53 protein-coding genes and 1 pseudogene (1 of these 54 running past the window's edge) are annotated in these 55,689 nt (G+C 72.1%); 28 read left to right on the top strand and 26 right to left on the bottom strand.

Annotated features, from left to right (window positions below; all coding sequences use genetic code 11):
- On the bottom strand, positions 1-342 hold the 5' portion of the coding sequence (locus AB0M70_RS23340; RefSeq protein WP_365822402.1) for an ATP-binding protein. 171 nt of this gene lie to the left of the window's left edge; the window shows 342 of its 513 coding nt (coding positions 1-342); its start codon is at positions 340-342; the stop codon falls past the left edge of the window.
- 240 nt (positions 343-582) lie between these two features.
- Between AB0M70_RS23340 and AB0M70_RS23335 the strand changes: the two genes are divergently transcribed.
- Positions 583-1,935, top strand: a complete 1,353-nt coding sequence (locus AB0M70_RS23335) for a tetratricopeptide repeat protein (protein WP_365822253.1) — start codon at positions 583-585, stop codon at positions 1,933-1,935.
- A gap of 3 nt (positions 1,936-1,938) precedes the next feature.
- Here AB0M70_RS23335 and AB0M70_RS23330 read toward each other — a convergent pair whose 3' ends face one another.
- The 4 genes from AB0M70_RS23330 to AB0M70_RS23315 form a co-directional block, all read right to left on the bottom strand.
- A complete protein-coding gene (locus AB0M70_RS23330) occupies positions 1,939-2,469 on the bottom strand; it encodes an STAS domain-containing protein (RefSeq protein ID WP_365822251.1) in 531 nt (176 codons plus the stop codon).
- Between the two features lie 317 nt (positions 2,470-2,786).
- Positions 2,787-3,899, bottom strand: coding sequence for an MFS transporter (locus AB0M70_RS23325; RefSeq protein ID WP_365822400.1), 1,113 nt, complete (start codon positions 3,897-3,899; stop codon positions 2,787-2,789).
- A gap of 77 nt (positions 3,900-3,976) precedes the next feature.
- The gene (locus AB0M70_RS23320; RefSeq protein WP_365822249.1) at positions 3,977-5,020 is read right to left on the bottom strand and encodes a hypothetical protein; all 1,044 of its coding nucleotides are present in this window, start codon (positions 5,018-5,020) and stop codon (positions 3,977-3,979) included.
- A 125-nt stretch (positions 5,021-5,145) separates the two neighbouring features.
- Positions 5,146-6,111, bottom strand: coding sequence for a hypothetical protein (locus tag AB0M70_RS23315; RefSeq protein WP_365822247.1), 966 nt, complete (start codon positions 6,109-6,111; stop codon positions 5,146-5,148).
- A 96-nt stretch (positions 6,112-6,207) separates the two neighbouring features.
- Between AB0M70_RS23315 and AB0M70_RS23310 the strand changes: the two genes are divergently transcribed.
- The 3 genes from AB0M70_RS23310 to AB0M70_RS23300 all read left to right on the top strand — a co-directional run bounded on the left by AB0M70_RS23310 (position 6,208) and on the right by AB0M70_RS23300 (position 9,266).
- Entirely contained in the window at positions 6,208-6,645 is a 438-nt protein-coding gene (locus AB0M70_RS23310; protein ID WP_365822398.1) for a DUF4442 domain-containing protein, read from the top strand.
- 218 nt (positions 6,646-6,863) lie between these two features.
- Positions 6,864-8,504: a carboxylesterase/lipase family protein gene (locus tag AB0M70_RS23305; RefSeq protein WP_365822245.1), complete on the top strand. Its 1,641-nt coding sequence runs from the start codon at positions 6,864-6,866 to the stop codon at positions 8,502-8,504.
- An 81-nt stretch (positions 8,505-8,585) separates the two neighbouring features.
- Positions 8,586-9,266 (top strand): DedA family protein, encoded by a 681-nt coding sequence (locus AB0M70_RS23300; protein WP_365822396.1) that lies wholly within the window; start codon positions 8,586-8,588, stop codon positions 9,264-9,266.
- Positions 9,267-9,268: 2 nt separating this feature from the next.
- On the opposite strand, the gene AB0M70_RS23295 is transcribed toward AB0M70_RS23300, so the two are convergent.
- Complete coding sequence (locus AB0M70_RS23295; RefSeq protein WP_365822243.1) at positions 9,269-9,799, bottom strand: gamma carbonic anhydrase family protein; 531 nt, start codon at positions 9,797-9,799, stop codon at positions 9,269-9,271.
- 133 nt (positions 9,800-9,932) lie between these two features.
- Here AB0M70_RS23295 and AB0M70_RS23290 point away from each other — a divergent pair, with 133 nt between their 5' ends.
- Complete coding sequence (locus AB0M70_RS23290) at positions 9,933-10,691, top strand: acyltransferase (RefSeq protein ID WP_365822241.1); 759 nt, start codon at positions 9,933-9,935, stop codon at positions 10,689-10,691.
- Between the two features lie 16 nt (positions 10,692-10,707).
- Here AB0M70_RS23290 and AB0M70_RS23285 read toward each other — a convergent pair whose 3' ends face one another.
- Positions 10,708-11,571 (bottom strand): DMT family transporter, encoded by an 864-nt coding sequence (locus tag AB0M70_RS23285; RefSeq protein ID WP_365822239.1) that lies wholly within the window; start codon positions 11,569-11,571, stop codon positions 10,708-10,710.
- A gap of 94 nt (positions 11,572-11,665) precedes the next feature.
- Between AB0M70_RS23285 and AB0M70_RS23280 the strand changes: the two genes are divergently transcribed.
- Positions 11,666-12,250: an XRE family transcriptional regulator gene (locus AB0M70_RS23280; RefSeq protein ID WP_365822237.1), complete on the top strand. Its 585-nt coding sequence runs from the start codon at positions 11,666-11,668 to the stop codon at positions 12,248-12,250.
- A gap of 55 nt (positions 12,251-12,305) precedes the next feature.
- Entirely contained in the window at positions 12,306-12,863 is a 558-nt protein-coding gene (locus tag AB0M70_RS23275) for a YbaK/EbsC family protein (protein ID WP_365822235.1), read from the top strand.
- Positions 12,864-12,874: 11 nt separating this feature from the next.
- On the opposite strand, the gene AB0M70_RS23270 is transcribed toward AB0M70_RS23275, so the two are convergent.
- The 3 genes from AB0M70_RS23270 to AB0M70_RS23260 form a co-directional block, all read right to left on the bottom strand.
- Complete coding sequence (locus tag AB0M70_RS23270; protein WP_365822233.1) at positions 12,875-14,092, bottom strand: CaiB/BaiF CoA-transferase family protein; 1,218 nt, start codon at positions 14,090-14,092, stop codon at positions 12,875-12,877.
- A 72-nt stretch (positions 14,093-14,164) separates the two neighbouring features.
- Entirely contained in the window at positions 14,165-15,727 is a 1,563-nt protein-coding gene (locus AB0M70_RS23265; RefSeq protein WP_365822231.1) for a histidine kinase, read from the bottom strand.
- A gap of 38 nt (positions 15,728-15,765) precedes the next feature.
- Positions 15,766-16,422 (bottom strand): response regulator transcription factor, encoded by a 657-nt coding sequence (locus AB0M70_RS23260; RefSeq protein WP_365822229.1) that lies wholly within the window; start codon positions 16,420-16,422, stop codon positions 15,766-15,768.
- Positions 16,423-16,622: 200 nt separating this feature from the next.
- Between AB0M70_RS23260 and AB0M70_RS23255 the strand changes: the two genes are divergently transcribed.
- The 5 genes from AB0M70_RS23255 to AB0M70_RS23235 all read left to right on the top strand — a co-directional run bounded on the left by AB0M70_RS23255 (position 16,623) and on the right by AB0M70_RS23235 (position 20,080).
- A complete protein-coding gene (locus AB0M70_RS23255) occupies positions 16,623-17,390 on the top strand; it encodes a GNAT family N-acyltransferase (protein WP_365822227.1) in 768 nt (255 codons plus the stop codon).
- Positions 17,387-18,178: a lysophospholipid acyltransferase family protein gene (locus AB0M70_RS23250; protein ID WP_365822225.1), complete on the top strand. Its 792-nt coding sequence runs from the start codon at positions 17,387-17,389 to the stop codon at positions 18,176-18,178. The genes AB0M70_RS23255 and AB0M70_RS23250 overlap by 4 nt, the downstream gene beginning before the upstream one ends.
- Positions 18,179-18,285: 107 nt before the next feature.
- On the top strand, positions 18,286-18,498 hold the full coding sequence (locus AB0M70_RS23245; protein WP_365822223.1) for a hypothetical protein: 213 nt from the start codon (positions 18,286-18,288) through the stop codon (positions 18,496-18,498).
- A gap of 67 nt (positions 18,499-18,565) precedes the next feature.
- Positions 18,566-19,324 (top strand): hypothetical protein, encoded by a 759-nt coding sequence (locus AB0M70_RS23240; RefSeq protein ID WP_365822221.1) that lies wholly within the window; start codon positions 18,566-18,568, stop codon positions 19,322-19,324.
- Between the two features lie 162 nt (positions 19,325-19,486).
- Positions 19,487-20,080: a sigma-70 family RNA polymerase sigma factor gene (locus AB0M70_RS23235; RefSeq protein WP_361843367.1), complete on the top strand. Its 594-nt coding sequence runs from the start codon at positions 19,487-19,489 to the stop codon at positions 20,078-20,080.
- A 178-nt stretch (positions 20,081-20,258) separates the two neighbouring features.
- Here AB0M70_RS23235 and AB0M70_RS23230 read toward each other — a convergent pair whose 3' ends face one another.
- The gene (locus AB0M70_RS23230; RefSeq protein ID WP_365822219.1) at positions 20,259-20,663 is read right to left on the bottom strand and encodes a CoA-binding protein; all 405 of its coding nucleotides are present in this window, start codon (positions 20,661-20,663) and stop codon (positions 20,259-20,261) included.
- Between the two features lie 38 nt (positions 20,664-20,701).
- A complete protein-coding gene (locus AB0M70_RS23225) occupies positions 20,702-21,277 on the bottom strand; it encodes a TerD family protein (RefSeq protein ID WP_365822217.1) in 576 nt (191 codons plus the stop codon).
- 185 nt (positions 21,278-21,462) lie between these two features.
- Between AB0M70_RS23225 and AB0M70_RS23220 the strand changes: the two genes are divergently transcribed.
- Complete coding sequence (locus AB0M70_RS23220) at positions 21,463-22,140, top strand: transcriptional regulator (RefSeq protein ID WP_365822215.1); 678 nt, start codon at positions 21,463-21,465, stop codon at positions 22,138-22,140.
- Positions 22,141-22,154: 14 nt separating this feature from the next.
- On the opposite strand, the gene AB0M70_RS23215 is transcribed toward AB0M70_RS23220, so the two are convergent.
- Complete coding sequence (locus AB0M70_RS23215; RefSeq protein ID WP_365822213.1) at positions 22,155-22,799, bottom strand: TetR/AcrR family transcriptional regulator C-terminal domain-containing protein; 645 nt, start codon at positions 22,797-22,799, stop codon at positions 22,155-22,157.
- Between the two features lie 172 nt (positions 22,800-22,971).
- Between AB0M70_RS23215 and AB0M70_RS23210 the strand changes: the two genes are divergently transcribed.
- Together AB0M70_RS23210 and AB0M70_RS23205 are read left to right on the top strand one after the other, a co-directional pair.
- Positions 22,972-24,420: an APC family permease gene (locus AB0M70_RS23210; RefSeq protein ID WP_365822211.1), complete on the top strand. Its 1,449-nt coding sequence runs from the start codon at positions 22,972-22,974 to the stop codon at positions 24,418-24,420.
- Positions 24,421-24,437: 17 nt separating this feature from the next.
- The gene (locus AB0M70_RS23205) at positions 24,438-26,066 is read left to right on the top strand and encodes an amidohydrolase (RefSeq protein ID WP_365822209.1); all 1,629 of its coding nucleotides are present in this window, start codon (positions 24,438-24,440) and stop codon (positions 26,064-26,066) included.
- On the opposite strand, the gene AB0M70_RS23200 is transcribed toward AB0M70_RS23205, so the two are convergent.
- The gene (locus AB0M70_RS23200; RefSeq protein WP_365822207.1) at positions 26,041-26,766 is read right to left on the bottom strand and encodes a 4'-phosphopantetheinyl transferase superfamily protein; all 726 of its coding nucleotides are present in this window, start codon (positions 26,764-26,766) and stop codon (positions 26,041-26,043) included. The genes AB0M70_RS23205 and AB0M70_RS23200 overlap by 26 nt on opposite strands.
- Before the next feature lie 55 nt (positions 26,767-26,821).
- On the opposite strand from AB0M70_RS23200, the gene AB0M70_RS23195 reads away from it, so the two are divergent.
- The 4 genes from AB0M70_RS23195 to AB0M70_RS23180 are packed head-to-tail and all read left to right on the top strand — an operon-like array spanning position 26,822 to position 31,855.
- The gene (locus AB0M70_RS23195) at positions 26,822-27,448 is read left to right on the top strand and encodes a YigZ family protein (RefSeq protein WP_365822205.1); all 627 of its coding nucleotides are present in this window, start codon (positions 26,822-26,824) and stop codon (positions 27,446-27,448) included.
- A 57-nt stretch (positions 27,449-27,505) separates the two neighbouring features.
- Entirely contained in the window at positions 27,506-29,872 is a 2,367-nt protein-coding gene (locus AB0M70_RS23190; RefSeq protein WP_365822203.1) for an FHA domain-containing protein, read from the top strand.
- Positions 29,873-29,930: 58 nt separating this feature from the next.
- On the top strand, positions 29,931-30,851 hold the full coding sequence (locus AB0M70_RS23185; protein WP_365822201.1) for a hypothetical protein: 921 nt from the start codon (positions 29,931-29,933) through the stop codon (positions 30,849-30,851).
- Positions 30,851-31,855 (top strand): serine/threonine-protein kinase, encoded by a 1,005-nt coding sequence (locus tag AB0M70_RS23180; protein WP_365822199.1) that lies wholly within the window; start codon positions 30,851-30,853, stop codon positions 31,853-31,855. Before AB0M70_RS23185 ends, AB0M70_RS23180 begins: the two co-directional genes overlap by 1 nt.
- A 7-nt stretch (positions 31,856-31,862) precedes the next feature.
- On the opposite strand, the gene AB0M70_RS23175 is transcribed toward AB0M70_RS23180, so the two are convergent.
- Positions 31,863-33,038: a streptophobe family protein gene (locus AB0M70_RS23175; RefSeq protein ID WP_365822394.1), complete on the bottom strand. Its 1,176-nt coding sequence runs from the start codon at positions 33,036-33,038 to the stop codon at positions 31,863-31,865.
- 303 nt (positions 33,039-33,341) lie between these two features.
- Here AB0M70_RS23175 and AB0M70_RS23170 point away from each other — a divergent pair, with 303 nt between their 5' ends.
- The 3 genes from AB0M70_RS23170 (at position 33,342) to AB0M70_RS23160 (ending at position 38,853) form a co-directional block, all read left to right on the top strand.
- Positions 33,342-34,484, top strand: coding sequence for a DUF6777 domain-containing protein (locus AB0M70_RS23170; RefSeq protein WP_365822197.1), 1,143 nt, complete (start codon positions 33,342-33,344; stop codon positions 34,482-34,484).
- A 134-nt stretch (positions 34,485-34,618) separates the two neighbouring features.
- Positions 34,619-35,782, top strand: coding sequence for an exonuclease SbcCD subunit D (locus tag AB0M70_RS23165; RefSeq protein ID WP_365822195.1), 1,164 nt, complete (start codon positions 34,619-34,621; stop codon positions 35,780-35,782).
- Positions 35,779-38,853 (top strand): SMC family ATPase, encoded by a 3,075-nt coding sequence (locus AB0M70_RS23160; RefSeq protein WP_365822193.1) that lies wholly within the window; start codon positions 35,779-35,781, stop codon positions 38,851-38,853. Before AB0M70_RS23165 ends, AB0M70_RS23160 begins: the two co-directional genes overlap by 4 nt.
- Before the next feature lie 18 nt (positions 38,854-38,871).
- Here AB0M70_RS23160 and AB0M70_RS23155 read toward each other — a convergent pair whose 3' ends face one another.
- A complete protein-coding gene (locus AB0M70_RS23155) occupies positions 38,872-39,318 on the bottom strand; it encodes an Lrp/AsnC family transcriptional regulator (protein WP_365822191.1) in 447 nt (148 codons plus the stop codon).
- A gap of 94 nt (positions 39,319-39,412) precedes the next feature.
- On the opposite strand from AB0M70_RS23155, the gene AB0M70_RS23150 reads away from it, so the two are divergent.
- Entirely contained in the window at positions 39,413-39,940 is a 528-nt protein-coding gene (locus AB0M70_RS23150; protein ID WP_365822189.1) for a rhodanese-like domain-containing protein, read from the top strand.
- An 11-nt stretch (positions 39,941-39,951) separates the two neighbouring features.
- Here AB0M70_RS23150 and AB0M70_RS23145 read toward each other — a convergent pair whose 3' ends face one another.
- Positions 39,952-41,670 carry a DUF885 domain-containing protein gene (locus AB0M70_RS23145; protein WP_365822187.1) on the bottom strand — a complete coding sequence of 573 codons (1,719 nt, stop codon included), beginning with the start codon at positions 41,668-41,670 and terminating at the stop codon, positions 39,952-39,954.
- A gap of 35 nt (positions 41,671-41,705) precedes the next feature.
- Positions 41,706-42,218, bottom strand: a complete 513-nt coding sequence (locus AB0M70_RS23140) for an Lrp/AsnC family transcriptional regulator (RefSeq protein WP_365822185.1) — start codon at positions 42,216-42,218, stop codon at positions 41,706-41,708.
- Positions 42,219-42,278: 60 nt separating this feature from the next.
- Between AB0M70_RS23140 and AB0M70_RS23135 the strand changes: the two genes are divergently transcribed.
- Positions 42,279-43,520 (top strand): PLP-dependent transferase, encoded by a 1,242-nt coding sequence (locus AB0M70_RS23135; protein ID WP_365822183.1) that lies wholly within the window; start codon positions 42,279-42,281, stop codon positions 43,518-43,520.
- Here AB0M70_RS23135 and AB0M70_RS23130 read toward each other — a convergent pair.
- Together AB0M70_RS23130 and AB0M70_RS23125 are read right to left on the bottom strand one after the other, a co-directional pair.
- Positions 43,459-44,874 carry a GNAT family N-acetyltransferase gene (locus AB0M70_RS23130; protein ID WP_365822181.1) on the bottom strand — a complete coding sequence of 472 codons (1,416 nt, stop codon included), beginning with the start codon at positions 44,872-44,874 and terminating at the stop codon, positions 43,459-43,461. The genes AB0M70_RS23135 and AB0M70_RS23130 overlap by 62 nt on opposite strands.
- A gap of 141 nt (positions 44,875-45,015) precedes the next feature.
- Entirely contained in the window at positions 45,016-46,599 is a 1,584-nt protein-coding gene (locus tag AB0M70_RS23125) for an alkaline phosphatase D family protein (protein ID WP_365822178.1), read from the bottom strand.
- A 347-nt stretch (positions 46,600-46,946) separates the two neighbouring features.
- Here AB0M70_RS23125 and AB0M70_RS23120 point away from each other — a divergent pair, with 347 nt between their 5' ends.
- Positions 46,947-47,357, top strand: coding sequence for a VOC family protein (locus tag AB0M70_RS23120; protein ID WP_365822176.1), 411 nt, complete (start codon positions 46,947-46,949; stop codon positions 47,355-47,357).
- A gap of 22 nt (positions 47,358-47,379) precedes the next feature.
- Here the strand turns inward: AB0M70_RS23120 and AB0M70_RS23115 are convergent, their stop codons facing one another.
- The 5 genes from AB0M70_RS23115 to AB0M70_RS23095 all read right to left on the bottom strand — a co-directional run bounded on the left by AB0M70_RS23115 (position 47,380) and on the right by AB0M70_RS23095 (position 51,586).
- A complete protein-coding gene (locus tag AB0M70_RS23115; RefSeq protein WP_365822174.1) occupies positions 47,380-47,643 on the bottom strand; it encodes a hypothetical protein in 264 nt (87 codons plus the stop codon).
- Positions 47,644-47,658: 15 nt separating this feature from the next.
- Complete coding sequence (locus AB0M70_RS23110; protein ID WP_365822172.1) at positions 47,659-47,913, bottom strand: hypothetical protein; 255 nt, start codon at positions 47,911-47,913, stop codon at positions 47,659-47,661.
- 30 nt (positions 47,914-47,943) lie between these two features.
- On the bottom strand, positions 47,944-49,641 hold the full coding sequence (locus AB0M70_RS23105) for a S8 family peptidase (protein ID WP_365822170.1): 1,698 nt from the start codon (positions 49,639-49,641) through the stop codon (positions 47,944-47,946).
- 115 nt (positions 49,642-49,756) lie between these two features.
- Positions 49,757-50,029, bottom strand: a complete 273-nt coding sequence (locus AB0M70_RS23100) for a hypothetical protein (RefSeq protein WP_365822168.1) — start codon at positions 50,027-50,029, stop codon at positions 49,757-49,759.
- Positions 50,030-50,143: 114 nt separating this feature from the next.
- Positions 50,144-51,586, bottom strand: coding sequence for a PLP-dependent aminotransferase family protein (locus AB0M70_RS23095; protein ID WP_365822165.1), 1,443 nt, complete (start codon positions 51,584-51,586; stop codon positions 50,144-50,146).
- 102 nt (positions 51,587-51,688) lie between these two features.
- Between AB0M70_RS23095 and AB0M70_RS23090 the strand changes: the two are divergent.
- Positions 51,689-52,525 (top strand): annotated as a pseudogene (locus tag AB0M70_RS23090) (EamA family transporter); the annotation flags it as partial.
- A 24-nt stretch (positions 52,526-52,549) separates the two neighbouring features.
- Here AB0M70_RS23090 and AB0M70_RS23085 read toward each other — a convergent pair.
- The gene (locus AB0M70_RS23085) at positions 52,550-53,395 is read right to left on the bottom strand and encodes an alpha/beta fold hydrolase (protein WP_365822163.1); all 846 of its coding nucleotides are present in this window, start codon (positions 53,393-53,395) and stop codon (positions 52,550-52,552) included.
- A 182-nt stretch (positions 53,396-53,577) separates the two neighbouring features.
- On the opposite strand from AB0M70_RS23085, the gene sigJ reads away from it, so the two are divergent.
- The gene (gene sigJ, locus AB0M70_RS23080) at positions 53,578-54,468 is read left to right on the top strand and encodes an RNA polymerase sigma factor SigJ (protein ID WP_365822392.1); all 891 of its coding nucleotides are present in this window, start codon (positions 53,578-53,580) and stop codon (positions 54,466-54,468) included.
- 256 nt (positions 54,469-54,724) lie between these two features.
- The gene (locus AB0M70_RS23075; RefSeq protein WP_365822161.1) at positions 54,725-55,486 is read left to right on the top strand and encodes a GntR family transcriptional regulator; all 762 of its coding nucleotides are present in this window, start codon (positions 54,725-54,727) and stop codon (positions 55,484-55,486) included.
- The last annotated feature ends 203 nt before the right edge of the window (positions 55,487-55,689 follow it).

Here is a 55,689-nt window from a genome sequence, read left to right as displayed (position 1 = left end):
CCCTGCCAGATCCGGGAAGACGAAGTCAGCAACCGGCAGGTCAGGCGAAGTTGAGTCCTCATCTGCTACACCGATGAACAGCCAGCCCGGCCACGCCTTCAGAAGCACGTCCACCCGTCGAGCGGCCCCCGGTTGCGACAGGCAATCGTCTGGCACGGCGTGATGGACCACGTTGCCAACCAACTCTGAGACGACGAGCCGAGCATCCTCCGCCAGAGAGCCCAGTCCCCAGCTCTGAAGTGCGGTCCGAGTCATATCGCGTGCGGCGCGAACGCTGTCCGGCGCCTCCGCGAAGAAAGTCAGCGCGCGGAAGTGCCCACCAGAAGGGGGACACGGTGGCACGTACCGGTGAGCCAAACCGCCTAAGTCTTCCGCTACATGCTCGTGTTGCTTGATCTGTCTCGCATCCACGGCACAAGTCACCGCCCATAGTCACGTCTGCTGAGGCGATCCCAGCTGGGTGGACCGAAGGATGCACGCCCTGTGCCCCCTGTCGCTCCCCCCTCTTGGGGACCCCCCTCGTGGGTACACTCGCGGGACAGCACAGAAGAAATGTCAGGTCAATCACGATGGGGTAGTGAGATGACCGAAGGCGCTCCGACACCGGCAGCTCTACCGCCGCATGTATTGGAACGCGCAGACGTGCGGTCGGCGATCACGAATCACGACTTCGGCGAGGTCTTCAGGCTCGCCAGGCTTCACGGGCAGATCAGCTACGCCAAGATCGCCGAGGCAGTCGGCTACAAGCGGGAACACATCGGCAAGATGGCCCGCCCGGAGACCGATGGCAAGGGCACTCGCCCCCGGATCACGCAGCACCACAAAATCCTTGAAGTGGTAGACGGACTGCGCATCCCCGGCCATCTGGCGGGCCTCACCCCGCGCCCCTGGGAACTGGAGCGCCAAAGGCAGACCTCCCAGCCGGACGACCCCAGTACCTTGCTCACGCAGGGTGGCGCGGGATTGTGGGACATCGCGGAGCTCCTACGACGAGCCGAGATGACCAGCATCAACAGCACGGCCCTGGAGTCGATCGAGCAGGGCATCGATCAACTCGCTCGCGCGTACCCGTACGCCGATGCCGACTACCTGCACCAGCGGACCCGCAACGGCCTGCAATTCGTCACCAAGCAGCTTGAAAGCCGGATGACCCTCCGCCAGCACAGGGAACTCCTTGTCGACACCGGGTGGCTGTTCCTGCTCAACGCGTGCGTCCAGTACGACCGGGGCCAGCGTGAGGCAGCCAACCTCAGCAAGGCCGCCGCGCTCCGGATCGGCGACGAGGCCGGGCACGGAGAGATCAAGGCGTGGGCGTGGGAAATCGAGGCGTGGTTCGCCCTGACCCAATGCCGTTGGCGAGACATGGTCGACGCCGTTGAAGCCGGGCATGTCGCCGATCAAACGCACTCTGTCGGCGTGCAGTTGTACGCGCACAAGGCTCGTGCGGCAGCACGCATGGGGGATGCCCGCCTGGTCCGCGACTCCCTTGATGCCGGACGCGCGAGGCTGGATCGGCTCCCCCGCCCAGACCACCCCGAACATCACTTCATCATCGATCCCGACAAGTGGGATTTCTACGAGATGGACGCCTACCGCCTTCTCGGAGACGACGAGCGCGCCGCGGCCCACGCCCGGTCGGTGATCCGGATCAGTACCGGCCCCGATGGAACTGAGATCTCCCCCATGCGTGCCGCCGAGGCCCGCCTCACGCTCGGAGTCGCCGCCGCCCGAACCGGGGACATCGAGCAGGCCGTAGGGATGGGTACCACGGCCCTGGAGGCCGACCGTAAGTCCCTGCCCTCTTTGCTCTTGGTCGCCAACGAGCTGGACAAGGAACTCCGGTCTCGGTACCCACGCGAGGCCGCTTCCCGCGAGTTCCACGAGCGGATCTTGACCATCACACGAGGGGCAGCCACGGCAGAGCTTCCGTTCTGACCTCTAACGCTCGGGGGGTGTCTCGCGCCCTACCCAGGCGTCGTCGGTGCTGGTGTACCGCGGGAACTGCGCCGTCGCACCGTGGAGGGCCAGGAGGCGGCTGATGAAGGCTTGGTCGTAGACCAGGCGCAGCCCCTTGCTTGCCTGTTCGCAGTGCTTCTGTGCGGTGAGGAGTGCGCGGATCGTGGTGGAGTCCATGAAGGTGACTGGCCGCAGGTCGACGATGAGCCAGGTGTCCTGTGTCTGCTGCCAGGTTCCACGCAGCAGTGTGGGGAGGTCGAGAATGTTGGCGATGTCGAGTTCGCCGCGCAAACGCACTACGCGGCAGGCAGCTCTGGGGACGGGCCACGGATTGTTGATCGGTTTCCACTCCTTGCGTGTTGGACCACAGGCACGAACAACGCGAAGAGATAAGGAACCGCACGTCGGGTGTCGTGACGGAGGCCGCCGCTTTGGGCGCGGCGTCCTCGTGCCATGTGCTCCGCGGCTTCCCCCCTGGTGCCGCGGAGCACTCCCTCGAAGCTGCCGGGGCATGAGGTAGTCCGGCGTTGATCCGCTCCGAGGGCTGGTCCGGGCCTCGGCGGCATCCGCGGGAGTAGATGCGGGGCCCGGCGTTCATGCTCCGCAGGCTCGCTCTGCTGCGGGAGAGAACCTCTGCATGACAGCACCAGACTGGTGCGGAGAGGCTGTTGCCTGAGGATAGGGCAATCAAGTAAAGACCATGCCGAAATTGCAAAAATTGGCACGAAGGGCTCCTTGCGGGCATGTCCATGTCTGGAGCTCGCCTTTCGCCGCCCCCGCGCGCGAGTGCACTCGTCTCCACGGCCGCGAGCCTTGATCGCTGGGCGACATCAGATGCGGTTGGCCGTCCGTGTCATGTTCCGTGCCGGGCCGATGACGAACAGCGCCACCGCGGCCTTTGCCCAGCGGGTGAAGTTACTTCTGTTGAGGTGTTGCGCCGTCATCCACGAGACGCCGAACACCTCGATCGCGACGCCGCTGACGAACATCACCGCCGCGAGCCCCCACACCGGCAACGGCACTGCGAGCGCCGCCGACGGGGCGGCCAGCGGGAAGACGCACAGGGTGCCCGCGAGCAGCAGACGCCGCGGCTTCCAGCGCATCATCAGGAACGCGCCGCCGACCGTGCCCGCGCCGAACGCGCCGAGCGCGAGACCCCAGGGCCCCGCGCCGCCCAGTTCGTCCTGGGCGACCAGCGGCCCGAAGACCGCCTCGGCGGCGCCGACCACCGCCACCACCACGGAGAACTGCGCGACGATCGCCCACAGCCACGGCCGCCCCGTGAACTCCCGCCAGCCCTCCCGCAGATCGGAGAGCAGCCCGCCGCCGGGCGCCCGCACCGGGATATGACTGACGTCGAGGAGTGAGCGCAGGGCCGCGGCCACCGCGAACGCCACCGCGTCCACCGCGAGCACCCAGCCGGGCCCGATCGCGGCGACCATCAGACCGCCGAGCGCCGCGCCGCCGAGGCCCGCGCCCTGCATCGCCATGCGGTACATCGCGAAGGCGCGGCTCGCCTGTTCGCCGCTGACGGTCGACATCAGCATGCCTTCGGCGGCCGGGCCGAAGAACGCCTGACCGGTGCCGCCGAGCGCGGTCAGCAGCATCATCGACCACAGCGGGGGCGTGCCGGAGATGACGAGGACCGCGAACACCGCCTGCGAGACGCAGTTGAGCGCGTTGGCCGCGACCATCACGTGGTGGCGCGGCAGCCGGTCGGCGACGGCCCCGCCGATGAGCAGGAACAACACGAGCGGCAGCGTGCGGGCCGCCGCCACCAGACCTACGTCCCCGCCGTCGCCGCCCGAGTCGAGCACCGCGAACGCCGCCGCGATCAGGGCGCCGTGGCTGCCCAGATTGGTCACGATCGCGGCGGCGGTCAGCAGGCTGTAGTTGCGGCCGGCCCAGGCGGGGCGGCGCACGGCGGGGGGAGTGGTCACCAGGGGACTATCCACGCCGGGACACCGACTTGCCAAACCGTTTCCGCGCGGGGTCAGGACCCCGCACGCGGCTCAGCGGCTCAGGACTCCTCGGGGTCGCCGTGCAGCCGTACCGTGCTCAGGATCTTCTGCACCGTGGCGTCGGGGATCTCGTCCTTCACGCCCTTGGCGCCGTACAGCGACCAGGCGACGTACTCACCGTCGGCGTTCTTGAAGGAGAACGTCGTGGCCTTGCCGTCCGAGTCGCACTTGTCCTGCTTGACGACGCCCGACGTCGTGGAGGTGGCGACGCTGCCCTTGACGCCGGACGTGGTGGTGTACGACTCCACCTTGCCGACCTTGATCTTCTTCTTGTCGGCCTTCTTCTGGCCCGTGTACCCGCCGAACACCCACCACGCGGAGTCGTTGCGCGCGACGTCCTTGGTGTTCTTGGCGCCGTTCTGGCCCTTGGTGCCGACGGCGCCGAGGGCGACGTCGTCCTTGGTGCCGTCCTTGTCGTCGTCGGAGGAGCACCACTTCGGCTTGTAGTGCGCGGGCGCGGACATGCCGATGAGTGCGCTGCCGTCGCCCTTCTTCCGGTCCTCGAAACCGATGAAGGTGCCGGGGGTGTCGACCTCCCAGTCCGCGGGGACGTCGAAGGCAGTGCCCCACTTGGGATTCACGACGACCTGCCAGCCCTCCACCGTCGGCTTCGGGCCCTTGTCCGTGCCGCGCTCGGAGCCGCCCTCCGACTCACTGGGGCTGGGCTTCGGCGAGGCCGAGTTGGCCGGAGACTTCTTGTCGGGCTTGCCGCCCGCCTCGTCGTCCTGGTCGCCGCCGAGCACCAGGAAACCCGTGACACCCGCGGCCACCAGGACGGCGAGCGCCGCGACGATCGCGGTGATCTTCGTCTTGTTCCCGTCGCCGCCCTGACCGCCGCCGCCCGGCTGGGACGGCATCGGCGGTGGCGTGGGAGCCGCCCAGTGCGGCTGCTCGGGCTGCGAGTAGGAGCCGGAGTGCGGCTGCTGCTGGTACCCGGGCTGCTGGTAAGGGTTCGGCTGCTGGTACCCCGGCTGCTGGTACGGATTGGGATTCTGGTCCTGCGGGTTCTGCTCGCCCCCGGGCGGCTGCTGTCCTGGCCACATGGGCAGTAACCATAGAGGGGCTTGTGGCCTGATGTCATCGCTGCCCCCGTGGCGGGGACGGCGCATGGGGCCATAAGCCTCCGCAGTACACGAAACGCCTCTGGACTCCGCGGGCTCCCGGTCGTTCAGGACTTCGGCTGTGACGTGATCTCGCGCACCGTGCCGAGCATCTTCCTGACCGTGGCCTCCGGGACCTCGTCAGCCACGCCCGTCGCGCCGTGGAAGGACCACGAGGCGAACGCGCCCTCGGAGTCCTTGAACGCGAACACCGTGGCCCTGCCGTCCGAGTCGCACTTGTCCTTCTTCTCGACGCCCGAGGACGAGGCGGTCACCACACTGCCCTTGAGGCCCGATCTGGTGGTGTACGGCTCGGCGGCCCCGGCTTTGACCTTCTTCTTGTCGGGCTGGGTGAAGGCGCCGTAGACCCACAGCTCGGCGTCCTTGCGCGCGGCCTCCTCGGTGCTCCTGGCCCCGTTGTTGCCCTTGGTGCCCGCCGCCGCGAGAGGCGTGTAGTCCTTGGTGCCGTCCCTGTCCTCGTCGGCTCCGCACCACTTCTCCTTGAGGTACGCCGGAGCGGCGAAGGCGACGATGGGCTTGTCGTCCGGATCGTCTGCCTCCGAGACCCAGCCGACCCAGTCCGGCGACTGCAGCTTCCAGCCGGCCGGCACGTCGAAGGCGATGCCGCGCTTGGGGTTCACGACGGTCTGCCAGCCCGGGATCGTGGGCTCGGGGTTGCCGCCCTTGCCACGGGAGTCGGAGCCCTCGGACCCCGCCGTGCTCGGGGCGGCGGTCGAGGACTTCGCGGGGTCCGGCTTCGCGTTGTCGTCCTTGTCGCCGCCGAGAACGAGGAACCCGGTGACACCCGCGGCCACCACGACCGCAGCCGCGGCGACGACGGCGATGAGCTTGGTCCTGTTGCCGCCCCCGCCGCCCTGCGGCGCCTGGGGTGTGCCACCGGGAACGGTGGGCGCGTTCCACGGCGCCTGCTGCTGATGTCCCGGCTGCTGATGTCCGGTCTGCTGATATCCCGGCTGGTGGTACGGATTCGGCTGGTTCGGCCCGGCTCCGGGCTGCTGCTCTCCTGGCCACATGCGCAGCAACGATAGGTGACCGTGATCCACCCCCTACAGGCTCCTGGCCAAAGAACGCTACTGATGGGTAACATCCCGGCCATGAGCACTGACCAGATGTCGATAGGCGAGATGCTCGCCGCCACCGTGCCGATGGCCCGGACGCTGAACCTCGAGTTCCGCGAGACCACGCCCGAGAAGGCCGTGGTCGCCCTGCCCGACCAGGCCGAGTACCACAACCACGTCGGCGGGCCGCACGCCGGAGCCATGTTCACGCTGGGGGAGTCGGCGAGCGGCGCCATCGTGCTCGCCGCGTTCGGCGACCAGCTCTCGCGTGCCGTGCCGCTCGCCGTCAGCGCCGACATCGCGTACAAGAAGCTCGCCATGGGGCCGGTGACCGCCACCGCGACCCTCGGCCGCCCGGCCGCCGAGGTCGTCGCCGAGCTGGACGCGGGGCAGCGCCCCGAGTTCCCGGTGGCGATCGCGATTCAGCGCGAGGACGGCGCGGTGACCGGCGAGATGACCGTCGTCTGGACCCTGCGTCCCCATAACTGAGTCGCGTACGGGCGTTCGCTTCCGTACGTTCGTTGAACACAGCGGCGTCGCGTCGGCCGGGCCACGGGGGTCCCGACCGGCGCGGCGCCGTTCGTCCTGACTCATGCCCTGACCCCATCAAGCCGTTTCGGCCAGTCTTCTGTTCACCTCATTGACACGAGTCACCAGTGGTCATAGTTTCCGGCCGCCAGGGTTGACGTCGTCAGAGGAGTCGCCGCATGAGACGCACGGGACGCAAGCGAACCACCCGGACCATGCTCACGGTCATCGCCGCCGCCGCGGCCCTGCTCACCCCGCACCCCGCACAGGCGCAGACCGCTCCCAAGGAACCGTCCCGGACCGGCGGCGGCACGCTCGTGCGCACGGACGCGGGGTGGCTGCGCGGTGAATCCACCGCCGAGGGGCGGAAGTTCCTCGGTATCCCGTACGCCCGGCAGCCCGTCGGCGACCTCCGGTGGAAGGAGCCGCGGCCCGCCACGTCCTGGCAGGGCGTGCGCGAGGCCACCTCCTTCGGCAACCGCTGCGTACAGACCGCGAGTTGGGACCCGGGGTACGAGAACCCCAGTCACACGGAGGACTGCCTCGACCTCAACGTCTACGCACCCGAGGGGCAGCACAAGCCGCGGCCCGTCATGGTCTGGCTGCACGGCGGCGGACTCACCGCGGGCGCGGGCGAGGACATCGTGCCCGACACCTTCGCCCGGCGTACCGGCACGGTGGTGGTGACCGTCAACTACCGCCTGGGCGCCCTGGGTTTCCTCGCGGGCAAGGGTCTCGACTCGGAGGCGTCCGACCAGGTCTCGGGCAACTACGGCCTGCTCGACCAGCAGGCCGCGCTGCGCTGGGTGCGCGCCAACATCGGTTCGTTCGGCGGCGACCGGCAGCGCGTCACCATCGCGGGCGAGTCCGCGGGCGGCCGCTCCGTCTGTACGCAGCTTGCCTCGCCCACCGCCAGGGGTCTCTTCCGCGCGGGCATCGTGCAGAGCGGGGCCTACGGGGACTGCGCCGCCCGTGAGCGCGACGAGGCCCGCGCGCAGGGCGCGGCGTTCGCGAAGAGGGCGGGCTGCCCCGACCCGGCGACCGCCCTCGCGTGTCTGCGTGAGAAGCCCGCCGAGGAGATCCTCGCGGCGCAGGCCGGGTTCGACTGGGGCCCGGTGGCCGGCGGCGACTTCCTGCCGGTGCAGCCGCAGGAGGCGTACGGGAACGGAAGCGCCTCGCGCGTGCCGGTTCTGAACGGCGCGAACAGCGACGAGGGGCGGCTCTTCGCCTACGGCCAGTTCGACGGGCAGGGCAAGCCGCTGACCGCGGAGCAGTATCCGGGTGCGCTCACCCGGACCTACGGCGCGGAGCTGGGCGCCAAGGTCCTTCAGCGCTATCCGCTCGCCGGGTACGCCTCGCCGACGCACGCGTACGCGGCCGCCCAGGGCGACCGGATGTTCGCCTGCACGGCGCTGCGCATGGACAGGTCGCTCGCCGGCCGCGGCCCCGTCTACGCCTATGAGTTCGCCGACCGCACCTCGCCGCCCTTCGCCTCGATCCGGGAGGCGGGCAAGACGTTCGACTTCGGGGCGACGCACGTCAACGAGGTGCAGTACCTCTTCAAGCACTTCGGGCTCACGTCACCCCTCGACGCGGAGCAACGCGTTCTTGCCCGGCAGATGGTCCAGTACTGGGGCTCCTTCATCCACAGCGGCGTGCCGCGCGCCGACGGCCAGCCCGCAGCGCCCGACCAGCGGACGCGGCCCGGCCAGGTGCTCTCGCTGCGCACCGCCTCCGCGGGCGGGAACGAGCTGAGCACGGCTGTGGCCCGTGAACACCGGTGCGACCTCTGGGACTCCGCCCCGGCCGACGCCGGGTGAGCGGGTAGGCTGCCCGGCGTGCGCGATCTTGGGGGGAGCGCGCACGCCGGGTACACGACATCAGCACAGGAGGAACCGGCGTTGCACGTCCAGGAATGGCTGGAGACCGTACCGGCCGTCAGTATCTACGCGCTGGTGGGCGTGGTCATCGGTCTGGAGAGCCTGGGCATTCCGCTGCCGGGCGAGATCGTTCTCGTGTCCGCCGCGCTCCTCTCCTCGCAGCACGGCGAGCTGAACCCCGTCATCCTGGGGATCTGCGCCACCGCGGGCGCCATCATCGGCGACTCCATCGGGTACGCGATCGGACGCAAGGGCGGCCGGCCCCTCCTTGCCTGGCTCGAACGTAAATTCCCCAAGCACTTCAGCGCCGCGAACGTCGGCAGCGCCGAGCAGTCGTTCCAGAAGTGGGGCATGTGGGCGGTCTTCTTCGGCCGCTTCGTCGCCCTGCTGCGGATCTTCGCGGGGCCCCTCGCCGGCGTCCTGCGCATGCCGTACTGGAAGTTCCTGATCGCCAACGTCCTGGGCGGCATCGTCTGGGCGGGCGGCACCACCGCCGTCATCTACTACATCGGCGTCGTCGCCGAGGACTGGCTCAAGCGGTTCTCGTACTTCGGCCTGGCCATCGCGGTGCTGATCGGCGTCGGCTCCATGCTGCTGGTCAAGCGCCGCGCCAAGAAGTCGGCGGAGGCGCGCTCGGCGGCAGGGGTCGACAGCGGTGCGAAGACGGCGGCCGAGCCGGTCCCCGTTCCGGCCGCCGACTGACGTCACCCGGCGTGGGCGTCCCGGTGGGCCTTGGCGAGCTCGACGTACATCGTGCCGTTCAGGGTGACGCCCGCGCGCTCCTCGTCGGTGAGCGGGCGGCGCACCTTGGCGGGCACGCCCGCGACCAGTGAGCCGGGCGGCACGACCATCCCCTGCGGCACGAGCGCCTGCGCGGCGACCAGCGAACCGGCGCCGATCACCGCGCCGTTGAGGACCGTCGCCCCCATGCCGATGAGGCAGTCGTCCTCGACGGTGCAGCCGTGCAGGACGGCGTTGTGGCCGACCGAGACCCGCTCGCCGATCGTCATGGGGAAGCCCAGGTCGACGTGGAGGCTGCAGTTGTCCTGGATGTTGCTGTCGGCGCCGACGACGATGGGCCCGCCGTCCGCGCGCAGCACCGCCCCGTACCAGGCGCTCGCACCGGCGTGCAGCGTCACCTCGCCGATGATGACCGAGGTGGGCGCGGTGAAGGCGTCCTGATCGATCTGCGGGTTCTTGCCGCCGAACCCGGTGATGAGTGCCTCGTGGCTCATCGGAACTCTCCATTCGTACGTGTCTCGCGCCTGGCGGAACCGTACGGGACGGGGTGGGGACCGCCACCCTGTGGGGTGAAGATCACAGGGGTCCGGGCTCACCGGGCCGCGCGCGGCTGAGTAACGTGAGCGCGTGCCGAAGAACAGGAACACGTTCTCATCCGCGGTCGCCGACTGGCGGCGCCGCGCGACCCAGCGCGCCGTCCACGCGGGCTGGGCCTGGGTGCAGCGGACCGGTGCCGTCACCGCGCAGCGGCCGGGCAGGCTGCGGTTCGGCGCGATCGGCCAGGGCACGAAGCTGTCCTTCCCGCAGGGGACCGTCTTCGGTGAGCCGTGGATCCGCATCGGCGATCACTGCATCATCGGCGAGCAGGTCACGCTCACCGCCGGGATGATGCCCGACCTGGACCTCGGCCCCGACCCGATCCTGCGCATCGGCAACGGCGTCGTCCTCGGCCGCGGCAGCCACGTCATCGCCGACACCACGGTGACGATCGGCGACGACTGCTACTTCGGGCCCACGGTGTACGTGACGTCCACGAACCACTCGTACGACGATCCGCACACGCCCATCGGCAAGCAGTGGCCGCGCATGGAGCCGGTCGAGATCGGGCCCGGCTGCTGGATCGGCACGAACGCGGTGATCCTGCCGGGCGCCAGGATCGGGCGCAACGTCGTGGTGGCGGCGGGAGCCGTGGTCCGGGGCGATGTCCCTGACCATGCGGTGGTCGCGGGAGCGCCGGCCCGCGTGGTGCGGACCTGGGACCCCGAGGCGGGGTGGCAGCCGCCGCTGCGTACGCCTGCGCCCGTGCCCATTCCTGACGGGGTCACGCCGGAACAGTTGCTTGCCCTGGGGGAGTTGAACGACCTCGACCTCGGTGAGCAGGTCTGACGCACGGCCGCCCTGCTCAGCTCGCCAGCAGTACCGTGCCCACCAACGCGAGGCCCGCGCCCGCCGCCTGTACCCCGCGCAGCCGTTCCTTGAGCACCAGGCGGGCGGCGAGTGCGGTGACCACCGGGTAGACGGAGGCGAGCACGGCGGCCACGGTGACCGGGCCGTTCTGGGCAGCCACCGAGTACGTGCCGTTGGCCGCGACGTCCGCGAGGCCGACGAAGGCCAGGGCCGGGACCGCTGCCCAGATGACGTGCACCCCGCTGCCCTCGGGAAGCGCCCTGCCGCCCCGCTTGACCGAGACGAACAAGGCCGCGCCGCCGGTGGCCACGTTCGTCACGCGCTGCACGAACAGGGCGAGGAACAGGCCCGTGAGGCTGCTCGACGCCTCGGCGATGAGCGCCATCACGCCACCGAACCCGAAGGCCGCGACCAGCGTGAGCAGGACCGCCTGCCGCTGCACGGGGGCGCCGCGCAGTTCGGGCCCGCCCGCGAGGACGATGCCGACCACGGCGACGGCGATCCCGGCGAACTGCGGGACCCCCGGCCGCTCGCCGAGGAGGAGCCCGACGCCCACCGGTACGACGACGCCCAGCGAGCCGAGCGGCGAGACGACGCCCATCGGGCCGAGCGCCAGGGCCTTGTAGAAGGCGAGCATCGCGGCGGGGCCGACCAGCCCCGCGCCGACCGCGAACCACAGCTGCGGCCCCCACTCCGTCCAGCCGCCCGTGGCGACCACGATCGCCCCGAGGACGACCACCGCGACGGCCTGCGAGACGACGACCACCGTGAGCGCGGGAAGGCGACGGGTCAGCAGCCCGCCGCCGAAATCGGCCAGGCCCCACAGGAGGCTGGTGGCCAGGGCGAACAGTGCCGTCATCGGAAATCCTCGCAGTACAGTGTGGTGAACCTTCAGGTGCACCACACCGTAGTTCACTATCCTAAACTCTGTCATCCAATATATTGGACGGAATGTGTCGGACCTCGATCAGCTCACCCAGTCCCTCGCCCGCAACCTCAAGCGCTGGCGCTCGGAACGGGGCTTCACGCTCGATGCGCTCGCGGCCCGCGCGGGCGTCAGCCGCGGCATGATCATCCAGATCGAGCAGGCCAGGACCAACCCCAGCGTCGGCATCACGGTGAAGCTCGCCGACGCCCTGGGTATCAGCATCACCACGCTCCTCGACTACGAACAGGGCTCGCACGTACGGCTCGTGCCGCCGGAGCAGGCGGTGCGGATGTGGTCCACGGAGGCGGGCAGCAGCACGACGCTCCTGGTCGGGACCGAGGCGCGCGGGCCCTTCGAGCTGTGGGCGTGGAAGCTGATGCCCGGCGACGGCAGCGACTCCGACGCGCACCCGCCGGGGACGATGGAGCTCCTGCACGTGGCCGCGGGCGAACTGACCCTTCTCGTGGACGGTGTGGAGCATCTGGTGCCCGCCGGTTCCGCCGCGTCCTTCGAGGCCAACGTGGCGCACGGCTATCACAACAAGGGTGCCGAGCCGGTCGAGATGACCATGTCGGTGTCGGTGCCCCCGGCGCACGCCTCGTCGTACTGAGCCGCGGGACCGAACCGCGGGACGAGCCGCGAGGGCGGCCTGTTAGCGTGCGGCCATGCGTGCACCCATGGGAGATTTCGACGACGTCCGACCCGCGCCCGAGGCCCTCGACCTCCTCGTCGCACCCGTCGCGGACGCCGTGCGCGGATGGAACGGGAGCGTTCCCGCCGAGCAGGTCATCCACGTCGACACCGACCCGCAGTGGGCCGACACCGCCACCTTCGTGGAGCACTACGGCCGGGACATCCTGGAGCAGTCCGCGAACTGCGTCGTCGTCACCGGCAAGCGCGGCGGCGAGGCCTCGCTCGCCGCGTGCCTGGTTCTCTCCACGACCCGCGTCGACGTGAACGGCGTCGTGCGCCGCCAACTGGGCGCGCGCAAGGCCTCGTTCGCCCCGATGGACACGGCCACCGGCGAGACCGGCATGGAGTACGGCGGCGTCACGCCGATCGGTCTGCCCGCCGACTGGCCGCTGCTGGTGGACGCCGCCGTCGTCGACCTGCCGTACGTCCTGATCGGCAGCGGCAGCCGCCGGGGCAAGCTCATCGTGCCCGGCAAGGCGTTCGCCGAGCTGCCCAACGCGGTGGTCCTCGAAGGGCTCGGCGTCGCCTGACCTGGCTCCACTTACCCGCAGACCCCCTCTTCGCGCAGCCGGGCGATGTCGTCGGGGCCACGCCCCAGCTCCCCCAGAATCAGCTCGGTGTGCTCGCCCGCTGCCGGTACGGGGTCCATGCGCGGGGCCACGCCCTTCAGGTCCGCGGGCGGCACCAGCGCCTGCACCGGGGAGGAGCTGCCCGGAATGGCGACCTCCCGCCAGCGGTCGCGCTCGACGAGCGCGGGGTGGGCCAGGAACTCGGCGACCGAATTCACGCCCGCGTTGGCGATGTTGGCCCGGTCCAAGAGCTCCATCGCCTCGTCGCTGCCGAGTCGGGCGAACCGCGCGGAGATGATCGCGTCGAGTTCGTCGCGGTGGGCGACCCGGTCGGAGCCGGTGGCGAATCTCGGGTCGTCGGTCAACTCCGGCTGCCCGATGACCTGTTCGCACAGGGCGGCCCACTCACGCTCGTTCTGCACGGAGAGCAGCACGTCCTTGCCGTCGGACGCGGTGAACGGGCCGTAGGGCGCCACCGTCGCGTGCCGGGCACCGACCCGCGGCGGCTGAGTGCCGCCGTACCGCGTGTAGTAGGCGGGCTGGCCCATCCACTCGCCGAGCGCGTCGAAGAGGGAGACCTCGACGGCCGGTGCGCGCCCGGTGGTGGCCCGGGTGAAGAGCGAGGTGAGGATGCCGCTGTAGGCGTACATCCCGCCCGCGATGTCCGCCACCGAGATCCCCGCCCGCACCGCTTCGTCGGGCGTGCCGGTCAGCGAGAGCAGCCCGGTCTGGCACTGCACGAGCAGGTCGTACGCCTTCCGCTGGGACCAGGAGCCGCTGGTGCCGTACCCGCTGACGGTGCACGGGATCAACGAGGGGTAGCGGGCCTGGAGTTCGTCCGCGCCGAGGCCGAGCCGGTCCGCCGCACCCGGGGCGAGGTTCTGCACGAACACATCGGCACCCGCGAGGAGTTCGTGCAGGATCGCCCTGCCCTCCCCGGACTTGAGGTCCAGGGTGAGGGACTCCTTGGAGCGGTTGAGCCAGACGAAGTAGCTGGCCTGGCCGTGCACCGTGGTGTCGTAGCGCCGGGCGAAGTCACCGCCCCCGGGGCGTTCGACCTTGATCACGCGGGCGCCGAGGTCGGCGAGCTGGCGAGTGGCGAAGGGAGCGGCGACGGCCTGTTCCAAGCTGACGACGGTGATGCCCTCCAGGGGGAGTTGACCTGCGGATTCGTGGTGCGTCGTCGCCATGACTGCCCTAACTCTTCCTGTCCTGGGTTCGCGGGTGCTGCCTGAGTCTGTACGGTCACACGGCACGCCGCTTCAGTCGCCCTCCCCCACGACGGACTTGGAGACGAGCCGCCCGTCGTCGAAACAGAGGCGGTAGCCGTCGCCCGACATGAAGCGGGTGCTGTAGTACGCGCAGTCCTGGCCGCGCGGGGTCGCGGGCGCGCCGTCGGGCGGTCCGTCCATGGTGAAGTCCGGGAGGCGGGACTCGACTTCGTCGCGTGGTTGCCCGGTCCGCAGGCCGTCGTACACCTCCCGGTCCAGGACCGAGAAGACGGAGCTGATCAGGCTGAGGGGGATCATGAGCAGCAGGATTCCGGCCAGGACCGCGAGCGGGGTCAGGACCGCCTGGGTCAGCCGCCGTCTGATCTGCCGCCTGGCGAGCTCCAGTTCCCTGGCGGAGGCGGTGGGCCTGGGGGTGTCGGCGGTGCGTGGGGCGGCCCCGGTCGCGGGCAGCTCGGCCGCCACCCGGAAGCCGCCGTCGGCAGTGGGGTCCGCGCGGAGCGTGCCGCCTGCCAGGCGCACGCGCTCGTCGAGGCCGACGAGTCCGCTGCCGCCCGACGCCACTCCGGGCAGGCGGCCGGCCGGGGCCGGGCCGTTCACCACCGTCAGGCGCAACGCGTCACCGTCCCGCGCGATGCCGACCCGGACCGCGGCACCGGGCGCGTGCTTGGCGGCGTTGGTCAAGGACTCCTGGAGCACACGGTGGACGGCGAGGGCGACCATCGGCGGCAGGTCATCGGTGGCCCCCGCCCGTTCGAGCGTGACCTCGACGCCGGAGGCCCGCGCGCGCTCGACCACGGCTTCCGGACTCTCCTCCGACGGGGCCCTGGGCGGCACCTCGTCGTCGGCCCGCAGCACGCCGATGATCTCCCGAAGCCGTTCGGTCGCCGCGCCCGCGGCCTCGCGCAGCTCGCCGACCGCCGCCTGCTGGCGGGCGTCGAGCGTGGGGTCGACCTCAAGGGCACCCGCCTGGACGGCGATCAGCGTCAGATCGTGGCCGAGCGAGTCGTGCATGTCGCCCGCGATCCTGGCCCGTTCGCGGATACGGGTGCGGTCCGCGACAGCCTGCTGCTCGCGTTCCAGGCGCTCGGCGAGCCGCCAGCCGGTGGCCGTCAGCTCGGCGTACTGACGGCGGTACCGGCCGAGCAGCCAGGGCAGCACCACGCCGGTCAGAAAGGTCAGGAGCATCGTGGGCCAGCCCCACAGATCGCTCGCCACGAACCCGTTCATGACGAGTCCGGCCACGGCGACCGCCCCGAAGAACCACAGCGCCGGACGCGCCACGGCCGTACGACTGCCGGCGAAATACCCGAACACGGCGAGCGCCGCCCAGTACACAGGCGTCAGCATCTCCGGATCCGTCAGCAGACTCAGCGCCACGGGCACGGCGAGGGCGGCGAGCGGCCACCGCCTGCCGAGGGCGACGGCGCCCCCGAGCAGCGGGATGCCCACGGCCGCCACGACGGCGTCACGCCCGTCGGGACCGAGGGCGGCCGAGAAAGGCGGCGCGCACACCACGAGCCACACGGCGATGTCGAAGAGCCGGGGAAGGAACCGGGGGAGGAGCCGGGAGAGCCAGCCGTTTGAGCCGCGCATCCGGCAAGCATCGCCGATCACTCCGGACGCCGGGGTCCTCATTCCTCGCCGACCAGCCCCGCCTCGTACGCCAGGATCGCGGCCTGCACCCGGTTCTTGAGGCCGAGGCGGGCCAGGACCTGGCTGACGTACGCCTTCACCGTGCCCTCGACGACGTACAGCCGCCCGGCGATCTCCGCGTTCGACAGGCCGGCTCCGACCAGCGCGAGCACCTCACGCTCGCGCGCCGTCAGTTCCTCGACGCGGGCCCGCGCGGTCGCCTGCTTGCCGAGCCGGCCCGCGCCGAGGTGGGAGATCACCCGCCGCGCGATCGACGGAGAGAGGTACGCGCCGCCTTCGGCGACGGCCTGGACCCCGGCGATCAGTTCGCGCGGATTGCCGGACTTGAGGAGGAAACCGGCGGCTCCGGAGCCGAGCGCACTCGCGATGTACTCGTCCTCGGAGAACGTGGTGAGCATCGCCACCGCCGTGTCCGGGGCGATCTCGCGCAGCTCGGCGGCCGCCTGAAGGCCGTCGAGCCGCGGCATCCGGATGTCGAGGAGGCAGACGTCCGGCCGGTGCCTGAGGGCCAGGTCGACCGCCTCGCGCCCGTCGGCCGCCTCGGCGACCACCTCGATGTCATCGGCGGTGCCGAGGATCGCCCGTATCCCGGCCCTGATCATCGCCTCGTCGTCGGCGAGCAGCACTCTGATCATGTGCGCACGCTACCCCGGCCGTTGATGACCCCATGAAAGTGCCGGCAGGTGTGCGCGGTCGGCGTTCACCTGATGCTCACGCGGGTCCTGACCGTCGGCCTCACGGTCATCGTGCGCAGTTCAGCCGGGGCCATCACCGTGCTGTTCGTGCTGCTGTTCATCGTGCGGCCGACCCTCCCCGAACGGAGCCCGGATCTGTCATGCCCTCGACATCCGCTACCCCTCTGACGCCCTCCGCTCCCGCCGTCACCCCCGCGTACGTCACCTCCGTCGCCCACTCCGAAGAGCAGATCCGGGCCGCGCAGCGGCTGCGGTACCGCGTCTTCGGTGAGGAGATGGGTGCCACGCTCCACACCTCCCTGCCCGGCCACGACGTGGACCCCTTCGACGACCTCGCGGACCACCTGATCGTCACCGACACCACCACCGGCGAGGTCGTCGGCACGTATCGTCTGCTGCCGCCCGGCCGGGCCGAGCGGTCCTACTCCGACAGCGAGTTCGACCTCCGCGCGCTGGAGGGACTGCGCTCCTCCACCGTCGAGGCGGGCCGCTCCTGCGTGCACCCCGACCATCGCTCCGGCGCGGTGATCAACCTGATGTGGTCGGCACTCGCCCGCTATGTCCTGCTCTCCGGCCACCGCTATCTGGCGGGCTGCGCCTCGGTGCCGCTGTCCGACGGCGGCCGGGCGGCGTCGAGCGCCTGGCTGCTCGGCACGTCCCGGCACGCGTCGCCGCCCGAGCTGCGGGTGCAGCCCCGGCGCCCCTGGGTGCCCACCGCGCCACCGGTGGAGCGGCCCGCCTACACCGACCTGCCGCCGCTGCTGAGGGGCTACCTCCGCCTGGGGGCGTGGATGTGCGGGGCGCCCACGCACGACCCCGCGTTCGACGTCGCCGACTTCTTCGTCCTCCTGGACATGGACCGGCTCGGCGACCGCTACCGCCGCTATTTCCTGGGGGAGACGCGATGAGCCCCGCGCGCACCCCGGCCGCGCTGTGCACCCCGGCCTGCGTCACCCGCTCGGCGCCGGAGGTTCCACCGGCCGAACTGGCCCGGCGGTACGCGGCGTTGACGTACGAGATCGGCGTCGGCGTGACGCAGGGCGCGCGGCTGGCCGAGCCGCGGGCGCTGCGGGCGCGGGCCCAGGGGATCCTGGGCGCCCTGGGCATACGCCTGGACGCGGGGCCGGGGCGGCTGACGGTGACCGGTTCCCGGCCCGGCACCCTCGTCGTCGCCAACCACATCTCCTGGCTCGACGTCGTCAGCCTGCTCGCCGTGGAGCCGGTGACGGTCCTTGCCAAGCGGGAGGTGGGCCGGTGGCCGGTGATCGGCTCGCTCGCGCGGCGGGCCGGAACCCAGTTCATCGACCGCGACGGGATACGCCAACTGCCACATGTGGTGGCCGAGTTGGCGTCCACCCTGCGCTCGGGCCGCTCCGTCCTCGTCTTCCCGCAGGCCACCACCTGGTGTTCCGTGGCCGGTGGGCGCTTCCGCCGGGCCACGTTCCAGGCGGCGGCCGACGCGGGCGCGCCCGTACGGCCGGTCACCATCCGCTACTACCGGCACGGCACCCGCAGCACCACGGCGGCCTTCCTCGGCGACGAGACCTTCGGGGCCTCACTGCACCGCGTGGCCCGCGCCCGTGGCCTGACCGTACGGGTCACCGCGCACGCCCCGCTGCGCGGCGACGACCGTCGGGATCTTGCCGCCCAGGCTCAAGCGGTCATCGGCGCCCATGAACTGCCCGCCCATCTGTGAGCAGCCCGCAAGGTCACGGGAACCCGGGCACCCGCGCGGCCGACTCCTGAACAGGCGCGGCCGCGACGGAACCGCGCTGTCGCGTCACGAGTGTCAGGAGAGCGGCGATGAGCGACCGCCCCCAGTTGTCCCTGCTCTGCGGTTTCCTCGCGCTGCTCGCGGTGATCTTCGCGGTGTCGTACGCCGTGGGGTCGGCCGTCGGGCCGGGCGCCCCCGGCACACAGCGGACCGAGACCGAGACCGAGACCGGGACCGGGACCGGGACCGGGACGCATGAGGGAGACATGGGGGACATGCACTCCGGCGACCCCGGCCGATGAACACGGCGGGGTCATTTCGCGTACCCATCCGTGAAAGGAGGGGCGTGAATGCAAGGATGTCCCCGCCATGACTGCTGGATGGTGTTCTCGCGCGGTACGGGCTGCGGTGTTCGCGGCCGCCTGTGTGCTGCTCGCTGCCCTGGGGCACGTCATGATGTCGGGGACCTCGGTGCCCTGGTGGACGCTGGGCGCCGGAGCCGTCGGGGTCGGCGGCACGGCGTGGCTGCTCGCCGGGCGCGAACGGGGGCTGCCCCTGGTCGTCTCCGCGGCGGTGGCCGCTCAGGCCGCGCTGCACTCGGGGTTCTCCCTGGCCCAGGCCGCCGCGCAGCCATCGGCCGGAGTGCCGCTCGTGCGGCGCTGGGTGCAGCACATGCTCTGTGCCGCGCCGATGGGCGCCGACTCGACGGGGAGCATGGGGCGGGGGCAGGGCTCGGCCATGTCCGCGCCGATGCCCGATGCGGGCATGACGTCCATGCCCGCCATGCCCGCGTCCTCGATGGGCTCCGCGATGGAGCACATGGATCACATGGGCGGCGGCCACGACATGAGCGGCATGTCGCCGACCGGCATGCTCGCCGCCCACCTTCTCGCCGCGCTCGTCTGCGGGCTCTGGCTCGCGCACGGCGAACGTGCGGCCTTCCGTGTCGCGCGTGCCTTCGCCGGGTGGCTCGTCGCCCCCTTGCGGGTGCCTCTCGCACTGCCCACGCCCGCACACCGGCCCCGCGTCCGGCTCCACCGCCACCGTGCGGCGGGCCGGCCGCGTCGGCTGCTTCTCGTCCACGCCATCACTTCTCGGGGTCCGCCCGCGGGGACCGCTGTCGCCTGACAGCCGGCTCCCCGACGCCGTTCCCGCGCGCCATCGCGCGCGGCCGGACGGCTCGGGCATCGGTCCCGCGCACTCTCGCGCGGCCGTACCCCCCTCACCGGACCCGCCGGACGCACGCTCGTACGGCGTGTCCGGGTCCCGGATTCCCGAGAAGGACACCAGGTGATCATTCCTGCCCTGCCCAGCTCACCCGACGAGTCGATAACGGCCTGGGCGCTCGCCGCCCGCGCCGGAGACCCCGAAGCGGTCGAGCACTTCGTACGCGCCCTCCACCGGGACGTCCGCCGGTACGTGACGTACCTCGGCGGCGACCCGCAGGCCGCCGACGACCTGACGCAGGACACGTTCCTGCGGGCCCTCGGCAGCCTGCACCGGTTCGAAGGGCGCTCGTCCGCCCGTACGTGGCTGCTCTCCATCGCCCGGCGCGCGGTGATCGACAGCCTGCGGCACGCCGCGGCCAGGCCCCGCCTCTGCGACACGGACGACTGGCAGTCCGCCGCGGAGCGGGCCCAGCCCAGAGGCCTGCCGGGCTTCGACGACGGCGTGGTCCTCGCCGACCTGCTGGCGACGCTGCCCGACGAACGGCGTGAGGCCTTCGTCCTCACCCAACTCCTCGGGCTGCCCTACGCGGAGGCCGCGCTGCTCACCGGCTGTCCGGTGGGCACGGTCCGCTCGCGCGTGGCGCGGGCCCGGATCGCGCTGATGGAGCGCCTGCGGGAAGCGGAACGCCCCGCTTTGGTGGGCGCCGCGGCCTGACACACCTGGGCGCGGCCTTCCGCAAGGCCCTGAGCTGTGCCGGGGTGGAACGATCCGCTCCGGCGCACCTCAGGGCCTCGGTCACGCGGCCACTTGAGTGCGGTGGCCGAGAGCGCTGCGACGGGTGGGTCGAGGAACCCACCCGTCGCGACACGAACTCCGCACATCCGGCGGAGTGTCAGAGCATCGGCAGTTCGATCGCCGGGCAGCGGTCCATGACCATCTCCAGGCCCGCGGCCCGAGTCCGCTCGTACGCCGCCTCGTCGACCACGCCCAGTTGGAACCAGACCGCCTGAGCGCCGATCGTGACGGCTTCCTCGGCGGCCTGGCCCGCGAGGGCACTGTTGAGGAAGACGTCGACGACGTCGATCTTGAAGGGCACCGCGGCGAGGGACGGATAGCCCTTCTCGCCGTGCACCGTCTCGGCCTTGGGGTGGATCGGGACGACACGCTTCCCGTACCGCTGCAGGACACCGGCGACCCCGTACGCCGCTCGCTCCTCGTTCGTGGACAGGCCCACGACCGCCCAGGTGTCCCCGAGTTCCGTCAGGATCTTGCGCACTGTTGCCGGATCGCCGTACACGTCCCGCTCCTTCTGTTGCCGTTCGTCAGACGCGCACGTCAGACATTCACGCCGAAGTCCGACGCGATGCCGCGCAGCCCACTGGCATAACCCTGGCCGACCGCGCGGAATTTCCACTCCGTGCCATGGCGGTAGAGCTCGCCGAAGACCATGGCGGTCTCCGTCGACGCGTCCTCGGAGAGGTCGTAGCGGGCGATCTCCACGTTGTCGGCCTGGTTGACGACGCGGATGAAGGCGTTGCGGACCTGGCCGAAACTCTGGCCGCGGTTCTCGGCGTCGTGGATGGACACCGGGAAGACGATCTTCGTGATCTCGGCGGGCACCTGCGCGAGGTTCACCTTGACCGCCTCGTCGTCGCCCTCGCCCTCGCCCGTGAGGTTGTCGCCGGTGTGCTCGACCGAACCGTCGGGGCTCTTGAGCTGGTTGTAGAAGATGAAGTGCTGGTCGGAGACGACCTTCCCCGAGTCGTCGCAGAGCAGTGCGCTCGCGTCCAGGTCGTAGTCCGTGCCGGTGGTCGTGCGGACGTCCCAGCCCAGGCCGACCAGGACGGCGGTGAGGCCGGGGGCCTCCTTGCTGAGCGAGACATTGCCGCCCTTGGCCAGGGAAACTCCCACGATGTCCTCCTGAGGTCCTGAGGTGAAGTGCGTACCGGCCGTGGTCAGGGCCGGGACCTAAAAACTACAACACTGTAGAAAGAGGCGGGATGGCCTGCCCCCTCGTACCGCGTCCCGTTACGATGTGGCGCTCCTTGAGGGGCCGTCAAGAGAGCCGCATCTGCCGAAGGCGGGAAGGACGGACGATGACACGGACCGCACGGGAACTGCTCGACGACGTGGTGGCGCGGCTCGCGCCCGATCCGGCGGCCAACCCGCTCGTCCCACGCCTCGCGGACGGCACCGCGAATCGTTCCGCGATCACCGCTCTCGCCCTGGAACAGCACTCCGTGATCCCCGCCGACCGCCGCTCCTTCCTGCACCTGGCCGCACGCTCGGCCGACGCGGGCGAAGCCGAGTGCGAGGCCTTCTTCCGCACCCTCGCCGAGGGCGAGACGCTCGCCTTCGACCGGCTCGGCGCCCTGGTCGCCGCGTGCGGGGTGAGTAAATCCGACGCCGAGGCGTACGAGCCGCGCGCGGGCTGCCAGGCCTATCCGGCGTACGTGGCCTGGCTCGCCCTGAACGGCACCCCCGCCGACGTGGTCCTCGCCCTGACCGCCAACTTCGCCTCCTGGGGCGCCTATTGCGCGACGCTCGCCGACGCCCTGCCGGCGCACTACGGCTTCAGCGAGGAGGCCTGCGGGTTCTTCGCCTTCTTCGCCGAGCCCGCGCCCGACCTGGAGCGGCAGGCGCTCGCCGCGGTGCGTGCGGGCATGGACCGTGGCCTCGACGCGACCGGAGCCGCCCTGCGCCACGGGAAGCTGCTCCAGCGTTACGAGGCGATGTTCTGGGAGACCCTCGCCGACCCGGCGCGCGGCCTCTGACCGTCCTCGTCGGCCTACTCCCCGCGCAATTCCGCCAGTTGCCCCACGAGCCCGCGGATCAGCGCGTCCAGCCCCGAGGTGAACGCGTCCTCGGCCCGGCCCGCCTTGTCGCCGCCGACGGCACTCTGCAGAGCCGCCGTCAGGACCGGCACCCGTGGCGCGTGCCCGGCCGGGTCGATCATCATCGGCGGTGCCACGAGGTCGAGCGCGGAGCCGAGGAGGAAGGACTCGACGCTGGTCAGCGCAGCGATCAGCCGCCCCTGCGGCCAGCCGCCACGGGCCAGGGCCGACACGACGGCCTCGTACATGCCGAGCGTGGCCGGTGAGCTGATGGTGGTGGTGGCGAGCAGGTCGATGGAGTGCGGGTGCCTCGCGAAGGCGTCGCGGTACGAACGGGCCCACGCGGCAAGGGCGTCGGGCCACGGCAGCGTGTCGAAGGCGGAGACGTCCATCTCCTCGACGACCAGACGCCGAACGCCCTCGATGACCTCGGCGCGGCCGTCCAGGTGGTTGTAGAGCGAGGCGGTCCGCACCCCGAGCCGTGCCGCCAGGCGGGGCAGGCTGAAGGCGTCGGCCCCCTCGGCGTCGATCAGCGCGAGGGCCTCCCGCGCTATCAGATCCGCGTCGAGCACCGGTATGCGCGGTCTGCCTCTGCCCATGACCTGCCAACTCCCGTCTGTTCGTGGGGTTTTCCGCGGGCGCGACCCCAGGCGTTCCCCGGGATCTTCCTGCGGACGGGGGTCTTCACAGCCGCCCGTGTGCAGAGTACGGTCCTGCCCAGCCGCAACTAAAGCCTTTAGTTTTCCCCTCTCGCTGCCCGGGAGCACCCGCGTGACCGCACCCCCCTCCCACGCCGCCAAGGGCCTCAGCGGCGGCGCCGTCGGCACCGGCGACCTCGTCTTCTTCGTCGTGGCCGCCGCGGCGCCGCTGACCGTGATGGCCGCAGTGGCCCCGCTGGCGATCGGCATGGCGGGCCGGGCGGCGCCCCTCGGCTACCTGGTGTCGGGGCTGCTGCTCATCGTCTTCGCGGCCGGGTTCACGGCGATGAGCCGCTTCGTGCGCAACGCGGGCGCCTTCTACGCCTACATCGGGCGCGGGCTCGGACGTCCCGCGGGCGCCGGGTCCGCGTACGTCGCGCTGTTCTCGTACAACGCCATCGAGGTCGGACTGCTCGTCGCCTTCGGGTGGTTCACCGAGTCCGGGTTCGACGACCTGACCGGGGTCCGCGTGGCCTGGTGGATCTGGTCGCTCGCCGGGCTCGTCGCGATCGGCGTACTCGGCTGTCTGAAGGTCACGTTCAGTGCCAAGGTCCTCGGAGTCGCCCTGGTCCTCGAGGTCCTCGTGCTGCTCGTCCTCGAAGCCGGTCTGTTCGCGCACGGCGGTGGCCCGCGCGGCTTCGACCTCGGCACGCTCTCGCCCGAGCACCTGGGCGGGCCGGGTGTCGGCGGCATGTTCGTGCTGGCCGTCGGCGCGTTCGTCGGGTTCGAGGCGACGGCCATCTACGCGGAGGAGGCGAGGGAGCCCGAACGCACCGTGCCGCGCGCCACGTACATCGCGGTGGCGTTCCTCGCGCTCTTCTACACCTTCACGGTGTGGACGATCATCAACGCGTACGGCTCGGACCGCGCCCAGGCCGTCGCCAACGGTGAGGGCGGCGCCGACATGGTCTTCGCGGCCACCGAACGGTTCGCGGGAGCCTGGGCGGCCGACTCCATGCACGTGCTGATCATCACCAGCGCCTTCGCCGCGACCCTCGCCTTCCACAACGGCGCCGCCCGCTACTTCTACGCCCTGGGCCGCGAAGGGCTGTTGCCGCGCCGCCTGGCCAGGGTGTCCCCGAAGACGCGCGCACCGGTCGCGGCGGTCGTGGCGCAGTCGGGGCTCGCGCTGGCCGTGGTCGCCGTGACCGTCATCAGCGGCGCCGACCCGTACACCGTCACGTTCCTGTGGAGCAACGGCTCCGGCATCCTCGGCGTGATGCTGATGCAGGCGCTCGCCGCGCTCGCGGTGTACGGCTTCTTCCGGCGCGACCGCAGGGGCATGCCCGCCTGGCGGGTTCGCGCGGCCCCGCTGGTCGCGTGCGCGGGCCTCGCCGTACTGATCGCCCTGGTGTGCGGCAACCTCGATCTCCTGACGGGCGCTTCGGGCGGCGTCAACGCGGCGCTGATCGCGCCGCTGCCCGTGCTCTTCGTGGGGGGAGCGGCACGGGCCCTGCGGATTCGACGGCGCGATCCGCGGGCGTACGAACGGCTGACGACAGTGGACGCGGAGAGCGTGTGACGGAGGAGCGGAACAGCATGGCGGACGAGACGCAGACGTGGGTCTTCCTGGGGGCGGTCCGTACCGGAAGCGATGTCCATGGGGACACCACGGCACTCGCCGTACGCGACGGACGCGTCGTCGCGCTCGGCGACGAGGCGCGCGGCCTGGCCGAAGTGGCGGACGAGGTGGTCGAGTTGGGGGACGGGCTGCTCATGCCCGCCTTCGGTGACGGCCACGCCCACCCTCTCTTCGGCGGTCTGGAGAGCTTCGGCCCGCAGATCAAGGACCTCACCTCGGTCGCCGCGATCGTCGCGGAGGTCGGGCGGTGGGCCGCCGCGCACCCGGACGCGGAGTGGATCGTCGGCGCGTCCTACGACCCCGCCCTCGCGCCCGACGGCGAGTTCGACGCGCGGTGGCTCGACTCGGCGGTGCGTGAACGGCCCGTCGTGCTGCGGGCCCACGACTACCACACGGTGTGGTGCAACTCGGAGGCGCTGCGCAGGGCCGGGGTGCGGGACGCGACGCCGGACCCGCGGCTGGGCTGGATCGTCCGGCGCCCCGACGGCTCGCCGATGGGCACCCTGCGCGAGTGGCACGCCTGCGACCTGGTGCTCGACCAGGTGCCCGCGCGCGAGGAGGCCGAACTGGTCGAAGCGGTGCGCCGCGCGGGCCGGGCGTACGCGCGAGCGGGCATCACCTGGGTGCAGGACGCCTGGGTGGAGCCGGAGATGGTGGAGGCCTATCTCGCGGCGGCCCGGCTCGACGCGTTGAGCGTGCGCGTGGACCTGGCCCAGCGCGCCGACCCCGACCGCTGGCGCCGGCAGCGCAAGCAGTTCGACGCGGCGCGTGCGCGAGTGGACGACGAGGGCGGCCCGATGCTGTCCGCGCGCACGGTGAAGTACTTCAGCGACGGCGTGATCGAGGGCGGTACGGCCGCCCTGCTCGACCCCTATCTGGACGCGCCGCACAGCTGCGGCATGCCCGTGTGGGAGCCGGGCGCGCTCACCGAAGCGGTGTGCGCGTTCGACGCCGACGGCTTCCAGACGCACATCCACGCCATCGGCGACGCGGGCGTCCGGGCCGCGCTCGACGCGGTGGAGGCCGCGGTCCTCGCCAATCCCGCCTGGGACCGGCGGCCCGTGATCACCCACGTCCAGCTCGTCGACCCGGCCGACCTGCATCGCTTCGCCGCACTCGGCGTCATCGCCAACTTCGAGCCCCTGTGGGCGCAGCCCGATCCGCTCCAGACCGATCTGTCCATGCCGCGGATCGGCGCCGAACGCTCCGGCCGGCAGTACCCGATGGGGGAGTTGGCCCGCGACGGGGTGCGGCTCTCCTTCGGCAGCGACTGGCCCGTCAGTTCGTACGAGCCGCTGGAGGGCATTCAAGTGGCGGTCACCAGGCGCACGTTCGACGGCGTGCCCGAGGGCGGCTGGATTCCGCACCAGCGGCTCACCGTGGAGCAGGCGCTCGCCGCGGCCACCAGCGGTGTCGCCCATCAAGCCGGTGCGGACGACCGCGGGGCGCTGGTGCCCGGCGCGCCCGCGGACCTGGTCAGGCTGTCCGCCGATCCGCGCGCCGTCGACCCGATGACCGTCCGGCACGTGCGGGTCCTCGGCACCTGGCTCGGCGGGGTGCCTACGTTCCGGGCGGGGCCGGAGTGAGGGGCAGGACGATGGCGGTGACCGCGACGCCGTCGCGTATCAGCCAGTTGCCCGCGAAGCCCGTCAGCTCACGCCCCGCCACGGTCGGCCCGGGGACGAGCAGCGCCGCGGTGAACGTACCGTCCGCGGCCAGGTCGAGGCGCGCGTCCTCGAAGCCGAGCCAGCGGCCGGTGAGCGGGAACCACGTCTTGTAGACGGACTCCTTGGCGCTGAAGAGCAGCCGGTCCCAGGGAACGTCGGGGTGCCGCACGCCCAGCTCGGCGAGGGCCGCGCGCTCCGACGCGTCCGAGACCAGCTTCAGGACGTCGGCGTCGGCGAGCGGAGCGGCTGGTTCCGCGTCGATGCCGACGGAGAGGACCTCGGAGGCGCGGGCCACGGCTGCGGCACGGTAGCCCGCGCAGTGCGTCATGCTGCCGACGATGCCGTCGGGCCAGCGCGGCGCGCCCTTGGGCCCCGGCAGGATCGGCGCGGGCGGCACGCCGAGCCCGGCCAGCGCGGTGCGGGCGCACTGCCGGACCGTGGCGAACTCGCGGCGCCGCTTGTCCACGGCCCGCGCCACGACGTCCGCCTCCTCGGGAAACAGGAAGGGATCGGCCGGATCCTCGCGGGTCTCCACGACGGTGACGGGGGCGTCGGCGAGCAGTGACCCCAACACGTCAGTGGCGCCGGGGACTTGGCGTACGCGATTCGAAGGTGACATCACAACGGATCACCGTACCGGGGCTGTGGGCTGCGTGGGGGCCTACTCTGGCGGGATGCACGACGAGTACCGCACCGTGGCCCGTGAGGCCGTGCACGAGATCGAGATCAACCGCTCGCGCTTCCTGTGCGCCCTCGCGCCCGCGGCCACCGAGGAGGAGGCCCAGGCGTTCGTCGCGCGCATCCGCAAGGAGCACCCGTCCGCCTCGCACAACTGCTTCGCGTACGTCATCGGGGCTGACGCCGGGGTGCAGAAGGCGAGCGACGACGGGGAGCCCGGCGGCACCGCGGGGGTGCCGATGCTCCAGATGCTGCTGCGCCGCGAGATGCGGTACGTCGTCGCCGTCGTGACCCGCTATTACGGCGGGGTCAAGCTCGGTGCCGGTGGTCTGATCAGGGCCTACGGAGGCGCGGTCGGCGAGGCGCTCGACGCGGTCGGCACGCTGACCCGCAGGCGCTTCAGGGTCGCCACCGTCACGGTCGACCACCAGCGCGCGGGCAAGATCCAGAACGATCTGCGGTCGGCGGGGCGCGAGGTGCGTGATGTGCGGTACGGGGACGCGGTGACCATCGAGATCGGCCTCCCCGACGCCGATGTCGAGGCGTTCAAGGCCTGGCTGGCGGACGCGACCGCGGGCGCCGCGGTCTTCGAGCCCGGGGGAGAGGCGTACGGGGACGCCTGAGGCCCGGCGGGTGCCCGAGCCCAGGCGTGAATGCGTCCGAATGGGTAGAATTCGGGCATGGGAGAGCGGTCCGCAGCACCGACTGCGCCCGAACTCGTCCTGGAGACCGACACCGGCTCCACGGTGATGAGTCCGAGCCGGGACTATCACGTGGGGCGCGACCCGTTGAGCGACGTCGTCATCGACGACGCCCGCGTCTCCTGGCACCACGCCGTGCTGCACGCCGAGCGCGACCACTGGACGATCGAGGACGAGCACAGCACGAACGGCACGTACGCCGACGGGCAGCGCGTCCAGGCCTGGGACGTCGGGGCCGGCAGCGTCCTGCGCTTCGGCAGCGTCACCGACGGCCCGCGCGCGGTCCTCGTCGGCCGTGCGCCGCCCCCGCCCGCTCCGCCCCCCGCCCCCGAGCGTCCCTCCGCCGTCCGCACCCCCTCGGCCACCGGCACCTTCCGGCAGCCGACGACGGTGCGCCCGCTGCCCGCCCGCACCGTCCGCATCGGTCGCGCCGCCGACAACGACCTGGTCATCGACGACCTGGTCGTCTCGCGCCGCCACGCCGAGCTGCGGGTCCTCGCTGACGGCACGTACGAGATCGTCGACCTCGGCAGCCACAACGGCACCTATCTCAACGGCCAGCCGGTAGGCCGCGCCCCGGTCGCGCCCGGGGACATCGTCGGCGTCGGCCACCGCGCGTACTGCCTCGTCGGCGACCAGCTCCAGGAGTACGTCGACACCGGCGAGGTCTCGCTCGACGTGCAGGAGCTGACCGTCGCCGTCGACCGTGGCCGCAAGACGCTCCTGGACCGGATCTCCTTCCCCGTCGGCGAGAAATGCCTGCTCGCCGTCGTGGGACCCAGCGGCGCCGGGAAGTCCACCCTCCTCAACGCCCTCACCGGCCTGCGCCCCGCCGACGACGGCACCGTCCTCTACGACGGCCGCGACCTCTACCGCGACTACGCCGAACTCCGTCAGCGCATCGGGCTCGTGCCGCAGGACGACATCCTGCACGCACAGCTCACCGTGCGCCGGGCCCTCGGATACGCCGCCGAACTGCGCTTCCCCCAGGACACCGAGAAAGCGGAACGCCGGGCCAGGGTGGATGAGGTCATCCGCGAGCTCGGCCTCGAACAGCGCGTCGACCAGCCCATCCACAGCCTCTCCGGCGGGCAGCGCAAGCGCGTGAGCGTCGCCCTCGAACTCCTGACGAAACCGTCCCTGCTCTTCCTCGACGAGCCGACGTCCGGGCTCGACCCGGGCATGGACCGCTCGGTGATGCACATGCTGCGCGGCCTCGCCGACGACGGCCGGACGGTCATCGTCGTCACGCACAGCGTGCTCAGCCTCGACGGCTGCGACCGGCTCCTCGTGCTCGCCGCCGGCGGCAGGATCGCCTACTACGGGCCTCCGCAGGACGCACTCCCGTTCTTCGGCTTCGAGGAGTGGCCCGAGGCGTTCGAGGCCTTCGAGGGGGACCGCGACCGGGACTGGGCGGGGGAGTACCGGCGTTCGCCCTTCCACCAGCGGTACATCGTCAACTCCTCGGCGCAGCCGCCGATGCCGCAGGGCGGTGCGGGGCCGGTCGCCGCGTTCGCACCGCCGCCCAAGGCGCAGAGCTGGGGCTCCCAACTCCGGACACTGGTGCGGCGGTACGCGGCAGCGCTCGCCGCCGACCGGACGTTCCTGGCCATCATGATCGCGCTGCCGTTCGTGATGGGCGCCATGGCCCGCGCGCTGTCCGGGAGCAAGCTCACGCAGGAGACGGCGATGAACGCGCTGCTGATCCTCTGCGTGGGCGGAGTCCTGACCGGCGCGGCCAACGCCGTGCGGGAACTGGTCAAGGAGCGGGTGATCTACCGGCGTGAACGGGCCGTAGGGCTCTCCAGATCGGCGTACTTGATGTCCAAGGTCGTCGTCCTGGGGACGATCACCGTCCTCCAGGCCGTCGTGCTGACCTTGGTGGCGCTGCTCGGCGTCGACCTCAACGCGCCCGGCGGCGAGGGCGTGCTGCTGCCACCCCTGGTCGAGATCACCGTGGCGGTGGCGATGCTGGCGTTCACGGCGATGATGTTGGGACTCCTGGTCTCGGCGCTCGTGCGCAAGGAAGAAGTGACGATGCCGCTGCTCGTGCTGCTGGCCATCGTGCAGGTGGTGTTCTGCGGCGCCCTCCTGAAACTCCACGGGGTTCCCGGCGTGGAGCAGCTGGCGTGGCTCGTGCCGTCGCGGTGGGCGCTGGGCGCGATGGCGGGCACGATCGGACTCGGCAGAATCGTGCCCGGGGAGCTGACCGCCGATCCCCTCTTCCGGCACTCGGCGGGCATCTGGCTGCTCAACATGGGCATGTTGGTCGCCCTCTCGGTCGTGTTCGGCTACCTGGTGGCGCGGCTGCTGAGACGGCACGAACCCGCGGTGATGCGGAAGTAGTGGCGAGTGGCGCGCGGTGGGGGGAGCGGATACGGGCAAGGGAGCAGGAGTGGACGACATGACCACAGCGGACTTCCGCCCCACGCACGTCGTCCCCCAGGACGGTCTTTCCGCCTGGGAGGCCCCGGACGTGAACCGCCCGACGGCGCCGCTCGACGCGCTCCTGCCCGTCCAACTGGTCGACCGGCTCGGTGACTGGGCCCGGATCGTCTGCGCGAACGACTGGTCGGCCTGGGTCGACGGCCGCCTCCTGATCGCCGTATCGGCGGACCCGCCCGCCGCCGGCCACCCCCTGACCCGTACGGCGGACCCGGCCCCGCTCCTCGCACGCACCGAGGCGGCACTGATCGACTACCGCCGCGCGACGCGGGACCTGGCGACGGCCGAGACCGACGCCGACACCTTCCGTCAGCGGACGCGCGGACTGCGGGTGGGCGTGGTCGTGGACGGCGACGCGATGTGGCTCTACGACGCCGAACACGAACGGTGGGTGTACTGCGACGGGGCCCGCCTCAGCACTTACGCGGTGGAGGAGGGGCCGAGCGTCGACGGAGCGCGGGGGGAGGCCGGTGGCGGTGACGGGGGGCCTGCGGGTCCGGAGCCGACGCGGGTGGTCGGGGGTTCCGGTGATGCGGGCCGGTCTGCGGGTGAGTGGGCCGGGGGAGGGGCCGGCTCTCCCGAGCCGACGCAGGTGGTCGAGGCCGTGTCCGGCTCGGGGACGGCCCCCGCGCGGGGCGGTGAGGGCGATGCAGGGCTCGCCCCTCCGTCGTACGGCGATGACGCCCGCCGCGCCCCTGCGACGGACGGCGAAGGCTCTGTGTCCGCGCCCGCGACGCACCGCGGTGACCCTGCCTCGTACGGCGACGATGCCCGCCGCGCCCCTGCGACGCCCCGCGACGACCCCGCCGACGAACCCACCCGTCGTATCCCTCCCGTCACCGCCGACCCCGGGCCGGCGGCTCCGGCCGGGGAGCGGTGATGGGGGACGTGGCGGGGGCGAGTGCTCGCTCCGGGCGGTCCTCCGAGTTGGTGGGGGAGCAGATTGCCGGGTATCGGGTCGAGTGTGAGATCGGGCGTGGCGGGATGGCCGTCGTCTACCGTGCCAAGGATCTGCGCCTGGACCGGACCGTCGCCCTGAAGCTGCTCGCACCCGAGCTCGCGCGCAACGACACCTTCCGGCAGCGCTTCACGCACGAGTCACGCGTGGCCGCCGCGATCGAGCATCCGCACATCGTGCCGGTATTTGAGGCTGGGGAGACGGACGGCGTGCTTTACATCGCCATGCGGTACGTTCCCGGGCTCGACCTGCGCCATCTGCTCGACGACTCGGGTCCGCTCCCCGTCGGAGCCGCCCTCCGCATCGCCGCGCAGGTCGCCTCCGCGCTCGACGCGGCCCACGATCACGGCCTGGTCCATCGCGACGTCAAACCCGGCAACATCCTCGTGGCCAAGGGCACGGACAGCGACCACCCGGAGCACGTCTACCTCACGGACTTCGGCCTGACGAAGAAGTCGCTGTCGCTGACCGGGTTCACCACCGTGGGGCAGTTCGTCGGGACCCTCGACTATGTGGCGCCCGAGCAGATCTCGGGACGCCCCGTGGACGGGCGGTGCGACGTCTACAGCCTGGCCTGCGTCGTCCACGAGACCATGGCCGGCGGGCCGCCGTTCCAGCGTGACGACGACATGGCGCTGCTCTGGGCCCACCAGTACGACCAGCCGCCCCGCCTGACGGAGCAGCGCCCCGAGATCCCCGCCGCCCTCGACGGCGTCCTCGCGAAGGCGCTGGCCAAGCGCCCGGAGGAGCGGTACGGCTCCTGCCTGGAATTCGCGGCCGCACTGCGCGCCGCGGCCACGGGAAGCGAGCAGGGCCATGCCCCCACTCAGGTGGACCTCGGGGTCGTCGGAGCTACGGCGGACCCGGGAGCGCCCCCGGAACCGCCCGGCTGGGCGCGCCCGGTCTTCCGGCGTCTGCCCGGCTAGCGCGTACTCACTTCACCTCGCCGCGTCGCCGCACCCCGCGCGCCAGCAAGCCGCCGACGAAACCGGACACCAGACCCCACGCCACGGCGAGGATCAGCGCGGTCCCCAGATTCGGGTGCAGTTTCACCAGGCCCGACAGGCCGCCGCCCAGATCGCCGATGCCCAGGAGCGACAGGCCGTAGTGGGCGGACACACGGGCCAGCAGACAGACCGCGAGCACCGTCAGGGTCAGCGCCACCGCCATGTGCACGGCGTGCTGCCAGGCCCGCATCCGGGCCGGTGAGCGTGCCGCCATCAGGAACGCGGCCCCCAGGACCATGACCGCCGCGACCACCAGCAGCCACCACACCCGCCCGTCGTGCTCGGAGAGGGTGTGCAGGTTGAGCGTGGAATCGGTCGGAGTGCGCAGTACCTCGTCGAGGACCTTCGGCATCGGCAGCCCGAACGGACCGTCCACGCGGCCTTCCCAGGACGCACCGAGCCCGATGGTGAAGGCGAGCCAGACGAGGTTGGGAAGGCCGAGCAGCAGCACCGCGAACGTCTCGGCCGTGTGCCCCTTGGTCACCGCCACGACCAGGCCGGCGACGAGCCCCAGGGCGACGTACGCGAGCAGCAGGACGACCATGGCGTGCGCCGCGGGACGCACCGACTCCTGGAAGCGCACCAGGCGGGCCGGGAGCGGCGCGCCGCGCGAGACCAGCAGCGCCACCAGGAGGACACCCGCCAGCCACAGCAGCCCGAAGAGGAGGGTCAGCGGCACATCCGTCTCGAAGCCGACCTCGGGCGAGGCGTCCAGCAGATCGCCGATGTCGGCCGCGGGCCCCTCCCCGAGCGTGAGTTTGAACCGGTGGCGCGCCAGGAGGCCGAGTCCGACGAGGAGCAGCACCCACAGCACGGCGAACCGCGCGGCCCAGCCGGCCAGTTCCCGGGTGTCGGCGACGGCCCGGTGCCGCAGCGGCCTGAGGAACCCGGCGGCGATCACCAGAGCCCCGGTGAGGGTGACCGAGAGGGGCAGCACGGAGAGGCCCGCGTTCGTCTCGGCGATCGCCCCGGCGTCACCGGAGAGCCCGACGGAGCCGCCGACCGCCATCACGACGACGGCCGCGACGACACGGGGGAACGCGCCGTCGGGCAGATCCGCGGCCCCGGCGGCCCACAGGCCGAGCGTGGCGACGACGGCCATGCCAACCAGCGCGGCGAGCACCGCGAGGAGGGCGTGGATCCAGCCGTGGGGGGCCCGCCGGTTCTCGGACGCGCGCTGCGCGCCTGTCTGCCCGGGCGGTGTCTGGTCGCTCACGTTGTCACGCTAAGCAGCGCCGCCGGGGTCCGCCCGTCGGGAGGGCCGACCGCGTCGGCTTGCGGGTCCCGGGGAGGCGGGACACACAATAGGCGCGTAACGGAAATAGGCGTACGGATCGAGTGAAAGCATGCCTTTGCCTTACCGGGTCTGAGCGCCGTACATCCCCTACGCAGGGAAGAAGTGCTCGTGAGTGCCGAACCGCCGTCGTCAGGACGCCCCACAGGACCTCCGTCCGGCCCGCTCTCGGGCCCATCGAGCGGGCCATCGAGCGGCCCACCGAGCGGCCCACCGGAACCTCCGGGCCCGCCGCCCGGTGGCGCGAGCCCCGAACCGGGACCCGGTGGGGGCCCGGCACCGGACCGCCCCTGGTGGAAGTCGGCGCCGCGCGTGGCGGCGATCTCCCTGGTGCTCGTGGCCGCCGTGGTGCTGACCGTCGTCCTCACGCGGCCGGACGGCGGCACCTCGAAGTCCGGCGGCGAAGTGGCCCTGCAGCCCGCGGGGAAGCAAGGCCCTGACCCCTTCACCGAGTCGACGGCCCGGGACGACGCCACGCCGCCGTCCCCGAGCGCCCTGCCGAGCTCCTCGGCGTCGGCCAACGTGACGCGCGGCGTCGACGGCGCCGCTCCCGGCCTCTACGGCGGCACGCGGAAGGTCGGCAGCTGCGACGTGGAGAAGCAGGTGGACGCCCTGGGGAAGGACCCGGCGAAGAACAAGGCGTTCGCCTCGGTCCTCGACATCGAGGCGTCCGCCGTCCCCGCGTACCTGCGGGCCCTCACCCCCGTACAGCTGCGCATGGACACCCGCGTCACCAACCACGGCTACCGCGACGGCGCCCCCACCGCCTATCAGGCGGTCCTCCAGGCCGGGACCGCCGTGCTCGTCGACGACCGGGGCGTGCCCCGGGTGCGCTGCGCCTGCGGGAACCCGCTGCTGCCCCCCGTCGCGCAGAAGAGCACCCCGAAGCCGACAGGTGACGCCTGGCCCGGCTACCGGTCGTCGAACGTCGTGGTCGTGGCGCCGGCCACGCAGGTCGTGAACGCCTTCGTCATGTACGACCCGGAGAGCGGCGACTGGTTCGAACGTGACAAGGGCGACACGGGTGCCGGGGACACGAAGACCGAGCCGCCGGTGAACCAGCCGTCCCCGTCACCGTCCGAGTCCTCGTCCTCCCCGTCGAGTTCGCCCTCTTCATCCCCTTCATCCTCTTCGCCCTCTTCCGTGCCGCCCTCCTCCGGCGAACCCTCCTCGCCGTCCGCCCCGCTGACGCCCTCCTCGGAGCAGGAGCAGCCGCCCGCGTCGCAGCCCGCGCAGCCGCCGTCCTCTCCGTGACACATCGACGTTCGTGAGGGAGCAGGTGCCGACAGGCGCTAGCGTGGTGGGTGCTGTCGGCGAGGCCCGTGCTGGGGCGGTGCTGGTTCCGCGGCCTAGGAGGGGAAAGCGAGCATGCGGGCCGGAGCGGCGTCTTGAGAATTCTGCACACGTCCGACTGGCATCTGGGCCGGGCGTTCCACCGCGTGAACATGCTCGGCGCCCAGGCCGACTTCATCGGCCACCTCATCACCACGGCGCGTGAGCGCGAGGTGGACGCCGTCGTCGTGTCCGGCGACGTGTACGACAGGGCGGTACCGCCGCTCGCGGCCGTCGAGCTCTTCGACGACGCGCTGCACCGGCTCGCGGACCTGGGCGTCCCGACGGTGATGATCTCCGGCAACCACGACTCGGCGCGCCGCCTGGGCGTCGGCGCCGGTCTCATCGGCCGCGCGGGCATACACCTGCGCACCGCGCCCGCCGCCTGCGCGGACCCGGTGGTCCTGGCCGACGACCACGGGGACGTGGCGTTCTACGGCCTTCCCTATCTCGAACCTGCCCTGGTCAAGGACGAGTTCGCGGTGCCGAGGGCCGGGCACGAGGCGGTGCTCGGCGCCGCCATGGACCGGGTCCGCGCCGACCTGGCGGGCCGCACGCCGGGTACCCGTTCCGTCGTCCTCGCCCACGCCTTCGTCACCGGCGGCGAGGCCAGCGACAGCGAGCGGGACATCACGATCGGCGGGGTCGCCGCCGTGCCGTCCGGCGTCTTCGACGGCGTCGACTACGTGGCGCTCGGCCACCTGCACGGCAGCCAGGCCATCACCGAGCGCGTGCGCTACTCGGGCTCCCCGCTGCCGTACTCGTTCTCCGAGTCCACGCACCGCAAGAGCATGTGGCTCGTGGACCTGGGACCCGCGGGGGAGATCGCGGCCGAGCGGATCGACTGCCCGGTGCCGCGCCCGCTCGCCCGCATCCGCGGCGACATCGAGACGCTGCTCACCGACCCGGGGCTCGCCCGCCACGAGGACGCCTGGGTCGAGGCGACGCTGACCGACCCGGTGCGCCCCGACGACCCCATGGCCCGCGTCAGCGAGCGCTTCCCGCACACCCTCAGCCTCGTCTTCGACCCCGAACGCGCCCCCGAGGACCCGGACGTCTCGTACGCCCAGCGTCTGAAGGGCCGTAGCGACCAGCAGATCGCGGAGGACTTCGTGACCCATGTGCGGGGCGCGGGACCCGACGTACCCGAACAGGCGGTGCTGCGGGCGGCGTTCGACACCGTCCGCGGCGACGACACGCTGCGCGAGGTGGCCCGATGAGGCTGCACCGGCTGAGGATCACCGCGTTCGGCCCCTTCGGCACCACCCAGGACATCGACTTCGACGACCTCTCGGCCGCCGGCCTCTTCCTGCTGCACGGACCGACCGGCGCGGGCAAGACATCCGTCCTGGACGCCGTCTGCTACGGCCTGTACGGCTCGGTGCCCGGTCCCCGGCAGGGCAGCGGTCAGGGCGTGACGCTGCGCAGCGACCACGCGCAGCCCGGCGTGCGGACGGAGGTGTGCCTCGAACTCACCGTCGCCGGACGCCGGTTGGAGGTCACCCGGCAGCCGCCGTGGGAGCGCCCCAAGAAGCGCGGCACCGGCACCACCATGGAGAAGGCGCAGAGCTGGCTCCGGGAGCACGAGGCCGGGGAAGCCGGGCAGGATGGCGCCTGGAAGGACCTCAGCCGCTCCCACCAGGAGATCGGCGAGGAGATCACGCAGCTGCTCGGCATGAGCAAGGAGCAGTTCTGCCAGGTGGTGCTGTTGCCGCAGGGCGACTTCGCGCGCTTCCTGCGGGCCGATGCCGAGGCCCGCGGCAAACTCCTCGGGCGGCTCTTCGACACGCGCAGGTTCGCGGCGGTCGAGCAGCGTCTCGCCGAGCAGCGGCGCGAGGCCGAGGGCGCGGTGCGGGAAGGCGACAGGGAGCTCCTCGCCGACGCGCACCGGATGCAGCAGGCCGCCGGGGGCGGCCTCGAGGATGCCGAGTCGCCGCTGCCCGAACTCTCACCCGGCGACCCCGGGCTCGCCGAGTCCGTGCTGACCTGGGCCGCCGTCGCCCGTACCAGCGCCCGCGAGCGCCGCACGGTCGCCGAGTGCGCGCTCATGGCGGCCGAGTCCGCGCAAGCCGCCGCGGGACGCCGCTTGGACGACGTACGCGAACTCGACCGGCTGCAGACGCGGTTCGCCCAGGCGCGGGAGCGGGCCGGGCGCTTGCAGGAGTGGGCCGGGGAACACCGCGAGCGCCTTGACCGGATGGAGCGCGCCCGCAAGGCCGAACGGGTCGCCCCCGCGCTCGGCCTGCGCCGCGCCACCGAGGAGGAGCACCGCCGCGCGAGCGCCGACGAGACACGGGCGAGGGGGCAGCTGCCCGCCACGTTCGCCGACTCCGGCGCGGCGGGACTCGCCGCCGCCGCGCGCAAGGCCGCCGAAGAACTCGGCGGCCTCGCATCCGCCCGGCGCGCCGAGCGGCGCCTGACCGAACTCGGCGCGGAGCGCACGTCCCTGGAGCGCGAGGAGCGCGCCGACGACGAGCTCCTCCGTGAGGCCGCGGGCTGGCTCGACGGCTGGGAAACGACCAGGACCGCGCTCCAGGAGCGCATCGAAGCCGCCCAGGAGGCGGCGACGCGCGCGGAGCACCTCGCGGGTCAACTGGAGCCCACACAAGGCAGGTTGGACGCGGCCCGCCGCCGCGACCGGCTCACCGGGGAAGCGACCGCCGCGCACGAACGCGCCCTGGCGGCCCGTGAGCGTGCCACCACGGCCCACGAACACTGGCTCGCCCTGAAGGAACAGCGCCTCACCGGCATCGCGGCGGAACTGGCCGCCGGTCTGGCCGACGGCACCCCCTGCGCGGTCTGCGGAGCCACCGAACACCCCGCGCCCGCACCGCGGAGCGCAGGACATGTCGACCGCGCCACCGAGGAGTCGGCGCTCGCCGCCTACCGGCAGGCGGAGGAGGCGCGCACGCAGGAGGAACGGCAGCTCGGCGAGGTGCGCGAGTCACTGGCGGCGGCCGCCGCCGCGGCCCTGGGGTCGTCCGGCGGGGAGAGAGGCACCGACGATCCCGAGGTCGTACGTCAGGGGCCCTCCGTCGATCAACTCGCCGCACTCGTCGAGGAGTTGCGGAGGGAGCACGCCGAAGCGCGCAGCCGCGCCTCCGGGCTGCACGCCGCGAGGGAGGCCCTCGCCCAGGCCGAGCGCGAGCACGACCGCAGGGTCGCCGCACGGCAGGAGGCCGTCGTGCGGGCCGCGTCCCGCGCCACCCTGCGGGACGCCCAGGAGCGCGAACAGGCTGTGCTCGAAGACGAGTTGACCCGCGCGCGGGGAGCCAGCGGCAGCGTCGCCGCGCGGGCCGCCCAGCTGGAGCGGCAGGCCGCACTCCTGACCGAGGCGTCGGAGGCCGCGCGCGCCGCCGACGACACCGCCCAGCGCCTCAAGGACGCCGACGCGCGACTCGCCGACGCCGCCTTCCGCGCCGGGTTCGACACGCCGGAGGACGCGGCCGAAGCCCTGCTCGACGACGCGGGCCACCGCGAGCTGCAGCGCCGTATCGACGCGTGGCAGAACGAGGAGGCGGCCGTGCGTTCCCTCCTCGCCGAGCCGGACGCGGCCGCCGCCGCCGAGAAGCCGCCGGCCGACCTCGGGGCGGCCCAGGAAGCCGCCGAGCACGCCGACCAGCGGGCCCGGGCGGCGGCCTCCGCGCTCGACGCGGCCACGCGGCGGTGCGCCGAACTCGACCGGCTCTCCGAGCGGTCGGCCGCCGGAGCCCGGCGGCTCGCGCCGCTGCGCGCCGACCACGACCGCGTGGCGCGCCTTGCGGGCCTCGCCGCGGGCACGTCGGCGGACAACGAACGCAAGATGCGCCTGGAGTCCTACGTCCTCGCGGCGCGGCTCGAACAGGTCGCCGCCGCGGCGACCGCGCGGCTGCGGCGCATGTCGTCGGGCCGCTACACCCTCGTCCACTCCGACGACCGCACGGGGCGCGGCCGTTCGGGCCTCGGGCTGCACGTCGTCGACGCGTGGACGGGCCGCGAACGCGACACGTCCACGCTCTCGGGCGGTGAGACCTTCTTCGCCTCGCTCGCCCTCGCGCTCGGGCTCGCGGACGTCGTCACCGACGAGGCCGGTGGCGTACGGCTGGACACGCTCTTCATCGACGAGGGCTTCGGCAGCCTCGACGACCAGACGCTCGACGAGGTGCTCGACGTCCTGGACTCGCTGCGCGAGCGGGACCGCAGCGTCGGCATCGTGAGTCACGTGGCGGACCTGCGGCGCCGCGTCCACGCGCAACTGGAGGTCGAGAAGGGGCGCGCGGGGTCGGTCGTGCGGCAGCGCGGCGGGGCGTGAGGGGCCATCGCGGGCGGCTCAGCGGCCCAGCGGGCGCCTCGGCAGGGGGGAGGAGTAGACGATGCTGGTGGTCACCGAACCCAGCGCGCCGATCTTTCCCGCGACTTCCTCCAGGTGACCCATCGAGCGCGCGGCGACCTTGATCACGAAGCAGTCGTCCCCGGTGACGTGGTGCGCCTCCAGGATCTCGGGGGTCACCTCGACCAGGTCGTGGAACGGCTTGTAATGGCCGTTGGGGTAGCGCAGGCGCACGAAGGCCAGGATGGGCAGGCCAAGGCGCTCCGGGTCGACCACGGCCGCATACCCCTGGATCACGCCCGCCTCCTCCAGGCGGCGGACCCGTTCGGTGACGGCGCTCGGGGACATGGCGACGGCACGGGCCAGCTCGGCGTAGCTGGCGCGGCCCTCACGCTGGAGGACATCGAGGATGCGCCAGTCGGTGGCGTCCGTGGAATAACCGGTCATGCCTGAGAGGTAACAGGGGAATCCCCGGCCGATCAAGAGGTACGCCGGTGATCATCCCTTCTGGGCGTGTGGCTTTCCCCGTAGATTTCTGGCCATGAGCACAGTGACGCACGCCAAGACGACGACCGGCATCGGCACTCAGGACGAGGCGGCCGCCGCCCCGAACTCCGTCCTGCGGGTGCCGCCCGCATCCCCGGCCGCGGCCGCCGCCTACTTCCGCGCGAGCCTCGCCTTCCACGCCGACGTGTCCGACGTCGCCTCGGCGCTGGCCGCCGACGGCGACCCCGGCTTCGTCGTGGTCGACTCCCGCTCGACCGCGTCCTGGGACCAGGGCCACATACCCGGCGCGCTCCACCTGCCCACCGCACGCGTCCCCGAGCAGGCGGAGCAACTCCTCGACAAGTCCGTCCCGGTCGTCACGTACTGCTGGGGCCCCGGCTGCAACGGCGCGACCCGCGCCGCCCTCGCCCTCGCGGAACTCGGCTTCCAGGTCAAGGAGATGCTGGGCGGTTTCGAGTACTGGGCGCGCGAGGGCTTCGGGTACGAGACCTGGGAGGGCGCCGAACGACGTACGCCCGACGCCCTGACGGCCCCGGTGGACGCGGAGGACTGCGGTTGCTGAGGCCGGAGCCTCTAGAGCGCGGACAACTCGTCCACCAGGTCGTCGAGCCCCAGCGACCCCTGTGACAGCGCGGCCATGTGCCACGCCTTCGCGTCGAACGCCTCGCCGTGCCGCCGCCGCGCGTTCTCACGGCCGAGGAGCCAGGCCCGCTCGCCCAGCTTGTAGCCGATGGCCTGGCCGGGGATGGAGAGGTAGCGGGTCATCTCGCTCGCCACGTAGTCCGTGGACCGGCTGCAGTGCGCGTCGTAGAACTCCTGCGCGAGGTCGGGTGTCCAGCGTTCGCCCGGACGGAAGGGCGAGTCCGCCGGGATCTCCAGCTCCAGGTGCATGCCGATGTCGACGATGACGCGCAGCGCCCGCATCATCTGCGCGTCCAGATAACCGAGCCTGCGCTCGGCGTCCTTGAGGAAGCCGAGCTCGTCCATCAGCCGCTCCGCGTACAGCGCCCAGCCCTCCGCGTTGGCGCTGACGATGCCGATGGTCGCCTGGTAGCGGGAGAGGTGCTCCGCGACGTGCGCCCATTGGGCGATCTGCAGGTGATGGCCTGGCACACCCTCGTGGTACCAGGTGGTGACCAGGTCGTACACGGGGAAACGGGTCTCGCCCATCGTCGGCAGCCATGTCCGGCCGGGGCGCGAGAAGTCCTCCGAGGGCCCCGAGTAGTACGGGGCCGCGGCGCCGCCCGGCGGGGCGATATGGGACTCCACCTTCTTCACCCGCTCGGCGAGTTCGAAGTGCGTGCCGTTCAGCGCCTCGATCGCCTCGTCCATCAGCTCCTGGAGCCAGACCCGCACCTCCTCCACGCCCTCGATGTGCGTGCCGTGCTCGTCGAGATGGGCGAGCGCCACCCACGGCGTCGCGGCGCCGGGCAGGATCTTCTCGGCCTCGGCGCGCATCTCGCCGAGCAGCCGGTGGAACTCCGACCAGCCGTACGCGTAGGCCTCGTCGAGGTCCAGGTCGGTGCCGTTGAAGTAGCGGGACCAACGGGCGTAGCGCTCGCGCCCCACGGTCTCGGGGGCGCCCTCGATCGCGGGCGCGTAGACATCGCGCATCCAGTCGCGCAGTGCCACGACCGAGGCGGTGGCGGCGCGGGCCGCGGCGTCCAGCTCGGCCCTGAGCGATGCGGGCCCGTCCGCGGCGAACTCCTCGAACCAGCCGCGGCCCTCCGCGCCACCGGGGCCCGCCCACTCACCGAGCTGCTCGATGAAGACGGCCGTCGGCCGTGGCGCCGCGAACAGCTTGCGTTCCAGGCCCAGTTCGAGCGACGCGCGATATCCCTCGTAGGCGGCGGGCACGGCACGCAGCCGTTCGGCGATCGCCGACCAGTCCTCGTCCGTCTCCATCGGCGTCATGGTGAAGATCTCCCGCACCGCGTGCGGAAACGTGTGCAGATTGCCGACCGCGCGCAGTCCCTCGTCGGCCTCGTGCATGGCGAGTTCGGCGGTGAGCCGCTCCCGCAGGAGCCGGGCGCACCGGCGTTCGGCGTCACTGTCGGCGCCGGGCCTGCGCTCCGCCTCGTCCAGCCGGGCGAGGGTCGTGCGGGCCAGCTCCGCGACGGCTTCCTGGCCTGCCGGCGAGGTGTCGGGGAGCTTGCTGTGGCTGGCCCTGACGCCGAGGAACGTGCCGTTGACGGGGTCGAGGACGATGAGTTCGTCGACGTAGGTGTCGGCGACCTGGCGAGGCAGCGGGCCGCCGCTCTCGTTCGTGTTGGGGATCTTCGTGTCTGACATGCGGACATCCTCGTATGCGGGACGGCTCCCCGTCATCACGATTGGCCGGAGGTCTCCCCCTGGTCATCGGTCCCCGGGCCCGGCGGAAGGAGCGGGCCGCACTCCCACTGCTGGAAGATCAACCGCGTCTCCACCCGCGCCACTTCGCGACGCGCCGTGAACTCGTCGAGGACGAGGCGCTGGAGGTCCGCCGTGTCGGCCACCGCCACATGGACCAGATAGTCGTCCGGGCCCGCGAGATGGAACACCGACCGGGACTCGGGCAGCGCCCTGATCCGCTCCACGAACGGGCCGACCAGCTCACGCCGGTGCGGACGCACCTGCACGGAGAGCAGTGCCTCGAGGCCGCGCCCGAGCTTCGCCGGGTCGAGCCGCAGTTGATGTCCGAGAATCACCCCGGAGCGGCGCAGTCGGGAGATACGGTCCAGGCAGGTCGACGGCGCGACGCCGACCTGGGCCGCGAGATCGCGGTAGGTGATCCGGGCATCGTTCTGCAGCAGCCGCAGGATGCGGAGATCCACCGGGTCGAGTACGACAGAATCAGCCACTTGCCGAACGTAGCACGGGGTTCAACGACCGGTCACCGGTCTTTGTTCAGGCTGTCCGGCATGGACACGAACACGGAATCTCCCGCACCCCGGGCGCTGGCCACCGAGGCGGTGCACGCCGGACGCGACGACCTCGCGGGCCTCGGTCTGCACGCCGCACCGATCGACCTGTCCACCACTTACCCCTCGTACGACACCCGCGGCGAGGCCGCGCGCATCGACGCCTTCGCCGCCGACGGCGCCCTGGACGACGGCCCGCCCGTGTACGCCCGCCTCGCCAACCCCACCGTCGCCCGCTTCGAGACCGCCCTGGCCAGGCTCGAGGGCACCGAGAGCGCGGTCGCCTTCGCCAGCGGCATGGCGGCACTGACCGCGGTCCTCCTCGTACGGGGAGCGGCGGGCCTGCGCCATGTCGTCGCGGTCCGCCCGCTGTACGGCTGCAGCGACCACCTCCTGACCGCGGGGCTCCTCGGCTCCGAGGTGACCTGGGTCGACCCCGCCGGGATCGCCGACGCCATACGCCCCGACACGGGTCTTGTCCTCGTCGAGTCGCCGGCCAACCCGACCCTGGCCGAACTCGATCTGCGCGCGGTGGCCCACGCCTGCGGGACGGTGCCGCTGCTCGCCGACAACACCTTCGCGACGCCCGTCCTGCAACGGCCCGTCGAGAGCGGGGCCCGGCTCGTGCTGCACAGCGCCACCAAGTACCTGGGCGGCCACGGCGACGTCCTGGGCGGAGTGGTCGCGTGTGACGAGGAGTTCGCGCGGCAGTTGCGGCAGGTGCGGTTCGCCACCGGCGGGGTGCTGCATCCGCTCGCGGGATATCTGCTGCTGCGCGGGCTCTCCACGCTCCCGGTGCGGGTGCGTGCCGCCTCCGCCAACGCGGCAGAACTCGCGCGGCGCCTGACGGCCGACCCGCGCGTGAGCCGGGTGCACTATCCGCGGCTCGGCGGCGCCATGGTCGCCTTCGAGGTCATCGGCGACCCGCACGAGGTGACCGCCGGGGTGCGGCTGATCACCCCGGCGGTCAGCCTGGGCAGCGTCGACACGCTCATCCAGCATCCGGCGTCCATCAGCCACCGCGTCGTGGACCCGGCGGACCGGCGCTCGTCGGGCGTGAGCGACAAGCTGCTGCGGCTCTCGGCCGGGCTCGAGGACATCGAGGACCTGTGGCAGGACCTCGACAACGCCCTCGGTCCTTGCCCGCCCGGCATCGGCGTGCTGGCCGGAGCACCTCGGGTCAGTGCCGCTCCGCCCGCCCCTGCGGCTGGTCGTACGGCAGCCGCGAACTCACCGGCGTAGCCTCGAGCCGTGCGGTGATCACCAGCGTGCCCTCCTCGATCTGGTAGTCGAGGGGCAGCCCGAGGCCCCGCATGGCCGCGACCATGCCCGTGTTGGACGCCTGCGTCACCGCGTACACGCTCTCGCAGCCCGCCTCGACCGCCATGGACACCAGGCGGCCGAGCAGTTCGCCGCCGATGCCGCGGCGCTGCCAGTCGTCCTCGACGAGCAGCGCGATCTCGGTCTCGTCGCCGTCCCAGAGCAGATGGCCGATGCCGACGACGCGCCCGGACGCGGTCTGCACCGCCAGGGTGCGGCCGAACCGCGGGCTGAGCAGGTGGGTGAGATAGCGGTCGGCGTCCCGTACGGGGCCGTGGTACCGCATGCCGAGGGTCCGCTGGGAGCAGCGGTCGTGCATGGCCTTGGCCGCTTCGACGTCGGCGGTGTCGGCCCGGCGCACGGTGATGGAGTTGCCCTCGGCGAGGGTCAGTACGTCCTGGCTGTGCGGGATGCGCGGACCGAGCCGGGTGTCGAGCTCGACCAGGGCACGCGCGCGGGCGAACTCGGTCGGCGTGAACGGCAAATAGGGTCGCTCCACGGTGATCACTTCACCCTCAGGGGCCTGCAGCCGCAGCACCGTCCCTTCGAGCGCGCCCTCGACGGGGGCGCCTTCGGCGGGTCTGTCCGCCCGCTGCCCGCCCGCGCCCCCTGCTTTCGCGGGCAGTGACCGGATGGTGCAGCGGCCGAGCAACTGCCGCAGCGCGAGCGGGAGTTCGGCCGCGTCCAGGGCGGTGCGGGTGGCCAGGCCGAGGATGCGGGTGGGGGCGTCCACCAGGTCGTGGGCGTCCGCCCGCTCGATCCAGGTGCCCGAGCCGCCCGCGTGCGCGATTCCCCGGGTGATCTCCGCCGCGGACAGCTCGGCGGGGGCACGCAGCAGGAACTCGTCGACGGTGCCTTCGGCCAGCGGGTGCGCCTGGAGGCTCAGGATGTCGACCTTGTCGTGGGCAAGCGCCGTGCACAGGGCGGCGAGGGCACCCGGCTCGTCCCGCACCGTGGTGCGCATCCGCCACAGGGTCGTCTCCCCTGTGACCTCCGGCCCGGCGGCGTGCGGCCGGGCGTCGGTATCGTCCGCCGTCGGGGGCGCGTGGTTGTGGCGGCGTGCCCACCATGTGTGGAACCCGACCGTGGCGAGCAGCGCCACGGCCGAGATCACGAGCAGGGCGGGGCCGTCGGGGCCGTGCCCGATCATGTTGGCCACCGCGTCCGCCACAGCGACGGCCGTGAAGAGGGCGGCCAGTTCCACCAGGTCGCGCCGCCAGTGGTGCACGGGGCGGCCGTGTTTGGTTCGCGTCACATCAGACATGTCAGCACTCATGCAGTCACTGTGGAGGAAGGGTGTTGCGTGATCACGAACGTTTTGTGACTGATGAGTTAAGACGCCTTCTGTCCGTTTAGTTCAACTTTGGTCTTTACCGACGTGCGGACGTGACCTTTTGTTGCGCATTCGGGGACGAAATCACTGCTGCCCCACCTGTCCCGGCCGCAGGACCTTCGTGAACAGCACTCCGCCGCCCTCCTGGCGCAGCCGCACGGTCAGGTCCCCGCTGCCGCCGTCGATGTCGACCTCGCCGAAGTACTGCGGGGTCTCGGCCGGCGAGGTGTTGGAGCGGTTGGGCGCCTTGATGAAGCGCTGCTCGGCGCCGAACGTCTGGTCGAGCCTGAGGGCCTGGAAGCCGCCCGCCGCCAGCGGTCCCGACACGAACTCCCAGAACGGCGCGAAGTCCTTGAACGCCGCGCGTGAGGGGTCGTAGTGCTGCGCCGACGTGTAATGGACGTCGGCGGTCAGCCACACCGTTCCGGTGACCTTGCGGTGCTTGATGTGCCGCAGCAGTTCGGCGATCTGCAGCTCACGGCCGAGCGGGGCGCCGGGGTCGCCCTGCGCGACCGCCTCGAAGTTCGCCGAGCCGTCGGGCACGACGAGGCCCAGCGGCATGTCGGACGCGATGACCTTCCAGGTGGCACGCGAACGCGACAGCTCGCGCTTCAGCCACCGCAGTTGGCGGGCGCCCAGGATGCCGGTGGCGTCGTCGGGCTGCCGTCCGGGCGAGTTGGCGTTGCGGTAGGAGCGCATGTCCAGGACGAACACGTCGAGGAGCGGTCCGTGCCGCAGCACGCGGTACACCCGCCCGTCCTCGTCGCCCGGCGGCAGCGTCGAGAGGGGGAAGTACTCGCTGAACGCCCGCAGGGAGCGTCCGGCGAGGACGTCCACGTTCTTCTCCGTGTAGCGGGGGTCGGTCAGGATCTGCCCCGGGTACCAGTTGTTGCGCACCTCGTGGTCGTCCCACTGGACGATGGAGGGCACCTGGGCGTTGAAGCGCCGAAGGTTCTCGTCGAGCAGGTTGTAGCGGAAGGCGCCGCGGAACTCCGCGAGGGACTCGGCGACCTTGGATTTCTCCTCCGTGGTCACGTTCCGCCACACCGTGCCGTCCGGCAGGGTGACGCTCGGCAGGATCGGTCCGTCGGCGTAGATGTTGTCGCCGCTGCACAGGAAGAAGTCCGGGTCCCTGCGGCGCATCTCGTCGAAGATGCGGTAGCCGCCGCGGTCCGGGTTGATGCCCCACCCCTGGCCCGCGATGTCACCCGACCACAGGAAGCGCACCCCCTCCTTGCGCCCCTTCGGTGTCGTACGGAAGGTGCCGGAGACCGGCTCTCCCGCGCGTCTGGGGTCGTCGGGGTCGGCCAGGATCACGCGGTAGTGGATCTGCTCGCCCGCGGGCAGCCCGCGCAGCCGTGTCGTCCCGGTGAAGTCGGTGTCGGGGCCCAGCACCGGGCCCTTCCAGCGGGTGGGGTTGCGGAACGACTCGGTGGCGGACGTCTCCACGATCATGCGGGCCGGACGGTCGGAACGTACCCACACCAGACCCGCGTGCGCTGTCACGTCACCGGCCTGCACGCCCCATTCGGCCCGCGGGCGCCCGGACCGGGCGAACGCCGGGGCCGCCCCGGCGAGGGAGGGCACGGCCAGCGCCGCCGGCACGGCGAGCGAGCCGCGCAGCACACTGCGGCGGCGAGGTGACGGGCTCGGCTGAGGGTGTGACATGGATGCGCCTCCAGTGACAGGTCCGACCAGTGTGCAGGGCAACAACTAGTGGTGCGCGGCGGCGCACACACAAACCACAAGTGAACAACTGCCCATGGGCACAAGGGAACCGGTGTGCGAAGGCCGCGTCGTCCGGATCTTCGACGGCAGCCCCGGCCGAGACCCCGGGCGCCCGAGACCCGAGCCCCGAGACCCGAGCCCCCAGACCCCGAGCCGCGGGCCTAGGCCGCAGGTCCCAGCGCCCGGCCGTCCGCCCGAGGCCGAAGGGCCGATGCCGGGAGATCGTCGGCTGTCTACGCTCGGCGACAGAGGCGCGCGGCCGAGCGCGCCCCGGCGAAGGGGGACCCGTGCCCGTCAACGGTCAGAGCCACATACGTATCGCCCGCCCGTCCCGCGACCTCGCGACGGCGGAGCGCTTCTGGGTGGCGGGCCTCGGCCTCGACGTCGTATGGCGTGCGCAGGGCGGTGGCGCTCCTGGCGAGCACGACCTGCTCATGGTGGGGTGGCCGGACGCCTCCTGGCATCTCGAACTCGTCCACGAGGCCGGCAAGCCGGTCCTGCCCCGCCCCACGGAGGAGGACCTGCTCGTCGTCTACCTCGACGAGCAGGTCCCCGACAGCCTGGTGGCCCGCCTGGAGGCGCACGGCGGCACGCGCGTGCAGTCACCCAACCCGTACTGGAACGAGTGGGGCGTCACCGTCGAGGACCCCGACGGCTACCGCCTGGTGCTCTGCACGCGCGCGTGGGCCAATTCCTGATACGGCGGCTCTTACCCCCTGATCACCTCGCGCTTCCGGCGTCCATGGCCCGCCCGTCGAACGACCCCCGGGCCTCCGACGACTCCTCGCCCGGCCTGGCCACCTCTCCGGCGTCGGCGAGCCTGACGAGTTCCGTGAGCCAGCCCGGGGCCTCCCCGCCGTCCATGACGGGTCCGGCACCGGCGGCGGCCGTGGCGTTCCGCGTCACGGAGAGCTGCTGCTCCGTGGCGGCGGCCGGAGCCGGAGCCGCGCCCGCGTCCTCCGCGATCGTGATGTGTACCTGCATGGCCGTCCCCCTCGCCTAGTTGAGAACCGCGTACCGGCCTTCGAAGTTCATCTGGGTGCTGCCGATGTTCTTCACCGTCAGCCAGTACGTGACCGTCGTGGCCGAGGCGCGCTCCACCTCGGTCTCCCACTCGATCTGCGGGCTGCCGGTCTGCGGGGTCGTCGGCATGAAGTACCAGATGACGTGCCAGCCCTGCGGCCAGTTGAAGGTGAACCAGCGCCCGGTCTGCCCGGGGTTGAGTGTGCCGGTGAACTGCGTGCCTACGCGCATCGTCGTTTTCCTCTCACCATCCGAGACCTCTCACCATCCGAGAACCGCGAACCGGGCCTCGAAGTCGACCGGGTCGGCCACGAGGTTGGTCACGTCGATCCAGTACGTCGCGTACGTGTCGCTGGCCCGCTCGACCCGCACCTTCCAGCCGATCTGCGGGGCGCCGGTGCGCGGACTTGTCGGGACGACCGTCCACACCACGTGCCAGTGGGCGGGCCAGTTGAAGGTGAACCAGCGGCCGGTGCGGTGCCCGGCGAGGGTGCCCCGGAACTGGACGCCGACCCAGCTGCTCGTCTGGAGGGCCGCCGGGATGAGCTGGCGCAGATCGGGCCGCCTGCCGATGCGCTGGGTCGCCGGGCGGCCCGGCGCGTCCTGCTGCGGTGAGCCGGTGGCGCGCAGCAGCTGGCGGGCCCGCGAGGGTGACAGCGGGATACGGCCCGCGGCTCGCAGGACGCCCTGTGTGCTCGCGACCGCCCCCACCACGATCGGCGAGGCGCTGGACGTACCGCTGAACTGATCCGTGTACCAGAAGTCGCGGTCGGCGCCCGCCTGGAGGTCGCCGTACCCGGTGGTGGTCACCTCGCGCCCCCAGCCCTGGGCGTCCACGCAGGCACCGTAGTTGGAGAAGTCGAGCCGGGAGCGGTCCGGGCCGTGCTGACGGCCGTGGGTGCCGGGCGGCGGTGCTCCGGCGCCGACGATCACGGCGCCCGCGTCCAGCGTGGTGCGCCGGAAGGGGTTGCGCCACCAGGAGGGGAAGCCGGCCCGCGGGGTGTCGTAGTCGGCGTGGTCCAGGTCCTCCGCGCCGTTGCCCGCGGCCTCGACGACGGTGATGCCCTTGTTGACGGCGTAGCGGATGGCCAGATAGTCGTCCGGCCACCATTCGACGGCGATGTACCCGACCTGGCCGACCCCGGTCGCGTGCGGCCCCGCTCGGTGGATCTCGAGCAGGATGATGTCTCCGGGGCCGAGGCGGTCGGCGGCGTTGCGGATCGCCGTGGCTGTCGGGATGGAGAAGGCGGACGCGCTGGTGATGGCGTCGGGCGCGATCCCGGTGATCCCGAACGCGTTGACGTCGCCGCCGATCTCGCCGAGCACCGCGGTGCCGTGATCGGTGTCCGTGCTGCCGGTGCCGGAGACGATGCCGCCCTGGTTGAGGCGCAGGTCCTCGTGGGTGAAGCGCCAGCCCCACTCGCAGTCGATCACCCGGACGCCGGCGCCGCGCCCACCCGCGAGGGTCCACGCGTACCGGGCGTCGACGCCTCCCGGAGCCGCGTCGAGGTAGCCCTGGCGGGCGGTGAAGTCCGGGGTCACCGGCGGCGCGTCGGCGCCCGTCGGCTGCATGTCGTTGAGCGGCGGCAGCTCGGCCTCCTCGCTCTCCTTCTTCGGGACGACCCGGGGGACGGCCAGGGCGGCGGCGGGCTTGACGTAGGCCCCCTCCACGGCGTCCGACGCGCGCAGCCGCTCGGCCAGCGCGTCCAACTGGTCCTCCGGCGCGTCGACATGGAAGAAGAGCGCCATCCGGACCAGTGTCTCCGGCATGGCCTCCTCGGCCGCCGAGGCCTCCGGCAGCGGCCCCGCCTGGGCGCGCAGCCTCTCCTGGTCCGTGCCGAACAACGGCCTGATGGTGACGTCCTCCTGGGCCGCCACGGCATCGAGACCGCTGACGGAGATGTCCGCCGCGGCACTGGCGCCGGTGGGAGTGATGCGTACCCCGGCGTCGGCGCGCATGACGCACACCAGCTCAGGGCGTCCGAAGAGTGGTCCGATATCTGGAGCCGGGCTGCTGTTCCCCCGGCTGTTGCCCGCACCTGATCGCTGTGGCACAGCTGACTCCTTCACCACGTCACGGAAGGTCCGCCGGTGGTTTCACATAGGCGGCCTCGACTGCCGGGTGGCCGCGCAGGGCCGTGGCGACGGCCTCGGCGTCCACACCGGCGGGGACGGCGACCCGTTGCCATCCGACGAGCGCCGGATCGTCGACGCCGGGGTGCAGCGGCTCGGCCGTCACGCCGAACCACCGCTCCAGAAGGCTGCCGACGTCCAGCACACCCGTGGTGCCCGCCGTCGCGGGACGCTGCGGGGTGCGGAGCCGGACGATGACTTCGGCCTCGGCCACAGGTCTGCTCCCCCCGTACTGCTCCGGCACCGCGTCCGAGCCGCTCGTCCGGGCCGCCGGGCCCGGTGACGGCGCTCGCGGTCACCGGGCCCGGCCGACCTTAACGACGTGCTGTCACCGGACCGTCCCGACGGCGTCACCGTGCCGGTGGTCCGCCTCGGCGAGCAGCCGCACCCCCTCGGCGATCCGGGCAGGAGTGAGGTGGGCGTAGCCGAGCACGAGGCGTACGCCGGGGCCGTCGGCCGAGCCGTAGTCGCTCAACGGGCGGACCGCGACCCCGGCCGAGGCCGCCCGCCGCAGGAAGTCGGCCTGCGAGCCCCGTTGCGGGGGCAGCCGGGCGATGACGTGCAGTCCGGCGGCGATGCCGGACACCTCCGCACCGGGAAAGTGCTCGTCGAGGGCGGCGACGAGCGCGTCCCTGCGTTCCCGGTAGGCACGCTGACAGCGGCGCAACTGGCGGTCGTAGTCCCCGCGTTCGACGAAACGCGCGAGGAGCGCCTGGTCGAGGGCCGGATTGCCCAGGTCCATCATGCGTTTGCGGGCGACGACCTCATCGGTCATCGACTCCGGTACGAGCAGCCAGCCGAGGCGAAGCCCCGGGGCGAGCGACTTGCTGACCGAGCCCGTGTAGGCCACGTGCCCGGGGTCGAGTCCTTGCAGCGCGCCCACCGGGGCGCGGTCGTAACGGAAGTCCCCGTCGTAGTCGTCCTCGATGACCAGACCGTCCACGGCCCGCGCCCAGTCCAGGAGTTCGGCGCGCCGCCCCGCCGAATAGCCGATGCCCAGCGGGAACTGATGCGCGGGCGTGGTGACGACCGCCCGCAGGCCCCGCTCCCTCAGCACGCCGGTGACGACACCCTCCTCGTCCAGGGGCACCGGCACCGTGGCGACGTCCGCGGAGGCGAACAGCTCGCCGTGCTGCGGGCTCCCGGGGTCCTCGACGCCCACCGTGCGCACCCCGCGCGCGTGCAGCACGAAGCCCACCAGAGCCATGGCCTGCGCGACGCCGGAACAGACGACGATCGCCTCGGGGTCCGCGACCACGCCCCGGCGGCGTACGAGCAGTTCGGCGAGGGCCGTACGCAGCCGGGGCAGGCCCCGCGGGTCCGGGTATCCGAGCGCGTGGTGCGGGAGTTCGGCCAGGACGCCGCGGTGCGCGGCCGCCCACGCGGCGCGCGGGAACAGGGACAGGTCGGGGGTGCCCGCGATGAAGTCCACGCGCGCGTGGACCCCACGCGGCGCCAGATCGCGTGCACCCGGCGCGGCCTTCCGTGCGGCGCCGCCCACCCAGGTGCCCGCGCCACGGTCGCTGCGCAGATAGCCCTCGGCCGTCAACTGCTCGTACGCCTCGGTGACGAGCCCCCGGGAGACGCCCAGGTCGGCGGCGAGCGCACGGCTGGAGGGCAACCGCGTCCCCGACGCGAGGCGACCGGACCGCACCGCCTCGCGCAGCGCCGACTGCAGGCTGCGGCCGCGACTGCGGGCAGGGGCGGCCGCGGCGGGCAGCAGCAGCTCCCAGGCGGCGGTCCCGGGCGCTCGGCCCGCACTCGATGACACCGGGATACGCCTCCTCGGTTCGTCGAGGATCAGAAGTGGTCCCCGAAACGGTCCCGGAAGTGGACCTTAAACCGGTCCGCGTCCGTTCCTACCGTCGGGGACATGAACACGAACCTGACACGCGGGTCCCTCCTCGCGGCCCTCGCCTGCCTCCTCGTCGGCGGCTCCTTCACCGCCAACAGCCTCCTCGGCGACTACCCGTACGCGGGCGGCCAGTTCCTGCGCTACGGCCTGGCCTGCCTGCTGCTCCTGCCGCTGCTCGGGCGGGGCGGCACGGCGCCGCTCCGCCGCCTCACGGGCCGCCAGTGGGGGCGGCTCGCCGTGCTCGCCGCCGTCGGCATGGTCGGCTTCAACCTGGCGATCCTCGCCGCCGAACGCACGTCGGAACCCGCCGTACCGGGTGTCTTCGTAGGATGCGCCCCGGTCGTCGTGGCGGTCGTCGTGCCCCTCCTGGAGGGCCGACAGCCGCAACGCCTCGTGATGTACGGGGCGTTGATCGTGGCCCTCGGAGCCTTCACCGTGCAGGGCTGGGGGCGTACGGACGGGCTCGGCATCCTCTTCTCCGTGTGCGCGCTGGCGGGCGAGGTCGGCTTCGCGGTCCTCGCCGTCCCCGTGCTCCGCCCGCTCGGCCCGAAGCTGCTCTCCGCGACGGTCTGCGGGATCGCCGCCGCCGAGTCCGCCGTCATCGGTGCCGTGGTCGACGGCGGGAACTTCCTGCGGATGCCCGGTACCACCGAGGCGGCGGCCCTGCTGTGGCAGGCGGCGATCGTCACCGTCATCGGGTTCGTCTGCTGGTACTCGGGCATCCAGCGCATCGGCGCCGAGCGGGCCACCCTCTTCTCCGGCCTCATTCCGGTGGCGGCGGCCTTCACCGCCCCCATGGTCGGCACCGGCACCTACGGAGTCCCGCAGGCCGTGGGCAGCGCCCTCGTCGGAGCCGGGGTGGCCCTGGGCTCCGGGGTGCTACGCGGCCGGCGTACGGCGGCAGGTGTCCAGGACGACGCGCGAGACAAGGGCGGGGTCGTCGTTCATCGGGACGTGACCGCAGCCGGGCAGCCGCACCAGCCGTGCGTCGGGGACGGCGTGCTTCGCACGGACACCCTGGCGGCGCAGCAGGATCCGGTCGCGCGAGCCCCACGCGACGGTGACCGCGATGCCGGGCACGTCGTCGTCGAAGAGCACGTCACGCCCGGCGGCCAGGGTCTGCTCGAACCCCTTGGCGTCGCGCAGCGCGAGCGTCTCGGCGACGACGGCCTCGGGTGAACGGCGCCCGGGGTGGGCGTAGATGGTGCTGGTCAGCGCCGTACGTCCGGCCACGCTCCGCGAGAGCCGTTCGATCAGCGGCAACGGAAGCAGTCGCGCGCCGTGCCGCATGGCGAGCAGCGTGTTGAACGCGTACCGCCGCTCGCCGGGCGTCCAGAAGCCCGCGGGGGACAGCGCGGTGACCGAGCGCACGAGCTTCTCCCGGCCGAGTTCCAGGGCGAGCAGGCCGCCCAGCGAGTTGCCGGCCACGTGCGGACGCTCGATCTCCAGGGCCTCGCACAGCGCGCCGAGCACGGAGACCACCGTCGTGATGTCGTAGGGCAGCCCGTCGGGCAGGGCGGGGGACTCACCGAAGCCCGGCAGGTCCACGGCTATCACGTCGTACTCCGCGGCCAGGATGCCGAGCACCGGGTCCCATGCCTGGCGGTGGTGCCCGATGCCGTGCAGCAGGAGCAGCGGCTCGCCCCGGCCCGTGCGTTCGTAGGCGACGGACATCGTCCGTGGGCCGCCCGGGGTTTCGACGCTGAAGGACACCTCTGCGGCCATTGTTGCTCCAGTCCCCGCCGCACGGCGACGGTCTACAGACACCTTAGACACCTTGTCAGCAACAATTACCGCTCAGTAGCCCCCAGTTCAAGAGGGCGGGGGCAACGGCCGCCGGACCGGTGTGGGGCGTGACGCACCGAATTCGCCTGGACACCGCGTGGCCCGTCGGCTGGGATGGAGAAGTGGCGACCGACACCGTGACCGACGTCTTCGAAGAGCACCGTCCCGTCCTGATGGGCGTGGCCTACCGCATGCTCGGCCGGGTGGCCGACGCCGAGGACGTCGTCCAGGAATCGTGGCTGCGCTGGGCGGCGGCCGACCGCTCACAAGTGCGCGAACCCCGCGGCTACTTGGTGCGCGTCACCACCCGGCTCGCCATCGACCGCCTGCGCCACGTGCAGTCACGCCGCGAGTCCTACGTGGGTCAATGGCTGCCCGAGCCCCTCGTGACGGACTTCGGGCCGACCGTCCCCGACACCGCCGAGCAGGCCGTGCTCGCCGACTCCGTGTCCATCGCCGTCCTGGTCGTCCTGGAGTCGCTCTCGCCCCTGGAGCGCGCGGTGTTCGTGCTGCGGGAGGCCTTCGGCTTCCCCTTCTCGGAGATCGCGCTCACGCTGGACCGCGGCGAGCCCGCCGTGCGCCAGCTGGCGGCGCGGGCCCGCAAGCACGTCGACGAGGGCAGGCCGCGCTATGCCGTGGATCCCGACGAGCGCAGGGACCTGACCGAGCGGTTCCTCGCCGCGGCGACCAGCGGTGATCTGGACGGTCTGATGTCCCTGCTCGCTCCGGGCGTACGTCTCGTCGGGGACAGCGGCGGCAAGGCCAAGGCCCCGCTGCGCGTCATCGAGACGGCCGACAAGGTCGGCCGTTTCCTCAAGGGCGCGGCCCGCAAGGGTGTGCCCGCGGACGCGGAGCTGGAGGCCCGCTTCCTGGAGGTCAACGGCGCGAGCTCCGTCTTCTTCCGGGTCGACGGCAAGCCGCACTCCCTCTTCCAGCTGGACGTCGTCGACGGACGGATCGCGTACGTCTACATCATCCGCAACCCGGACAAGCTGGTCGGGCTCGCCCCCTAGGGCATCGCTGCTGCCCGTGCGACGGACCCCCGCCTTTACAGGGCGGGGGTTTTTGTCTTGTTCGCCACGGGTGCATGACCCGACGCCAACAACACATGAATGCTCTGTGGCATCGTCCCTGTGCGCGCTGTAACGGATCGAGGATTGGTCTTGACCAAGGGTGGGTGCCGCTCTATCGTCGCAGAGATAGTGCAGGAACCTTTAATAAACAAGGGCGCTAAAAAGCCGCCGGCACACGGCGATTGCGGAGGACAGGGTGGGGACCACGCAGCTGGAAACGGCACCGGAGCCGAAGTACTGGCACCTCAAGACCGTGCTCAGCGAGGCACTCGACTCCGAGTTCGCCGTCGGCGAGATCCTGCCCAACGAACGTGATCTCGCCGCCCGGTTCGGTGTCGCCCGCGCCACGCTCCGTCAGGCACTCGAACAGCTGGAGCTCGAAGGCAGGCTGCAGCGCCGTCGCGGGGTCGGCACGACCGTCGCCCCGCCGCGGGTGGGTGTGGCCGTCGGATCCGCACAAGGCACGTGGCCGGGCGAGGTCGGCGACGCCTGGCAGCCCGCCGACTGCGCACCGGCGGTCCCGCCCGCGGCGGTGGCCCGCATGCTGGCGGCCGACCCCGACGAGCAGGTGCACGTGGTGCGTCGTACGCGCGTCTCGCACGGCCAGCCCGTGGCCGCCGAGCTGCTGTACGTGCCGATGTCATCCGTCACGGAGCTCTCCGCCATCGACGCGCCGTCGGGGCCGGCACGCGCGCGTGGCGTGCTGCGCGAGCTGCACCGGCTCGGTCTCGACGGGCAGGACCGCGCCGTCGAGCTCGGCTCGGCCCGCGCGGACGACGCCAAGGCGCTCGACCGCCTGCCCGGAGCGCCGGTCCTCGTCGTGACGACCCGCTTCTTCGCCGAGGGACGCACCGCCGCGGTCTCCGTGGCCACGTACCGCGCGGACACCTGCCGCCTCACGTTCGGTGACGCGGGCGGCGTCGAGATCCACCACGGCCCGGAGCGCCAGGCTTCCTGAGCCCCGCTTCGAGCCGGTCTCGCCTGCTTCGGCGAGGCGTCTCCGCACGCAACGCACCTGTCGCGACGGCCGCGTGGCCGGGCGAGGCGGGCGGCGTCGAGATTCAAGCCGGGCTTCCTGCTCCGATCCGAGCGGGTGTCTCGGCGCGCAACGCACCCGCCGCGACGGCCGTTTCGCCGGGCGGTGGGGCAGCGTCGCGATGC

Source organism: Streptomyces sp. NPDC051214, from assembly GCF_040682375.1.
Classification (GTDB): Bacteria; Actinomycetota; Actinomycetes; order Streptomycetales; family Streptomycetaceae; genus Streptomyces.
Note: the sequence above shows the minus strand (reverse complement) of the source record. Positions and strands in the feature narration are given on the sequence as shown.

Bases quoted from the DNA above. Each gene is read 5' to 3' on its own strand.
- AB0M70_RS23335 (WP_365822253.1), top strand. From the start codon at position 583: ATGACCGAAGGCGCTCCGACACCGGCAGCTCTACCGCCGCATGTATTG.
- AB0M70_RS23330 (WP_365822251.1), bottom strand. From the start codon at position 2,469: ATGCCCCGGCAGCTTCGAGGGAGTGCTCCGCGGCACCAGGGGGGAAGC.
- AB0M70_RS23320 (WP_365822249.1), bottom strand. From the start codon at position 5,020: ATGTGGCCAGGACAGCAGCCGCCCGGGGGCGAGCAGAACCCGCAGGAC.
- AB0M70_RS23315 (WP_365822247.1), bottom strand. From the start codon at position 6,111: ATGTGGCCAGGAGAGCAGCAGCCCGGAGCCGGGCCGAACCAGCCGAAT.
- AB0M70_RS23310 (WP_365822398.1), top strand. From the start codon at position 6,208: ATGTCGATAGGCGAGATGCTCGCCGCCACCGTGCCGATGGCCCGGACG.
- AB0M70_RS23305 (WP_365822245.1), top strand. From the start codon at position 6,864: ATGAGACGCACGGGACGCAAGCGAACCACCCGGACCATGCTCACGGTC.
- AB0M70_RS23295 (WP_365822243.1), bottom strand. From the start codon at position 9,799: ATGAGCCACGAGGCACTCATCACCGGGTTCGGCGGCAAGAACCCGCAG.
- AB0M70_RS23285 (WP_365822239.1), bottom strand. From the start codon at position 11,571: ATGACGGCACTGTTCGCCCTGGCCACCAGCCTCCTGTGGGGCCTGGCC.
- AB0M70_RS23275 (WP_365822235.1), top strand. From the start codon at position 12,306: ATGCGTGCACCCATGGGAGATTTCGACGACGTCCGACCCGCGCCCGAG.
- AB0M70_RS23270 (WP_365822233.1), bottom strand. From the start codon at position 14,092: ATGGCGACGACGCACCACGAATCCGCAGGTCAACTCCCCCTGGAGGGC.
- AB0M70_RS23265 (WP_365822231.1), bottom strand. From the start codon at position 15,727: ATGCGCGGCTCAAACGGCTGGCTCTCCCGGCTCCTCCCCCGGTTCCTT.
- AB0M70_RS23260 (WP_365822229.1), bottom strand. From the start codon at position 16,422: ATGATCAGAGTGCTGCTCGCCGACGACGAGGCGATGATCAGGGCCGGG.
- AB0M70_RS23255 (WP_365822227.1), top strand. From the start codon at position 16,623: ATGCCCTCGACATCCGCTACCCCTCTGACGCCCTCCGCTCCCGCCGTC.
- AB0M70_RS23250 (WP_365822225.1), top strand. From the start codon at position 17,387: ATGAGCCCCGCGCGCACCCCGGCCGCGCTGTGCACCCCGGCCTGCGTC.
- AB0M70_RS23245 (WP_365822223.1), top strand. From the start codon at position 18,286: ATGAGCGACCGCCCCCAGTTGTCCCTGCTCTGCGGTTTCCTCGCGCTG.
- AB0M70_RS23240 (WP_365822221.1), top strand. From the start codon at position 18,566: ATGACTGCTGGATGGTGTTCTCGCGCGGTACGGGCTGCGGTGTTCGCG.
- AB0M70_RS23220 (WP_365822215.1), top strand. From the start codon at position 21,463: ATGACACGGACCGCACGGGAACTGCTCGACGACGTGGTGGCGCGGCTC.
- AB0M70_RS23215 (WP_365822213.1), bottom strand. From the start codon at position 22,799: ATGGGCAGAGGCAGACCGCGCATACCGGTGCTCGACGCGGATCTGATA.
- AB0M70_RS23205 (WP_365822209.1), top strand. From the start codon at position 24,438: ATGGCGGACGAGACGCAGACGTGGGTCTTCCTGGGGGCGGTCCGTACC.
- AB0M70_RS23200 (WP_365822207.1), bottom strand. From the start codon at position 26,766: ATGTCACCTTCGAATCGCGTACGCCAAGTCCCCGGCGCCACTGACGTG.
- AB0M70_RS23195 (WP_365822205.1), top strand. From the start codon at position 26,822: ATGCACGACGAGTACCGCACCGTGGCCCGTGAGGCCGTGCACGAGATC.
- AB0M70_RS23190 (WP_365822203.1), top strand. From the start codon at position 27,506: ATGGGAGAGCGGTCCGCAGCACCGACTGCGCCCGAACTCGTCCTGGAG.
- AB0M70_RS23185 (WP_365822201.1), top strand. From the start codon at position 29,931: ATGACCACAGCGGACTTCCGCCCCACGCACGTCGTCCCCCAGGACGGT.
- AB0M70_RS23180 (WP_365822199.1), top strand. From the start codon at position 30,851: ATGGGGGACGTGGCGGGGGCGAGTGCTCGCTCCGGGCGGTCCTCCGAG.
- AB0M70_RS23175 (WP_365822394.1), bottom strand. From the start codon at position 33,038: ATGGCCGTCGTCGCCACGCTCGGCCTGTGGGCCGCCGGGGCCGCGGAT.
- AB0M70_RS23160 (WP_365822193.1), top strand. From the start codon at position 35,779: ATGAGGCTGCACCGGCTGAGGATCACCGCGTTCGGCCCCTTCGGCACC.
- AB0M70_RS23155 (WP_365822191.1), bottom strand. From the start codon at position 39,318: ATGACCGGTTATTCCACGGACGCCACCGACTGGCGCATCCTCGATGTC.
- AB0M70_RS23150 (WP_365822189.1), top strand. From the start codon at position 39,413: ATGAGCACAGTGACGCACGCCAAGACGACGACCGGCATCGGCACTCAG.
- AB0M70_RS23145 (WP_365822187.1), bottom strand. From the start codon at position 41,670: ATGTCAGACACGAAGATCCCCAACACGAACGAGAGCGGCGGCCCGCTG.
- AB0M70_RS23135 (WP_365822183.1), top strand. From the start codon at position 42,279: ATGGACACGAACACGGAATCTCCCGCACCCCGGGCGCTGGCCACCGAG.
- AB0M70_RS23130 (WP_365822181.1), bottom strand. From the start codon at position 44,874: ATGAGTGCTGACATGTCTGATGTGACGCGAACCAAACACGGCCGCCCC.
- AB0M70_RS23125 (WP_365822178.1), bottom strand. From the start codon at position 46,599: ATGTCACACCCTCAGCCGAGCCCGTCACCTCGCCGCCGCAGTGTGCTG.
- AB0M70_RS23115 (WP_365822174.1), bottom strand. From the start codon at position 47,643: ATGCAGGTACACATCACGATCGCGGAGGACGCGGGCGCGGCTCCGGCT.
- AB0M70_RS23110 (WP_365822172.1), bottom strand. From the start codon at position 47,913: ATGCGCGTAGGCACGCAGTTCACCGGCACACTCAACCCCGGGCAGACC.
- AB0M70_RS23105 (WP_365822170.1), bottom strand. From the start codon at position 49,641: ATGCGCGCCGACGCCGGGGTACGCATCACTCCCACCGGCGCCAGTGCC.
- AB0M70_RS23085 (WP_365822163.1), bottom strand. From the start codon at position 53,395: ATGGCCGCAGAGGTGTCCTTCAGCGTCGAAACCCCGGGCGGCCCACGG.